The organism is Povalibacter sp. (assembly GCF_036520495.1).
Taxonomy (GTDB): Bacteria; Pseudomonadota; Gammaproteobacteria; order Steroidobacterales; family Steroidobacteraceae; genus Steroidobacter.
In genome coordinates this window covers 1-57,671 of the sequence record NZ_DATDJO010000015.1, presented here as the reverse complement: position 1 = coordinate 57,671, position 57,671 = coordinate 1, and the positions used below count along the sequence as shown (strand labels likewise).

The window sequence follows — 57,671 nt, the reverse complement described above, 5'->3', positions numbered from 1 at the left end:
GCCGGTGAACGCGCCGCGCTGTCCGGTGCATCACTATCACAAGGACGGTTCGATGCGGTTCTTCCGCAACGACACGGGTAATCCGGATGCGTACTACGAGCCCAACTCGATGGGCGGCCCGGTGCAGAGCGCGCGCTATGAAGAGCCGGCGCTGCCGTTGCATGGTGAAGCCGATCGCTACAACCATCGCGACGGCAACGACGACTATACGCAGCCGGGAAATCTGTTCCGTCTGTTCACGCCGGACCAGAAGCAGCGCCTCTTCGACAATCTTGCAGCGGCGATGCAGGGTGTTCCCGAACAGATCCAGCGGCGCCAGATTGCACATTTCGCCAAGTGCGATCCGGAGTACGGCGCGGGTGTCGCACGTGCGCTCAAGCTCGATCCCGCCGGGGACGACCGCCTCAAGGGAACGAGTGCAACGGATCAACCGCGCGAAACCGAGAAAGTGTAGGTACGACGAGAGCGGCGGGGCGTCAGTTGCCTCGCCGTTGCTCGTAGCGAGCTGCGGATGATCCTTCGGAGTTCGGGGGCTTCGGCGACCGAGAGGGAATCACGGCGGCCATTTGATCGGACGTCGCAACGTCAGCGATGCCCTGGAGCCGGCGAGGGATTGATTGCTCAGAGACGTGCCGATGAGGATCGCAATGCCACGATCCTCGGCAGCGACTTCCAGTTGTGTCCTCGCATTCGCGTAACGATCGTGCGCGTCACGTACCTCGGTACGTTTACCAAACAATGCGTCGGCCTCGTCGAAAAACAACAGCGCCTTGCTGCTCTCGGCCCGTTCGAAAAGTCGACGCAGATTCTTCTCTGTTTCGCCGATGTACTTGCTCACCACCTGGCTGAGGTCGACGCGCAGCAGCGTCAGGTTCGCGGCACTGGCGAGCTGCTGTGCTGCTCGCAGGCGTTGATCTGACGTCGCCCCGGTCACCAGTCGGGCGTTGCGATGAGCCGTGAGTGTTTGCTTGCGCGTTGGTCGCATGATCAGGCTGCCAGTGTGTCGAGGAATACCTTGGCGAACTGCGGGCCCAATCCCGCTTCTTCATGCTTGAAGTACACGTAAGCGTCCTGGCACGAAGCAGTGGAGTCGCGAATACGCGTGGCCCAGTTCGCGATGTCCTCGGGAGAATAGCCCTCGTCGCGCAAACGGAAATACGCGTAATCGGCGGTGACGACGAGCGGCGTGGTCATCGTAACGCTGTCGGCGACGCACAGCGCGAGGTTCCTCGCCTTCAGGCGCGCGTAAACCTCATCGTTCAGCCAGGAACCGTGACGGAACTCGAAGGCCGCGCAGGTGCCCGCCGGCAACGTGTCGAGGAAAGCATCGAGCAGCGGCAGGTTCAGTCGCAGGCTGGGCGGCAGTTGAAAGAGCAGCGCGCCCAGTTTCGGTCCGAGCTTTGCGGCCGTCTCGGCGAAGTACTTCGTGTCCTCCGCGCAGTCATGCAGTTTCTTGTCATGGGTGATGCGCTTCGGCGCCTTGAGTGTGAGCTTGAAGCGCTCGGGCGTGACGTCGTTCCAGCCCTGCAGCGTCTTCGCGGTAGGCATGCGGTAGTAGGTGTAATTGATCTCCACTGTCGACAGTCGCTGCGCGTAGTACGGCAGCATCTGGGCACTGCCGATCTTCTCCGGATAGAAGCCACCCTTCCATTCGTCGTAGTTGTAACCGGAGGTGCCGACCCAGAGTGCCATGACGGAAATTGATAATTGATAGGTGACAATTGATAGTTGAAGAAAGAGCGGTGCTGCCTTTTTCGACTGTGTATCGGTGTCTGGCAGATAGCTGATATGACAATCGACAAGCGGGAGAACGGGGCTCCTTCGGCAACTATCAACTAGCCACTTTCAACTGATATCAGGCGTCGGTACTGCCCCAGGTGCCGGATCGCATGCTGTTCCTTGCCCATCGCCTCGTACAGGCGCGCGAGGTTGAAATGACCGTCGGCGAGCGTCGGATCTTCGGTGATGGCGGTCTGGTATGCCTCGAGAGCCGCGCTTGTGCGGCCGAGGTCTTCCAGCAACACGCCCAGGTTGAACATCAGGATCGGATCCGGTCCGCAGTGTTCGACGGCGCGCTGGTAGGCCTGTTCTGCCGCGCTCGTGTCCTGCTGTTCGTGCAGCAGGCGGCCGAGGTTGGTCCAGGCGGCGCAGTTGTCGGGCTGTGCGTGGATGATTCGTTCATACGCGGCGCGCGCTTCACCCGGATTGCTCTCTTCGAGTTCGAGCGCCTGATCGAACCAGTCGTCGGCGTTCGCAGGGTCAGTCGCAGCGGCTTTCGCAGTCGCTTCTTTGCGCTCGACGACCCGCACCACGCCGTTCTCGACACTGACGTCGAAACCGAGCACGTACTGACCGCTGTCGGCGTGAAAGTGATTCTTGCCGTCGCGCACGACGACCTCATCGCCGATCGCGCTGATGCTGAGTCCGGACAACGGGGCTTCGTCGGGAAGATGGCGTCGCAAGTCCTGCAACGAGCGATTGATCCTGCGCACCGGCACTTTCGCTTCCAGCAGGGCGCGAGCCGCCCGCAGCACGATCAGATCCTGGAAGGAAAAACGCAGTTCGCGCTTCGGACCGCGGGCCGGATTCACGAACCCGTTCTTGATCAGCCCGCGCAAGGTACTGCGCGAGAGACGCAGGATTCGTTCGATGTCGCTGGCGCTGTAGGTCTGCATCGGATCAAGAGTTTCACACAGAGATCACAGAGTGAAGAAATCGGGGATGAATTCTGTGCTCTGTGATCTCTGTGTGAAATGTCTTTCTCCTATCTCTTCCCTGCTTTGCGAGCGGTCTTCGCCGGCTGCTCGACGCGCTTCGGCGCCTTGCGGGGACCGAGCTTGGAGGCGGTTTCCTTCGCGGCTTCCGTCTTTGCCAGGCTGGCGCGCAGCGCTTCCATGAGGTCGATGACTTTGCCGCCCGTTTCGGGCTGGGACTCGGAGACGGAGATTTCCTGGCCTTCGACTTTTTTCTGGATCGCTGCCTCGACGCGGGCGCGCACGTCATCGGTGTAGGCCGCTGGATCGAATGACGTGGTCGACTGCTGATCGATGAGCTGGCGCGCGAGTTTCAGTTCCTGCGGCTTCACCTCCATCTTCGCGACCTCCATCTCGGTGGCCGGACGAACGTCGGACGCGAAGTACAGCTGCTGCATGGTGAGCACATCGCCCACCGGGCGCAGTGCAACGATGTGCGACTTGCCGCGTGCTGCCCAATGCGCGACTGCACAGCGTTTCGTTTCCTTGAGGGCTTCGACCAGCAGCGCATAGGGCTTGGCGGCGCCCTTGTCGGGTGCAAGGTAGTAGGTCTTGTCGAAGTAGACGGGATCGATGGCTTCGATGGGCACGAACTCGGAGATATCGATGGAATGTGTGCCGACTTCTTCGAGCTGCTTGATCTCGTCCGCGGAGAAGCGGACGTACTGGTCCTTGGCGAATTCGTAGCCCTTCACCATTTCGTCGCGTTCGACGACCACGCCTTCCTTCTGGCAGATGTACTGCTGCTTGAGGCGCGAGCCGCACGTGGCGTGCAGCAGGTTGAAGGAGATCGCGCTGCTGGATTGCGTCGCCGAGTAGAGCTTTACCGGGATCGCAACGAGCCCGAAGGAGATGGTCAGTGAACCGATAGATCGTGCGGCCATGGCTGCCTCTTGTTGGTCGTCCCGGATGGAATGCTTCGCGCCCCAAGGACGTTCCGGCACTCCACGCACCGACTGCTAATCGACTATTTTCTACCGTTACTTCCGAAGACTCTCGCAAGGTTCTGTTTTATCGAGAGAACATCATGCCACCGGTCCCCGGTCTTTTCCAAGCGGTCGAGCACGTTTCGCATGGTGAAGTGCATGGGTTCGGCTGCCTCCAGCTCCTCCCAGGTCAGGGGCATGGAGATGGGGGCGCCCGGAACGCCCCGGGGGGAATAGGCGACGTTGAGGGTCTTGCCCCGGACGTTCATGTTGTAGTCGATGAAAATCTTGCCGGTGCGTTTGATCACGGCCCATTCCATCGTCACGTCCTTCGGGTGGTCCTTCATGACGTGCCGACCCACCAGTTCGCAGATATGACGGGCCTCATCGAAGGTCACCGTACGGGCGATGGGCACGAAGACGTGCAGGCCCGTCTTGCCGGAGGTCTTCACGCGCGCGGTCAGTGACATTTCCTTCAGCAGGTCATTGATCCAGAAGGCAACCCGCTTGCCGACGGCAAAGCCTTTCTTATTGAGTTCGGGCTCCGCGCCCTTGGCTTCCCTGCCGGAATAAATGTACGGATCGATGTCGAAGACGAGGTAGTCGGGATAGTTCAGCACCGACGATTCCATGGCCTCGATCGAGCTGTCGTAGTCGATGCTCTTGCTCTTCGCATCCGCAGCAACTTTCGCCCGCGAATGCCAGACATGGAACTCCAGGGTACCGACCTGGCCGAGCCAGAGCAGGGTCGGCAGGTTGTTGCCCATCACGTATTCGTGCCGGCCTTCCTTGTGTTCGGAAAAGACCGAGACGGTTTCGACAAACGTTGGCCGTTCCTGCTCCCAGTGCTTCTGGAAGAACCGTTCGCCGTCGATGCCCTCGGGCATGCGGATCATGGTCAGCGGCCGATCGCGCAGGTGCGGGATCATGAACGGCGACACCCGCGCGAGGTATCTCAGGTGATCGCGTTTGGTGATCGGTCCGGATTTCGTGGCCTTGTCCGCCGGCCAGTATTCGCGATCGAGATTGGTGAGCCGGATCTTCGCATCGCCGACGCTCAGTTCGATCTGCCGGGCCTTGCTGTCGAGCTGTTGCAATACCGATTCGATATCGCTGGCCGGCGTCTTGCGGGCCTTGCTCCTGGCAGGCTTCGCCTCCGGTCCCTTGCGTACTTCCGATGCTTCGATGTCATCGCGCAGCCGCAGGAACACGGGGCTGCGCAAATGCCCATCGGGGGTCCATGCGTCGAACTGAATCTCGGCAACCAGTTCTGGTTTGAGCCAGGTGGCTGGCGCATTGAGCGGCGGCTTCTCTGCGAAGGGCGATGCCTTGGCTTCGAGCGTGCTGGCCAGTGCGAGCACCTGCCTGATCGACTGATCGGTGAAACCGGAACCGGAATGCCCGACGTAGTGCAGCGCCTTGCCTTTGTAGTAACCGAGCAGCAATGCGCCGAGCTTGCCGCGGCCGCCGCGTCCCTGGGTATAGCCGCCGACGACGAATTCTGCTGTATGCGTTGCCTTGTACTTCACCCACGTGCCGGCGCGCTTACCGGGTTGATAACGACTGTCCTTGCGCTTGGCGACGATGCCTTCGAACCCGGCCGCGAGCGATGCGGCATAGAGTTGTTCCGCTTCGTCCGAGGTATGTACGAGCTGTACATGCGCGGACGGCAGCAGGCATTGCGTGAGATAGCGCCGTCGCTCCAGGTGCGTCGCATTGCGCAGATTGAGGCCGGCAAAATGCAGCAGATCGAAACACAGCAGCACGACCGGTGTTTCACGTTGGGCGTCAGCCAGCTGCATCGGGCTCTTGAGCTGTGCCCGATTCTGCAAGGCATTGAAGGAAGGTCGGCCGCTCGTATCCAGCGCCACGATCTCACCGTCGAGCAACATCGTGTCGACGGCCTGCTGCTTCAGTTCGGCGACGAGTTCGGGAAACAGATGCGTGAGATCGACGCCGCGCCGCGACTGCAGAAAGACGTTGTCGTGATCGATGAACGTCAGGACACGATAACCATCGAGCTTGGGTTCGTACGTCCACTCGGCCTGCGTGCGCGGTTCACCCTCACCGGATTCGGCGAGCATCGGTTCGAGTTTCGCCGGCAACGCCTCCGCCGGACCGGTCGGCGCGAGCAGTCCTGCGGCCAGTCGCTGGCGTGCCGCATCCGACGCTACTTCATCGAGCGTCGCGCCCGAGAGCACCGAGGTGTTCTGCGCGAGCAAGGTGTCGTGACCGACGAAGCGATCCTTGTGCTTGAGCAGCAGCCATTGCTTGTCGGTTGCGGTGCGCACCAGCGCGAACGAGCCTTTCAGCTTCTGACCGCGCAGGAAGAAGCTCACCTTGCCGTTCGCCAGTTCACGTCGCAGACGTTCTTCCGCTGCTTCGCGATTGCCGAACGAATACTCGCCGCCTTCGTCCGGCGAATACACGCCGCAGTCCCAGACGATGACGTTGCCCGCCCCGTACTGCTTCTCCGGAATCACCCCTTCGAACGATGCGTAGTCGAACGGATGATCCTCGACCTCGACCGCCAGCCGCTTCTCGCCCAGCTGCAGCGACGGACCTTTCGGAATGGCCCAGGATCTGAGCACGCCATCGAGTTCGAGCCGGAAGTCATAGTGCAGCCTGCGCGCCGCGTGCTTCTGCACGATGAACAGCAACGGGCCACTGCGCTCGACGACCTTCGGTCCCGGCTCGGGCGTCCGCGTGAAGGTGCGCTTCTGCTCGTATTTTTCCAGCGGCCGTTTCATGGGATGAAGAAAAGATTCTCCACGGGGAGCACTTAAATCACGGGGTAAGAAGATTGGGAAGGGTTCGAATTGACCCCGCCGTCCTCACGAACGTGGAAGCATCCTGATGCTGGATGGAATGACGAACGAGAGTTCAATCAGTTGCTCCTCAGACTCTGATCACAGCGTTTTCTGTCTCTGCCCCGTGGTTCCCCGTGTCCCCCTGGAGACTCCGGCTCTGATTCTTCATTCCAGCTTGCCGATGAACCGCCACACAGCGATGAGCACGCCGAAGCCGAAGTAGAGCCCGAAGAGTGCGATCAGCATCAACAGGGCCATCTGGTACGTGATCGTGTGTTTGACGAGCAGGACCAGCACGGCAACGATCAGGAGCGAGAACGATGCGACGACAGCCGCGACGATCCTGAGTTTGCGCGTGTCGGGCATTCCTAGTCCCCGGCGTCTGCGGCGGGCAGTTTTCTGACCCAATCAACCAATGCTTCGAGGGCCTCGGCGCGGATGTCGGCGTCCTTGCGGCCGCTGCGCACTGGCACATGAAACGAGTGATCGGCATCCGGCAGCAGCTTCAGCGTGGCGCGCGTGCCCAATGAGGCAACGACGGGTTGCAGCAATTCCAGGCCTGCGAGTTCGTCGCGCGAGCCCTGCAGGAACAGCATGGGAATGTGCACCTGGGACAGATGCTCCGCGCGTTCAATGGATGGTTTGCCTGCCGGATGCAGGGGGAAGGCGAGAAAGGCGAGACCCTGGATACGGGGCAGCGGCGCCAGCGCCTGTGCCTGCGATGTCATGCGACCGCCGAATGATCGGCCGCCGGCGATCAACGGCAGTTCGGGTGCGAGCGATCCAGCGGTCGCGACCGCAGCCCGCACGGTGGCATGACAGAGCGGTGCCGGGTCGGGTCGCTTCGAGCCGCGTTCCATGTACGGAAACTGGTAGCGCAGTGTCGCGACCTCCATCGCGGCAAGCGTGTCGGCGATGGTCGACATGGATGGATGATTCATGCCCGCGCCTGCACCATGACCGAGCACGTAGCACACCGTGGCCTGGGGCGGCCGCAGATACAGTCCGGACACCGTGTGCGATTCGTTCACTCGGATGGATACTGACTGCGCATCGACGGGGCTCATGATTCGGAGGCTACACCAAGCCCGTCGCGAACCGCACCACCCACTTGATGACACCCGGGTCGATCAAGCACTGTAGGCGCATGATTCACATCCGCCCCGCCACGTTGACAGAGAAGCCAGAACTCGAAGCACTGATTGCGCGCTCGGCGCGCGAGCTGAGCAAGAATGACTATACGAGCGAGCAGATCGAAGGAGCATTGCGCGGCGCCTTCGGTGTCGACACGCAGCTCATCAACGACGGCACGTACTTCGTTGCCGAAGAGAACGGATGCATCGTGGGGTGCGGAGGCTGGAGCCGTCGCAAGACGCTGTTCGGCGGTGATGCCCGCGTCGATCGCGAAGCCGGTGACCTGGATCCGCAGGTCGACGCAGCGAAGATCCGCGCCTTCTTCATCGACCCGGCGCATGCCCGTAGAGGAATCGGTCGTTCGATTCTCGATGCCTGCGAAAAGGCGGCACGCGCCTATGGCTTCAATCGCTTCGAGATGATGGCGACGCTGCCTGGCGTGCGCCTGTATCAGATGTGCGGCTATGTGGCCCTGGAGCACGTGAACCATCCGCTCGAGCCGGGTCTGTCGATCCCGTTCGTCAGAATGGGGAAGTAGTTGAGAGTTGATAGTGGAAAGCGCAGAGCGAAGACGTTGTTGCAGTGTCGCCTTTCTTCGCTATCGACTATCCACTATCAACTTTCCTCAGCCGATCATCTCCGCCGGCGCCGCGAACGCGCCTGACTGTTTCTCGAACAGTCGCCGGTAGTGGCCATGCGGTCGGCGCAGCAGTGATTCGTGATTGCCGTCCTCGACGATGCGGCCGTGCTCGAACACCAGGATGCGGTCGACGGAACGGACCGTCGATAGTCGATGCGCGATGATGATCGACGTTCGTCCTGCCATCAGCCGCTCCATCGCCTGCTGGATCAGCGCCTCGGATTCCGAGTCCAGGCTCGAGGTGGCTTCGTCCAGGATCAGGATCGGCGCATCGGCCAGGAATGCACGCGCGAGCGCAACGCGCTGACGTTCGCCGCCCGACAGCTTGATGCCCCGTTCGCCCACCAGCGTCTGGTAGCCGCGTGGCAGCCGCGCAATGAACTCGTGTGCATTGGCGAGTCGCGCCGCGCGTTCGATCTGCGCAGTCGTCGCATCGGGTTTCGCATACGCGATGTTCTCGGCGAGACTGCGATGAAACAGGATCGGCTCCTGCGGCACGATCGCGATCTGCGAGCGCAGCGATTCCTGCGTGGCATGCATGACGTCCTGCCCGTCGATCAGCACGCGGCCTTCCTTCACGTCATAGAGCCGCTGGATCAGCTTCACGAACGTGGTCTTGCCGGAACCGGAATGGCCGACCAGTCCGATACGTTCGCCGGCAGCAATGCGCACGTTCAGATCGCGATACAGCGGTTGATGCTGTCCGGCGTAGGTGAAGGTCACGTGATCGAAGCGGACTTCACCCGCGTCGATGCGCACGGGTCGGGCATCGGGCGCATCTGCTACGCCCAGCGGCTCGTCGTACAGCCGCACCATTTCCTCCATCTCGTTGACGGAACGCTGCAGCTGATGGATGTGCTGACCGATCTCGCGCAGATAGCCATGCACGACGAAGTAGGTCGTCAGCACATAGGTGATCTCGCCGGGAGTTGCCTGTCCGCGCCACCACAGCCAGAGCGCTGCGGCCGTGACGGAGGAACGGATCAGCCAGAGCAAGGCCAACTGGCCACTGCCGCTCCAGGTGTGTCGCATCCAGGTGCGCCACGTTCTGAGCTTCCATTTGTCGATCACGCGAGCCAGCCGCGTGTCTTCGCGGTGCTCTGCACCGAACGCCTTGACCACCGCGTTCGAACTGAGCGCGTCGGCGAGCACACCGCCCATGCGCGTGTCCTGTGCGTTGGAGAGACGGGAGGCAGGTGCGATCACTCGCGTTGCCAGCACGGCGGTCACCGAAACGTACGCCATCGCGCCGATCGCCATGAGCAGACCCATCACCGGCCAGTGCATGCCGAGCAGCACGACCGTGCCGACCAACACGATGGCCGACGGCAACAGCGACAGCAGCAGCACATCGTCGAGCGTGTCGAGCGCCCACATGCCGCGCGTGATCTTGCGGACGATCGAGCCCGCAAAACTGTTGGCATGCCAGTCGGTGGACAGGCGCTGCACGCGATGGAACGTGTTGCGGGCCACCGCCGTCATGAGGCTCAGCGTCAGCGGCACGACACCCCACCAGGCCAGGTGGCGCAGGATCACCATCGCGAAGCCGAGCGCTGCCATCGCGAGGAAGGCGTTCAATGCTGCATCCGCGGCTGCGGGGCCTGCGGTGACGGCATCGATCAGCCGGCCGGCGAACATCGGCACGAAGACTTCAGTCAATGTCGCGAGCGACATCGACAGCGCGATGCCGGCGGTCAACGCCTTGCGGCGTCCCCACAGGCGAAACGTGAAAGACAGAACATTGCGGAGGACTTGCGAGCCCTCTGCGCGGGATTTCGTCATGACGATCCGGCGCGCGATGCGCGCCGCTCCAATGCAAACCGGGAATGCGCTTCCGTCAGGAAGCAGTTACGGGCGAGCCCCAGCCGGGGCTCCAGGCTTCAGTGGAAGCCGGCCGGCGGGGGAAGGCGCATGGGCGATGTGTTCATCGATGCCTCCCTCTTGGTTGCATGGAAAAGGGGCGAAATAGATACCACCCGATGACGATCCAGGCAAGCCGGCTTTTGCCGGGTCAGCGGGAGGCAGACGTCGTGGCCAGTTCCTTCATGACGAGCCAGTCGATCAGCTCCACCATTTCCTTCACGCCACCGGCCGAGCGGACGGTCAGGCGATATTTGCCGTTGATAACCATGGTCGGCGTCTGATCGATCCGGCACGCCCGCATCCAGGCTTCGGCTCGCCGGATGTTGCTGTCGACCGCGAACGATTGCGACGCCTCTAGAAACTTCTTCGCATCGATGCCCGCGGTCCGCGCGTACCAATTCGCCACGTCTTCGATCGTCGGGGCTGGCTTCTTGGGACGCCCCGATGCATCGACCACGGCCAGTTCGCCCCGGCCCCACACCGCGTTGAACATCGCTTCGTGCGTCTTCGCGACGATGCCGAGCTGTTGCGCCGTGTAGAACGCGCGTTGAAACATCGGCCACTGCTCTGCGGTGTTGAACGACGCGTGGACGAAGACGACCTGCGCCTGTGACGGCAGCTGCTTCTCGATGTCCTTCATGATCGGCAGGAACGAGTTGCAGGCCGGGCAGCCGTAGGACAACACTTCAGCGACTTCGACCTTGCCCGGCGCGACCGTGGTGAGCTGGGCAGGCTGGATACGGAAATAATGCTGGCCTTCCACCCATGTGGCTGCGGTGCCCGACAGGCTCCACAGGGTTGCCAGCATGACGGTCGATATCGTCACCAGAAATCGCATACGTCCTCCCGATGCAAGAGTGGAATCCGGCGGCATCATCGCCAGCGCCCGTGGCGAAGGCAACCGGTGGGCGAGGATCACCGATACCCGCAATGTGATGCCCGCCTACACGATCGTGCAGGCCGAATCCCACGAAGCGGCTGCGACGCTGTTCGGGAAACATCCGCACTTCACTGCCTGGGTGAAGCGGTCGGGATCATGGAGTGCCGGCCGATGCTGGCGCGCGAGCATCCCACTCGTTGCCAGCGGGCATAACTGATATCGCGTAGCATCCCCGGCACTATCGTGTTCTTTATCCGGCATCGCGGCCTGACGATAGTGTGGCCCGACCTGCTTCCTGCCAGGCTCATCCAGGCGCTTCTACAAGAGACTCACAATGGCTTTGGTCAAGAAATCGAAGATCTCCTCTGGGGCGGCCCGACCTGCTGCAGCGCCTGCAGCGACGACGGCCAGGTCTTCCGGGAAGGCGGCTGCTCGTACCGCATTCAAAGGCACGAAGGTAGAAGCTGTCTCCGAACGGATCGCCGCTGCGACCGAGCAACTGGCCAGCGGTCTGGCCGAGGCTGCGGCTGCGACCAAGGAGCTGGGCCGATCCATGGAGCAGATTGCAGGCGGCGCGGAGGAAGCGGCCGGTGCATCGCAGGAGCAGTCGGCAGCCATCAGGAGAATCGTGGCTAACCTGGTCGCTGCCAGGGGCGAGGCAGAGGCGTTGAACCGGCGGACGGAATCGGTCGCGCTGTCGTTGAATGAAACCTCCGCGCAGATCGCCGCATCGGTCCGCGCCATCGAGTGGGGCGCACAACGTCAAACCGATTCGGTGGCCCTGATTGCGGAGCTGGATCACCGGGCCAGAGACATCGGCGAAATCACCCGAGTCGTCAGTCGGATTTCGGATCAGACGAACCTTCTCGCACTGAACGCCGCCATCGAAGCGGCGCGTGCTGGCGAGCATGGACGAGGCTTCGCCGTGGTGGCCGACGAGGTTCGCAGCCTGGCTGAAATTTCCGACAGGAGTGCGCGGGAAGTGCGCGAGCTTGCCGAAGCAATCCAGAAGGATGTGGTCGAGGTCGCGGGTACCTTGAAGACGACGGCAACGCGGTCTGCAAAGGAAGCGCGGGTCGCGGCAAGCGTCACCGACGCGCTCGGTGCCAGACGCGAGGACATGGCACAGATCGCCGACGGCAGCCGCGCCATTCTGACCGCCTCGGCGGTGGCCGAGCGCGCTGCCCTGGAAGCGCAGAAAAGCGCAGAACAGATAGCGAGTGCGGCCGAGGAGCAGGCGGCCGGCGCCGGCGAAGCGCGCGGGGCGATCGAGCAGCAGGCCAAGTCACTCGAGCAGGGTCAATCCGCTGCGCAAGGGTTGGCTGCCATGGGCGAGGCGCTTCGCGCTGGACGGGCCCGCGGTTCGGCGGCCGAAGAGATCAGTGCCAGCGCCGAGGAGCTGTCGGCCTCGATCCAGGAAATGTCGAGTGCGGCGGCGCAGATCATGGCGGCGGTCGAACAGATCAATAGCGCGTCGCAATTGCAGTCCGCAGCGACCCATCAGACATCCGCAGCCCTGAGCCAGATCGAAGACAGCGCCAGGCTGGCACAGACGAACAGCCGCCTAGCCAATGAACGTGTCCAGCACATCGATGGTGCGCTCAAGGAGAGTCGCAAGGCAGTCGAGACACTGGTGAGTGGCGTGGGCGAAGCACTTCAGGAAACGCAAGCGAGCGTGGCGACCATCAAGCGACTGGAAGGCGTCGGGCGCCGCATGGAAAAAATCATCGCAGCCATTTCCCTGATCGCCGTTCAGACCAGCATGCTCGCGGTGAGCGGTGCGGTCGAAGCCGCGAGGACGGGAGATTCCGGACGCGGCTTTGCCGTGGTGTCGAACGACATCCGCAGTCTCGCCCGTGAAGCCTCGGACAACGTGGAGCGCGCCACGGATACCGTACGGGGCATCCTGGATCAGATCGCACTGCTCAGGACTGACCTGGAGCAGGTCGTTGCGGCCGCGCAGATCGAAGTCGCGAACAATCGCACCGTTTCCGTGGCACTGCAGAAGATCGTCACCGACGTGACAGCACTCGGCGTGGCCAGCAGCGCGATCCTCGAGAGTGCCGATGACATCGTCGGGGCGACCGGGGAAATGGCCAAGGCTGCGCAGCAGATCGCAGCGGCCGCCGAGGAAGCCAGTGGCTCGCTGCGGGAGGCTGCGACTGCAACTGCGCAGCAATCCAGTGGCGCGGAGGACCTGGCAGCCGCGATCGAAGAGATCGCGTCGCTGGCCGACGAACTCAAACAGCAATCGGCGTGATCCACAGGTGGAAACGCCAATCACCAATTCGTCGGTCCGCTTCCTGACGTTTCGTGCCGGAGCGCAGCTGTACGCGTTGCGCTGCGAGGATGTGTCCGAGGTCATCCGGGTGCCCGCGATCGCCCGCATTCCCCAGGGTCCGGCGGCACTGCTCGGCGTCGCGAATCTGCGAGGCTCGGTGCTTCCGGTCGCCAGCCTGCGGGAGTTGCTCGGCAAACCCGTTGCCGCCGAATCGCCAGGCGCGCGAGCGATCGTTCTCGATGTCGGCGCTCCGGTTGCCCTGGTCGTGGACTCGGTGGAGACACTGGAAACCGTTGCCGCCGCGCAGATCGAGACGCGCAAGAAAGAGCTGAGCGCGGAAGGTGCCGAGAAACTGACGGGCGCGTTTTCGATTGGCCGCGACCAGTCGGTTGCGAAAATTCTGGATATCAAGGCTCTGCTCGAAGCTGCCTTTGTCAACCGGGCGCGCCCGCAGCCAATCCGGAACGTTGCGGCCTCGATCAGCGCGGAGTCCGCCGCCCGCGATTCCAGACCGTCGGAAATGCTCGTGACGTTCGACGTCGCCGGACAGGAATTCGCGCTGCCGCTGGACGCCGTGGAGGAAATCCTGCAAGCGCCAGCGATGCTGACGGCCGTGGCGCGCAGTGAAATTGCTGTGCTTGGCGTGGTCTCGGTCCGCGACTCGCTGTTGCCGCTGCTGTCCCTGCGCACCTTGCTGGGATTTGCCGCACCGCAGGCTCCGGACGATCGCGAGAAGGTGGTCGTAGTGAAAGTCGCTGGCACCCATGTCGGGCTGGTGGCTGACCGCGCCCGCGCCATCCTCGTTGCGGACACTGACCTGGTCGATCCCATCCCGCCCGTGATCGCTGCACGGACGGGTGGAGAGTCGCGAATCCGATCGATCTACCGTGGCGAGAACGGACGCCGCTTGATCTCGATCCTTGCGCCCGAGCAGCTGTTTCGGGAGGACGTCATGCAAAGACTCGTTGCCGGTCACAACAGCCAGGAGTCGCCGGTATCGCCCGACGAATCCGGCAACCGCGCGCAACTCATCTTCCTGGTGTTTCGCCTCGGCAATGAAGAGTTCGGTCTGCCGATCGACACGATCGTGGAAGTCGCACAGGTCCCATCGCAGATTACCCGCGTTCCCAAAGCGCCCAGGTTCCTGGAAGGCGTGGTCAACCTGCGCGGCGATGTGTTGCCCGTCGTCGATCAACGCCGTCGCTTCGACATGCCGCCGCTCGACGACACCGAGGCGCGCCGGCTGGTGGTCATCCGGACGGAACGCCATCGTGCGGGACTCATCGTCGACAGTGTGTCCGACGTTCTGCGCATCTTTGCCGACAGTATCGAACCGGCTCCGGAACTGACCGATGAGATGACGCGTCTGGTACGAGGCGTTGTCAATCTGGAAAAATCGAATCGCATCGTGCTCCTGCTCGACCCCACCGAAGTGCTGACGCGGGCCGAACGGAAACTGCTGGACACGTTCCACGAGACGAGCAAGAAGGCGAATGTGTGATCAAGGTTCTGGTCGTCGATGATTCTGCGCTCGTTCGCAAGCTGTTCGGCCGGGTGCTGACCGAGGAGCCGGGCTTCGAAATCGCCTTTGCGCGCAACGGTCTGGAAGCGATCGAGCAACTCGAGGCGTTCAAGCCCGATGTCATCACGCTCGATGTCAACATGCCGCAGATGAACGGTCTGGAATGTCTGGACCGCATCATGGTGCTGCGTCCGTGTCCCGTCGTCATGGTCTCTGCCGTCACGGCCGAGGGCGCCGACTCGACGCTGGACGCGCTGCGGCTGGGTGCCGTCGATTTCGTTCCGAAACCTTCGGGAGCCGTGTCGCTGCGCATCGATCAATTCGCGCCGACGCTTCTGGAGAAAATCCGTTCGGCCGCAACGGCCAGGATTCCCGCGAGCAGGAGACTGCGCGAGCGCGTCCAGTTGCGATCCGGGAGCGCGCCGACAACGTTGCCCGGTGCGCTCAAGGCGACTCGACCGGTTGCCACGGGCGCGCGCGTACCTGGCAACGGGCTCGTGCTCGTAGGAACGTCGACCGGTGGCCCGCCTGCGCTGGAAGCATTGCTGGTGCCGCTGCCGCAGACCTTCGCGTGGCCGATCCTCGTGGCGCAGCACATGCCCGCGAGTTTTACCGGGCCGCTTGCCAGGCGACTGGATGGCATCTGCTCGGTGAATGTCGTCGAAGTCACACGCCCGATGTTGATCGAGGCCGGCTGCGTCTATATCGCCCGCGGCGATGCGGATGTCGTGGTGTCGCGGCGGGCTGCAGGCCTGTTCGCCATGCCTGCGCCGGCAAAGCCGGACTATCCCTGGCATCCCAGCACGGATCGACTCGTGCGCTCCGCGATGGAGCACGTGCCCGCCCGTCAACTCGTCGGTGTTCTGATGACCGGCATGGGAAACGACGGTTCCGCGGCGATGGCCCAGTTGCGTGCCGAAGGCGGCAGGACCATCGCCGAAGCCGAGGAAACTGCGGTGGTCTGGGGCATGCCCGGCGAACTGGTTCGGGCAGGAGGCGCGGACTGGGTGGTGCCGTTGCCGAGGATCACCGAACAACTGCAGAAGCTGGTGCCTGCCAATGCCGCTCATTCGTAAACCCGCCGATCGCACCCAGACGCGCGATCCGGATGCAGTGGACGTACTGAAGGCGCTCGTGAGCGACGATCGGGAACAGCGCTGGGCTGCGGCGCGCGCGGCGGCGCAGATCGACGGGGCCGCAGAGGCGCTGGGTACGGCGCTGCGCAGCGAATCCGACCCGCGGGTGCGCGAGGCGATGTTCACCAGCCTGACCTGCATGAATTCGTCGCAAAGCGTCGATGCACTCACACCGCTGCTGCGGCTCGACGATGCGAGTCTGCGCGCTGGCGCCCTGGATGCGCTGCGTGCCATGGCGGAGGCAGTCCGCGAGCGCCTGCCGGCTCTATTGAATGACAGCGACAGCGACGTGCGTGTCCTCAGCAGCGAGATCGCACGCAGCCTGCCGGGCGAGGAGGCCACGCGATTGCTGTGCGATCTGCTCGCGCATGAAAGCGAACCCAACGTCTGCGCGGCAGCGGTCGAGGTACTCGCGGAAGTGGGTAACCCCACAGCGCTGGCCGCACTCGCGGACTGCGCAGCACGCTTCCGGGACACGCCCTTCCTGGTGTTCGCCACCAGAATTGCAGCCGATCGCATCCGCGCTCAGTGCGCTTCACATGTCTGAATTCCCGGCGCTTGCGCAGGAGGAATTTCGCAGGCTCTGTGAATTTCTCTATCGCCGTACCGGAATGATCTTTACCGAGGCGAAGCGGTACTACGTGGAGCGACGCGTGGTGGAGCGAATGCTGGCGACTGGTTCCGATTCGTTTCCCGATTATTTCGCCCGCTTGCGTGCTGATGCACAGGGAGAGATCGAACTCTTCGTCAACACCTTCACGGTGAACGAAACCTACTTCTATCGCGAAGACCATCAGCTCAAATGCCTGACGTCGGACCTCCTGGGGAGCCGGATTCGCACACGACGAAGCGACGCGGCATTGAGGATCTGGTCGGTGCCATGTTCCACCGGCGAGGAGCCCTATTCCATTGCACTGTGGCTCTTGGAGAACTGGGCACTGGTCGATGATTACGAGATCGAGATCGTCGGCTCCGATATCGACACCCGGGTGCTGGGTCTGGCGCGCGAAGGTATCTTCGGCAAACGTTCGCTCATGCGTCTGTCGCCCTACCTGATCGAAAAGTATTTCGTGTCCATCGACGCCGAGCGCTGGCAGATCATCGCCGACCTGCGCGAATCCATCCGCTTCAGTCAGGTCAATATCGTCGAACCCAGGCAGACCCGGCCGCACGGGCGGTTCGACATCATCTTCTGCAGGAATGTACTGATCTACTTCGACGATGCGTCACGGCGCATTGCGGCGGAGAATCTCTATGAGAACCTGCTGCCGGGCGGCTTCATCTGCCTGGGCCACAGTGAGTCGATGAGCCGCATATCGCCGCTGTTCGACGTGAGCCGCTTCGAGGATGCAATCGTTTACCAACGACCCGACGGGGGCGCGCATGCGGACCGATAAAAAAACCGTTCTGGTGGTCGACGATGCCAGCCTGGTGCGCCTTTACTATCGATCCATCCTCGAGGACGCCGGCTTCCACGTCGAGGAGGCCCTCAATGGCCTGGAAGCGCTCGAAAAGCTGCTGGCCTGTCCCGCCGATATGCTGATCGTCGACGTCAACATGCCGCAGATGGACGGGCTCACATTCCTCGATCGACTGCGACAGAAGGAGCTGCCGCTGTCGTCGATCCCGGCGCTGGTCACCAGCACTGAAGCGCAACCGCAGGATTTCGCTGCGGCGCGTGCCGCAGGCGCCAATTTCTACGTGGTCAAACCGATCGATCGCGACCGCCTCGTTGAGTTCGTCACGATGTTCTGCGGAGTCCCGCGATGAACGAGTTCATCGAGCAGTTCATTCTCGAATCCCGGGACCTGGTGGAGCAGGCCACGGCTGCTCTTTCGATCCTCGAGAAATCGCCGCAGGACCCAGAAGCTCTCGATGCAGTCCTGCGTGCCTTCCATACGCTCAAGGGTGGCGCCGGCATCGTCGACTTCGCCGCGATGGAACGCGCCGTTCATGCGGCCGAGGACGCGCTGAGTCACTCACGTGCGGCAGACCATGCCGTGACCGCCAGGGTCATCAATGACTGTCTCGCCTGTCTCGATCAGGTCGTCCGCTGGCTGGATCTCATGGAACAGTCGGGCGAGGTCGTAGCGGACGCCGATGCTCAGGCCGATGCACTCATAGCCCGGCTCGTGCACAGCGTTACGAACGATCGTCCCCTCGCTCCAGCCATTGAGAAGAATGCCTCTGCGTCCTGGTCGAACGAGCTCCTGAAACGCAATCCGGGCATGCGGCAGCAAGCGAAAACGGCCGTGCGTTTCATCCCGCCCGCGGACAGCTTTTTCCGCGGCGAAGATCCCATGGCGCTGATCGCAGCGCTACCGGGGCTGCTGATGCTGGAAGCGGAGCCCGTTGGCGAGGAGTGGCCCACCCTCGATGCGCTCGATCCATTTGAAAGCATCCTGGTGCTGACCGCGTTGACGGGCTCGACCGGGCCGGCTGTGAGAGCGCATCTCGAAGGCCATGCGGGTGAATGCGAAGTCGTGGCGCTCGCTGCCGCTGGACCGCAGGGATCGGAACAGGCATTGACGCCGACTTCACGGGATGTGCTGAAGGCGCAGCTGGTTTTCCTCGACAGCGTCGAGAGCCGCACCTTCATCGGACGCGTCGCGTCGGCGGGGCGGGTCGCATCGAATGTCCTGCGTTATTGCGGGCTCGGTGCGCAAGCCGATCTCATCGCGCATGCCACGCGACAAAGTCTCGATGACAACAGTCCGCGAGCCCTCCGGGAGCAGATCGCCAGGGCACTGGAAGCCCAGGCGCCGCTGTCTGCTGCACCAACTTCGCAGGCGCCGTCGCGTCCAGAAGCACTGGCGCGAACGCTGCGCGTGGATGCCGAACGGGTGGACGCACTGATCCGCCTGACCGGCGAGCTGACGGTCGTGAGGAACGCGATCGGACACGCGGTCAAGCTTGCGCAGGCCGACACCAGTTCACTGGCCGGCACATTGAAGAAGCACTACGGCGCTCTCGACAACATCACCAGCGAACTGCAAAGCGCAGTACTGGGAATGCGTGTGCTGCCGTTGCGTACCGTGCTGCAACGCTTTCCGCGCATGGTGCGGGAGATTTCGGCGGATCTGGCCAAGCCTGCGAAACTCCTCATCGAGGGCGATGAGACCGAAGCGGACAAGGCCATTGTCGAGATGCTGTTCGAGCCGCTGCTCCACATCGTGCGCAACGCGATGGATCATGGCATCGAAGACGCAGCAGTGCGTGCGCGCAAAAACAAGCCGGCGATCGCCACGCTGCGAATGCGGGCATCGCGGCAGGGCGATCGCGTTCTCATCGAAGTCGACGATGATGGCAATGGCGTGGATATCGCTCGCGTGCGCCAGGTGGCGCTGGAGGGCGGCATCGCTACTGTCGAGAGTCTGGACGCGATGTCGGAGGCGGAGATCGTCGACCTGGTATTTGCTCCCGGCTTCTCGACCGCCGCCAGCGTGACGGAACTGTCGGGACGAGGCGTGGGAATGGACGCTGTGCGTACGGCGGTCGGTCGGGTCGGCGGGCGAGTGTCGATGGAAAGTCGTTACGGCCAGGGAACCACGGTCCGATTCACGCTGCCCTTCAGCGTGATGATGTCGCACGTGATGACGGTGGAAGCGGGCGGTCAGATGTTCGGCATTCCGCTCGATGCGGTCGTCGAGTCGATTCGCGTGCCCATCGAATCCATTGCGTGCATAGGCGCCGCCCAGGCGATCGTCCATCGCAATCACACCCTTCCTGTATTCGAACTCGCACGCGTCCTGCGCGTTAGGGAAGAAGCCCGTGACCAGGAGGATGCGGCTATGATCATTGCGACCTTTGGCGGACAGCTCGGAGGTATCCGCGTGGATCGGATCGGAGAACCCATGGAAGTCATGCTCAGACCGCTGGACGGCCTTCTGTCGGGCATTCCCGGACTTGCCGGAACCACCATCCTGGGAGACGGGCGCGTGCTGCTGGTCCTGGACCTGGACGGGGTGATCCAATGACGGTGGCAGTGTCCGCGAACGGAACGATCGAACTGACGGGAGCCTGTCCCGTCGAGGATGCCGAGGCTCTCCTGCAGTGTCTGTTGACGACACCCGCAGGGGCTGTGGACTGGAGCGCTTGTGAATCCGCACATACTGCCGTGATTCAGGTATTGCTGGTCGCAAAGGCCGCACCGGTCGGGGCGCCGGTCTCCGGCTTTCTCAGAGACATCGTCGCCCCCCTGCTGCAACGTCGATCCTGAGCGTGCCTCGCATGCAGCAGGGCACCCTGCAAAACCTACCCGTGACTTTCAGTTGAGAGCGACAGTGATCCAAAAAGTATTGATTGTCGACGACAGCAAACTCGCCCGCATGGCGGCAGCGAAAGCCCTCAAGGCGCTGCATCCCGACTGGGTGCTGCTCGAGGCTGCGAATGCGGAAGAGGGTCTCGCGCGTGTCCGCGATTCCTCTCCGGAATTTGCCCTGCTGGATTTCAACATGCCCGGCAAGGACGGAATCGTCCTCGCGGCGGAGTTGCGCGATCTGAATCCGCGCATGAGCATTGCCGTGATATCTGCAAATCATCAGGTCGAAGTCATCGGCCGCGCCCGCGCAGCCGGTGCAGTCTTCCTGGCCAAGCCGCTGACAGAGAGGGCGCTGGGCGACTACCTGAACGTTGCCGTCGAGCAGCGTAGCGCGGCCACCGAATGACGAGCGCATTTTCGATCAGCCTGTCCGAACTGGAACTCGATGCCCTGACCGAACTGGTCAACCTGGGCGTGAGCGGCGCTGCCCTGAGTCTGCGCGAGATGGTGCACGAAGAAGTCGTGCTGTCGGTGCCGAAAGTGGCAGTCGTCACCCGCGAGCAGGCGATTGCAACCCTCGGTGAGCAGGAAAGTAAACGCCTGGTGGCAGTTCAGCAGGACTTCGCAGGCGATATCAGCGGACGTGCGCTGCTGATTTTTCCCGAGACCAAGAGCATGGAGCTGGTGCGCGCCGTCGTGGGCGGAAATCTCTCTCTCGAAGACATTGCCGAACTCGAACAGGAAGCGCTCGCCGAGACAGGCAATGTGCTGCTCAACGGCTGCCTCGGCACCATCGCCAACAATCTGCAGCGCAGCCTGCGGATTTCTCTGCCCGAAGTGATCTACGGCGACGGCGCCGAATTCTTCGCCGCGATACCGTCACGCGAATCCGGCTACAGCGTGCTGTTCATCCACATCAATTTTGCGGTTCGCAATCGCGACATCCGCGGCTACATCGCGATGCTGCTGGACATTCCTTCGCAGCTTGCACTGAAGGACCTGATCGGCGCGTTTATCGAGCGAACCACCGGTCAGGTCTACGTGCCATCGTCCAATGTCGGCTAACGCAGACCTCGCCGAAGACGCCATTCTCGACGCAGTCAACGGCGGTCTGATCGTTCTGGATCAGGACGCGCGGATTCTCCGCTGGAATGCGTGGATGGCTTTCGCTTCCGGGCATCCGGTCGCCTCTGTGCTGGGCAAACCGCTGACCGGAGTGTTTCCGGATCTGGATCTTCGCCGGCTGACGACCGCGGTCAGGGCGGCGCTTGCATCGGGCGCATCCACTGTCATTTCCCGCACGCTCAATCCCGCGCCGCTGCCGTTGCGTACGCGATCCGGCCGCACTCTCCTGCACGACATCACTGTTTCACCCGTAGGCGAGCGGTCCGGCGCCGCGTGCCTCATCTTCGTCACGGACGTGACGATGGCCACGAGGCGTGAAAAGTATCTGCGCGATCAGCAGAATGCGCGCTACGACGCCATCGTCGAAAATGCACCCGATGTCATCCTGTCGATAGACAGCGGCGGCCTGATTCAGATGGCAAATTCGGCGGCCGTTTCCCAGTTCGGCTATGCGATGGGTGACCTGATCGGGAAGAGCTCCTCGTTGTTGTTCGACACCGCGGGCGATTGGTCATCGATGCTGCAGGCCGTGATCAATGACGCGATTTCATTTCGATCGTGCGAACTGATCGCCGTACGCAAGGACGGTTCATTGAGTTACGTGGAAGCCTCGGCGTCGCGATGGAACATCGGTTCGCAGGGCTTCGCGACTGTCATCCTGCGGGATGTGAACGAGCGGCGGGCGGTGGATGCGGCGTTGCGTTGCAGCGAAGCACTGGCGCGAAACGCGGCGATCGCATTGGCCGACCTGAATCAGACGCTCGAACAGCGGGTCGACGAACGCACTGCCCAGCTCATGAAGGCCGAGGAGGCACTGCGCCAGAGTCAGAAGATGGAGGCGATCGGCCAGCTGACAGGCGGCATCGCTCATGACTTCAACAATCTGCTGCAAGGAATTACGGGCGCACTGCACGTGATTCAGAAACGAATCTCGGGCGGCCGCATCGGTGATATCGACCGTTTCGCCGCAGGGGCCCTGGAATCGGCCAACCGTGCCGCCTCCCTGACGCATCGTCTGCTCGCTTTCTCGCGCCAGCAGCCCATCGATCCGCGGCCGGTCAACGTGAATCAACTGATCGCATCGATAGAAGAGCTGCTGCGTCGGACCATCGGCGAAACGCTGCAGATGACCGTAATGTCCGCGGATGACCTGTGGCTGGTGCGATGCGACGCCAATCAGCTCGAGAACGCCATCCTGAATCTCGCCATCAACGCGCGCGATGCCATGCCCGATGGAGGGACGCTGCTATTCGAGACGGCCAATGCAGTGCTCGATACAGGACAAGCCAGGTCGCGGGAAGTGAAGCAGGGCGAGTATGTACGCCTGGTGGTCACGGACACCGGGACGGGAATGCCGCCGGAGATTCAGGCGCGAATCTTCGAGCCCTTCTTTACAACCAAGCCGATCGGCAAAGGCACGGGGCTTGGTCTGTCGATGATCTACGGCTTCGTCAGGCAATCCGAAGGATCGGTCCGGGTCGACAGCAAAACAGGCAAGGGCACCTCGATCGAGATCTGCCTGCCGCGATATCGCGGGGATCTCGAGGTTCACGCCGAAGAAGTCGCCGGGCGGGAAAGGCGTGCCGGTAGCGATGAAGTCGTGCTCGTGGTCGAAGACGAACCAATGGTCCGCGTGCTGGTGGTCGAGGTGCTCAAGGATCTTGGTTACTACGCACTCGAAGCCGAGACCGGCACTGCTGCCATTCGCATCCTGCGATCGTCACAACGAATCGATCTGCTCGTGACCGATCTCGGTCTGCCCGATATCGGCGGGCGACTGGTCGCCGAAGCCGGCATCGCGACCCGTCAGAATCTCAACGTGCTGTTCATGACCGGCTACGCCGAGAAGGCGGCAGGCAGCGCTTTCCTGGATGGGGGAATGGAAATGATCACCAAGCCGTTCTCGATGGACGAACTCGCCGCGCGCATTCGGGAAATGATCGAACGCAATTGACGATCCGGACCGACGGATGCTTTCGCGGCTCTCCATTCTCAGTCGGAATGTCGCAGGTCCCATCGCAATGAACGAGAGCAGTACTTCTTATGTCGAGTGATCTGAATCCAACGGTGCTGTTTCGCGAACACCCGACGCCGGGTGGGCAGCGCATCGGCTTCGCCCAGCTCAACGCCGAGCGCTCGCTGAACGCACTGACGCTGGAGATGGTGCGGTTGCTCGACGGCAAGCTGCGTGACTGGGCGAACGATGCCGGTATCGCCATCGTGGTTCTGAGCGGTGCGGGACCGAAAGCGTTCTGCGCAGGCGGTGATATCCGCAAGCTGCTCGAATCCATCAAGGCGCAGCCAGCAGTTCTTCCCGGTCTCGATTTCTTCGCCGCGGAGTACAGTCTCGACTACCGCATTCATCGATATCCAAAACCAGTGCTGGTGTGGGGCGGCGGTATCGTGTTCGGCGGCGGCATCGGGCTGATGGCGGGCGCCAGTCATCGCGTCGTCACCGAAACCTCGAAGCTTGCGATGCCGGAGACGCGCATCGGCCTGTTTCCCGACGTCGGCGCGAGTCATTTCCTTGATCGCATGCCACGCACGCTCGGCCGCTTCTATGGCATGACGGGCGCAACGCTCGATGCGCACGACTCGCTCGCGACGGGGCTCGCGGATTACTTCATCGCCAACACCGGCCGCGATGCGCTCTGGTATCGACTGGAGACGTCCCGTTGGCACGACGATGCCGCGGCCAATGCAACAGCGCTGGACGTACTGCTGCAATCGTTCTGCGCGCAGGCTGGCGCTAGCGTGCCGGAATCGCCGCTGGCAGTGCACGGTGAACTGCTCGACAGGCTCGTGACCGGCGACTTCGCTGACACGTATCGGAACATCACGAGCCACGTGTCCAGCGATCCCTGGCTGGCATCGGCCATCGCAACATTGCGCACGGGCTCGCCGACCTCTGCCGCCCTGAGTTTCGAACTGCAACGACGTCTGGCGGATCGCAGCCTGGCCGATGTCTTCCGAACCGAACTTACCGTTGCCGTCCGCTGCTGCCAGCGGCCGGATTTTGCTGAAGGCGTGCGCGCGCTGCTCATCGACAAGGACAACCATCCGCAGTGGTCGCCATCGCGCATCGAAGAAGTCACGCCGGAATGGATCGAGTCATTCTTCAGCGAGCCGCGCTGGCCATTGCAGACGCATCCGCTCGAAGATCTGGACTGACTTGATGCTGGCCTGCCCTTTGACAGAGGGCGGGGGTTTCCGGTTGCCTGACGAAGGTGGCGTCGCCAAGCAAAGAAGGCCAGTTGCAGTGAACTGCAGATCCAGGCCAAGGCATTCCTGGTGCGATCCAATCGCTGCCGAAACACTCATCAATCGCGCGTGATCTCCGTCCGTGTCGCCGCGCCCGTAACGGATCGCGTGCCGTTGCCCGCCCATCGGCGTACGACGCGCTGGAAGAACAGGCTGTTGGGGATCTTCAGCGTGGAGGCGTCCTCATCGTTGCCGCGCTCTTCCTGCAGCGTGGTGTAGATCACATTGATGTCGGTCACGCGGCCCTTCAAGCCGGGTTTGTCGCCGTTCTCGAGCAGTTCGATGCGTTCGTACAACCGGAACGGACGCGTGGTGTAGATCAGCACCGCGCAGAAGATGTTGGACAGCACGCTCCAGGCCGCGAAGAACGCCACAGCTGCCACCGCGGCAAAGCCGGTGAACGCCGTCCACAGAACAGTTGCCGAAACGCCCAGCACCTGCAGCATCAGCAGCGCCGCGGCCGCGTAGATCAGGAAGCCCGTAACACGTCGCGTGACGGCGAGCATCTCCGCGGGCAGGTACTGCTGCCCCAGCCGCCGCATCACGCGTCGCGCCACTTGCTGCACCAGCCATGCAACGGCTGCGATCAAAAGCACCTGTGCGGCGGGCACGATCACGCTGAGCCACTCAGTGGCCCACGCCGGCCAGTATTCATTCATCGTCACGGATCTCCGGAAACTGCTGTGTGCTTGATGCGGGAGGGAGGCGCAGGATACGTGGATGAGCAAGGTGATCCAATCGGGCGGAGCCGGATCGGCAGAAGTTGCAATACAGCTGCCTTGCGACCGTATCTCTTCAGGTCTTCTGCCACTGCGTCGGCGCCACGCCGAACTCGTTCTTGAACCAGCGTGTGAATGATGTCTGTGTGGAGTAGCCGAGCAACTCGGTCACGTGGCCGAGCGAGTGCTGGCCGCTTTCGATGTAGCGCACTGCCAGCTCACGCCGCACGGTGTTCACGAGATCCGAAAAGGTGACGCCGCGCTCCTCGAGCTGACGCTGCAGCGTGCGCACGTTCATCGCGAGACTCTGCGCCACCTGCTCGACCGTCGCCCGTCCCATCGGCAGGAGCAGGTAGATCGCCTCGTGTACTTCCGCCTCGATCGTCCTGTCGCTGGCCTTCGGTAATGTCTGCAGAAGTTGCTCTGCGTAGCGCGCCAATGCCGGGTTCGCGGCGGAGCAGGGATAGTCGAGATCCGCGGCGCTGCAGACGAAGCCGTTGTACTCGCTGCCGAACTCGAGCTTGCAGCGGAACAGGCGGCGATGCAGCTGCAGGTCTTCCGGAGCATCATGCAGGAAGAGCACGCGCTCGGGCTGCCAGTGACTTCCCAGAAGCGCGCTGCCTGCTCGCGCCAATACACCCAGCGCCAGCTCTGTCGCCTGCCTCGAGTAGGTGGGCAGATCCGTCACGATCTCCTGGCGAATGATGACGTGCTTGCCTGCGTCGCTCATGTGCAGAGTGAGCGCCTCGTTGAGCAGGTGCCGATAGTTGATGAGCGCGAGCAGCACCTCGCGCAGCGTCGGCTGATGCGTGACGAGCAGTCCGACGGCGCCGAAATCGGCGATCTGCCGCGTCTCCGCCATGCGCAAGCCGAAGGTCGGGCATTCAGCGATTCGTGCCGATTCCTCCAGCAGCATCACCGCTGCGCTGGCGGGAATCCTGTGGTCCGGATTGGTCAGGATCGTCCGGTTGAGGCCGACCTCGCTCAGGAGGCTCAGCGGATTCAGGCCGACCTGCTGGGCCACGTCGAAGTAGTTCGTGAGCGCGGCAGCGCGGACCATGCGGATCATTGGATGTCGTATCGCAGGTGCGGCAAAGGGGCATGGAGCCGGAACGACTCTAGTCCTCGTGTCGTGAAATGAAAAGCTCCTGTCATCCCGTGGACAGTACGGATATGCGCAGGATCTCTACGCTTTGCGTCCGGGCCTGACGCCGTGGATGTCACAACAAACGATGAGAGGAAATGCGGTCCACTTGCCGGACGCACTACAGTCTCGCGCACGGCTTCAGGTTCCACCAATCGCCAGAGGTTCATCTGGCGCGTCGTCTCACGCGGCATCAGGCGCCGTTGGGGGTTTTCGATGAAGACATCGTATTCGCTGCTCGCTCTCGCCGTCGCAACCATGCTCGGTTCGCAGCAGACGCGCGCCCAGTCCGCACCGGCGGACACCGCCACTGTCGCGCTCGAAGAAATCCAGGTCATTGCCCGCAAGACATCCGAGCCGATTCAGGATGTGCCGATGGCCATCTCCGCCGTCACTGCGGAACAGGTCCAGACGGCCGGAATCCGCGATGTCGCGGACCTGACCGTTCTCGTGCCATCGCTGGTCGTGACGACCAACTCGAATCCTTTCAATACCAGCTATCGCATTCGCCGCATCGGCAATGAAGGCAACATTCCTGACTTCGAGCCCGATACGGGCCTGTTCATCGATGGCGCGTATCGTTCCCGTTCCGGTCTCGGACTCGGAGACCTTGCCGACATCGAGCAGATCGAAGTGCTGCGCGGACCGCAATCCACCCTGTATGGCCGCAACGTGACTGCCGGTGCAATCAGTGTCCGCACCGCGCTGCCGAGCCAGACCGTCGGTGCGATGGGCGAAGTCACCTCCGGCAACGACGGCCTGTTGGGCATCCGCAGCTACGTCACGGGCGGTCTGACCGACACGCTGTCTGCCCGGCTCAGCGTGACCGGATCGCGTCGTGACGCGATTGCCGAAAATCTGATCGGTGCGAACAGTGATGACTTGAATCAGTACGCCGTGCGCGGCCAGTTGCTGTTCGAGCCCGCCGATGCGTGGCAGATCCGCCTGATCGGCTCGCACGTCGAGCGCGATATGAAGCCCGCGCTGGCGGACATGTACTACGGTCCCGCCGTCGCCGCGCTGGTCAACGCCACCGTCGCGAATCCCACCGGGATTGGTGCTGCCGACGGCCCGGGCCTGGCCGATGGCATCATCAACACGAACGCCCAGCCGATCCTCGACAACGATCCCCTGAACCGCCGTGTACAGGCGCTCGCGCCGCTCGAGTTCGAGCAGAAGTCCGACGAAGCGATTGCGTCGATCGAGTTCGCGGCCGATGCGTTCACGCTTACTTCGCTTACGAGCTACGACGTCTACGACATCACTCAGCGCTGGAACGACGCGGGCCAGACCGGGCTCGATCTGGTGAATTATCGCGATTTCCAGACCGGCGAAACGTTCAGCCAGGAACTGCGGATCAATTCCCGTTCGGGCGGCCGCTTCACCTGGCTCGGCGGACTCTACTTCTACGACAATCATTTCCAGCGCGGCGACGAGGATCGTCATGAATTCACGCTGGGCCAGGCCATCGACGAACTGGGCGTTGCCGCTGGCATCGCCTCGCCGACGCTGCCGAACGTGCCGGTCTTCGGGTTGCCGGGTGATACGGGCGACTTCTACGAAATCTCCGATAGCAAGAGCTATGGCGCTTTCGCGCAAAGCTCCGTCGATGTGACGGATCGTCTGGCGGTCACGCTTGGCCTGCGCTACTCGTTGGAAGAAAAGGACGTTTCGCTGACGAACACGCCGTTCACTTCCGCCCCTGGACCGCTTGCCGGACTGTCTCTTCCCGTGCGTCTGCTGACTCCTGCCGCTGCTTCGTTCTCACTCGATGACGATTGGGATGCGGTGACCGGCACCTTCAACACCGTGTATCGCTTCACGCCGGACGCGATGGCATACGCCACCGTGGCGACCGGATTCAAGGGCGGCGGCTACAACGGCGGCTTCGGCAATACGCCGCTGGCACGACGTCCGTTCGATTCCGAAGACGTCATCAGCTACGAGGTTGGCGCCAAGACGCAGTGGGGCGGTCGGGTGCGGTTGAATGCCGCGGCGTTCCTCGCGGACTACGACGATTTCCAGTCGGCCTCGTTCATCGGTCTGCAGTTCCTGGTCAACAACGCCGAGAAGGTTCGCGTGCAGGGATTGGAAGCGGACATGACCGCGCGTCTCACGGCTGGGTTGACGCTGGATATGTCGGCGACTTACGCCGAGGCAACGTACGAACAGTACACGCAGGGATCGTGCTACTCGGGCCGCGCGCCGGATGATCCCACCACGGGTGGTTGCGATCTCTCGGGCGAGACGTTGCCGTTCGCACCGAAGCTGACCGCAACCGCGGGCCTCACATGGGAGCACGATATCGGTCCGGGCAGCGTGTTCTCGCGTCTGGACGGCAGTTGGGTCGGCGATCAGAACGTGACCTCGGAACTGGATCCGAATCACGGTGAACAGGATGGCTACGCGATTGCGAATCTGCGGCTCGGCTGGCGGCAGGGCGCGTGGGAAGTGTCGACCTGGGTGCGCAATCTCACGGACGAGACCTACATCACGCAGACCGCACAGTCGAATCTGTTCGCGACTCTGGCGGATGGCACCTATCAGAACTACCTGGGTGCCGAGCGTTCATACGGCATCACCGTTCAGGCGAAGTACTGATCCAGAAGCCTTCGGGTCCGGTGCAACGCCGGGTCCGAAGGAGATCCAGCGACCGTACTCGCTCGCGTACGGCCGCAACTCTTCGTTGACCATCGAGTGGATCCATGGTGGAAATCAATCCCGTTGTCCACGGCCAGATGATGGCCATCCCGTTGACGCTCGCCAGCGTCATGCGGCACGCAGAACGCGTGTGTCCGGACAGTCGCATCGTCTCCATCACGGCAGATAACTCGCGTCATCGCTACACCCTGCGGGAAGCATTTCAGCGCGTGCGCAGGCTCGCCAACGTACTGCACAATCTTGGGCTGCCGTCGGGGACACGTGTCGGGACGCTCGCCTGGAACGACCATCGGCATCTGGAGGCGTACTACGCGATCTCCTGCTCGGGATACGTCTGCCACACCATCAATCCGCGGCTGTTCCCCGCGCAGATCGAATACATCGCGAATCACGCGAGGGATCGTGTCCTGCTGGTCGATCCTGCGTTCGTGCCGCTGGTCGAGAAGCTTGCACCCGAACTGCGCACAGTGGACCACTTCATCGCACTGACCGGCGACCGGTCGGTGCTCGACGGCACGACGCTGCGATGGCTCTGTTATGAAGATCTGCTCGCGGCGGCTTCGCCCGAATTTTCATTTCCGGATCTGGACGAGGATGCCGCCTGTGCGCTCGCCTATACCTCCGGGACGACGGGAGCGCCGAAGGGCGTTCTCTACAGCCATCGCTCGACGGTTCTGCACACGTACGCCGTGACGATGCCGACGGCGTTCGCACTGTCGCCGCGCGACGTCGTCCTGGCCGTCGTGCCCATGTTCCATGTCAATGCCTGGTCGTTGCCCTATGCGGTTCCGGCATCCGGCGCGACACTGGTGCTTCCCGGTTCGAAGATGGGCGATGCCGCAATACTGGCGACGCTCATCAACGAGGAACGCGTGACTTGCGCTGCCGGCGTCCCCACGGTGTGGATCAATCTGCTCGCGTACCTGCGCACGAAGCGGCTCGGCGTTCCGAGCCTCGAACGCGTCATCGTCGGAGGCTCGGCCTGCTCGCGCGCGCTGCTCGAAGCTTTCGAGAACGAACACGACGTGGATGTTCTACACGCGTGGGGTATGACGGAGATGAGCCCGCTGGGCACCGTCAACACCGCACCTCGTTCGGCCGACATCGAGACCCGGCTCAAGCAGGGCAAGCCGATCTTCGGCATCGAACTGAAGATCATCGATGCCCACGGCCACGAACTTCCCTGGGACGGCGTCACGTCCGGATATCTGAAAGTTCGCGGGCCGTGGGTGTGTCGCGGCTACTTTCAGCACACAGATAGTCCTGCGCATTACGAACACGGATGGTTCGACACCGGCGACGTCGCAACGATCGACCGGGACGGCTACCTGCAGATCACCGACCGCGCCAAGGACATCATCAAGTCGGGCGGCGAATGGATCAGCTCGATCGATCTCGAGAATGCCGCACTGATGCATCCGCTGGTGCAGGAATCTGCGGTCATTGGCGTCCCGCATCCGAAATGGGATGAGCGGCCGGTGCTCTACGTCGTGAGCAAAGATGGCACGCGCGTCGACGAAGGCTCGTTGCGTCATTGCCTCGCCCGCCATATTGCCGATTGGTGGCTTCCTGAAACCATCGTCCAGGTCGACACGCTGCCGCATACAGCGACCGGAAAACTGGATAAGCGCGCCCTGCGTGAACAGCATGCCGCTGTCATGAAATGAACAGCCGCTGTCGCCCGGGGAGGTGGCCTGCCGGGCCACTCACGTTTATCTTCATCCATGGCAGCGGCGACCGCGGAGAGACTCATGGCCAGAGCAGTTCGTTTCCATGACATCGGCGGTCCTGAAGTGCTGCGCCTCGAAGAGGTCGAAGTCGGCGATCCGGGTCCGGGTCAGGTGCGCATCCGTCACGTGGCCGTCGGGCTCAACTTTGCCGATACCTATTTCCGCAGTGGCATTTATCCCGTGCCTCGTCCGAGCGGCATCGGCGTCGAAGCGTCCGGCACCGTCACGGCCATCGGCCACGACGTCGGCAACGTCGCTGTCGGCGATCGCGTCACCTACACCGGCTTCATCAACACGCTCGGCGCCTACAGCACCGAACGGTTGATTCCTGCGGCGCCGCTCATCCGGCTCCCCGACACCATCGCATTCGAAACGGCGGCGGCGATGACTATGCGAGGACTGACGGCGGCCTATCTGATGCGACGCATCCGCGATCACAAGCCCGGCGATACGGTGCTGCTGCACGCTGCAGCCGGCGGCGTCGGACTGATCGTGGCGCAATGGGCGAAACTGCTCGGCCTCACCGTGATCGGCACGGTGTCGACCGATGCCAAAGCCGACCTGGCGCGTGCCTACGGTTGTGAGCATACGGTGAACTACGCGCGCGAAGACGTCGCGAAGCGCGTACGCGAACTGACTGACGGCGTCGGCGTCGATGTCGTCTTCGACAGCGTCGGCAAGGACACCTTCACGGCCTCGCTCGATTCGCTCAAGCGTCGCGGCCTGCTCGTCAGCGTCGGGACGGCCTCGGGAACCATTCCGCCGTTTGATCCGCAGTTGCTCGCCATCAAGGGTTCGCTGTTCCTGACGCGGCCGGCGCTGGCGGACTACATCGCCGATCCGGTCGAAAAGGCAGCGCTCGCGCAGGAGCTGTTCGATCACGTCGGCAGCGGTCGTATCAAGATCGAGATCAATCAGCACTACGCGCTGGAGGATGCCGTGGCGGCGCATCGCGATCTGCAATCGCGCCGGACCACCGGGTCCTCCATTTTCGTCATCTAGCGATCCATGGAACTTTCTCGCCGAAGTGCCGCGCTCGATAGCGACATCGATGCGTCGCCGGTATCGCGCAGGTATGCGTGGGTCGTATTCGCGGTGACGTTCTGTCTGCTGTTGTCGGACTACATGTCCCGGCAGGTGCTGAACGTCGTGTTTCCGCATCTCAAGGCGCAGTGGCTGTTGTCCGACGCCCAGCTCGGGACGCTGAGCGGCATCGTCTCGCTCGCCGTCGGCGTGCTGGCGCTGCCACTGTCGCTGCTGGCCGATCGATGGGGGCGTATCCGCAGCCTGGTGCTGATGGCAGCCCTGTGGAGCCTGGCGACGCTGGGCTGCGCGATTGCGCAGGACTTCGGGCACATGTTCGTCGCGCGCTTCCTCGTCGGAGTCGGCGAGGCGGCCTATGGCAGCGTCGGCCTCGCGGTCGTCCTCACCGTGTTTCCAGCTCGCCTGCGCGCGACGATCACCGGGATGTTTCTCGCCGGCGGCATGATCGGTTCGGTCCTGGGGATTTCCGTCGGCGGCCTGCTCGCGCAACAGTTCGGGTGGCGCAGTGCCTTCGGCGGCATGGCGATGATCGGCATGCTGCTGACGATCTGTTATCCGCTCGTCGTCAGCGAGAGGCGCATTGCGCCGAAGGGCCCGAAAGGAACAGCGAGGGACCCGCGACCCAGGCTGCGCGAAATCGTCGGCAGCCGCTCCGTCATCTGCGCGTATCTCGGCAGCGGCGTGCAGGTATTCGTCAGTGGCGCGTTGCTCGCGTGGCTTCCCAGTTATCTGAACCGTTCCTATGGCATGCCGGTTGCGCAGTCTGGGCTGGTCGCTGCCGTGTTCGTGTTGAGCAGCGCCGCGGGGATGATGCTCTGCGGCAATCTCTGCGACCGGATCGGCCGCGATTCGCCGTCGGCGAAACTGTCGCTCGCCATTGCGTATTGCCTGATCTGCTTCGTGCTGCTGGCAATGGCCTTCCAATTGCCAGCCGGTATGCCGCAACTGATGCTGATCGGTATTGGCATGTTCTTCGGCGCCGGAACTGTCGGGCCCGCCGGTGCGATGGTCGCCAATCTGACGCCGGCGCCGATTCATGGAACCGCATTTGCCACGCTGTCGCTGGCCAACAATCTGCTGGGACTGGCGCCAGGGCCGATCGTGGTCGGCCTCCTTGCCGACGCCTACGACCTGACCACGGCGCTGCAGCTCGTGCCGCTCGTCTGTCTCGTATCCGCTTTCATCTTTGCTTGCGCGATGCGTTGCTACCGCGGGGATCTGCAGCACACCGCCATGCGCGTCGGCGTGGCATAGGTCCCATGGTTCCGGCAACACTCTCGATGTTCCGCGATGCCATCGCTGTGCTGCAGGAGCGTGGTCGCGTATTGCTGCCGGGGCTGACTGTGACGGTGGTCGTTGCCGCGGCGGCGACGTTCCTCGCCGAGCACTACCACGCGCCACTGATGTTGTTCGCGTTGTTGCTGGGCATTGCGATGAACTTCCTTTCTGGAGAGACGCGCAGCGCCGCAGGCATCGACGTCTCTTCACGCGCCATCCTGCGTATCGGCGTCGCGCTGCTCGGTATCCGCGTGACGTTCGATCAGATCGCGCAGCTGGGGTGGCAGCCGCCGGTCATCGTCATCGTCTCGCTCATCGTCACGATTCTGGTGTCGGCACTGCTGGCGCGATGGCTGCGTTTCAACACGTTGTTCGGCTTCCTGACCGGCGCAGCCACCGCCATCTGCGGCGCATCAGCCGCGCTGGCTCTGGCTGCAGCGCTTCCGGCGCATCCTGCCAAGGAGAAGGCGACGACCTTCACGGTGATCGGCGTTTCCGCACTGTCGACGCTGGCCATGATCGCGTACCCGCTGATCGCTCATTTGCTCGGTCTGTCGCCGGCAGCGGCCGGCGTATTCATCGGCGGCACCATTCACGACGTTGCACAAGTCGTCGGCGCTGGCTACAGCATGTCGCAACAGACCGGAGATGTGGCCACCGTCGTCAAACTCATGCGCGTTGCGATGCTGCTGCCGGTGATCGTTTGTGCCGCCATGATCACGCGCGCACGGGGTGATGGGGGAGGGGCCCGGCCGCCGCTGCTGCCCTGGTTTGCCGTGGGATTCGTGATCCTCGCTGCGATCAACAGCATCGGGTGGATCGGTCCGGCAGTACGGGATGCCGGAAGCGACGTTTCCCGCTGGTGCCTGGCGATCGCCATGAGTGCGATCGGCATGAAGACTCAGTTGCGAGAGCTTGCCGCCGTCGGCTTGAAACCCGTGATCCTGATGATGATCGAGACCGTGCTGCTGGCGGGTCTCGTGCTCGGACTGTCTCACTGGCTGGGGTGAAGCGACGGCGCCGATTCATGCATATGCTCGCTCACGCCAGCCGATCGAATCGTGCGATGAGTTCCTCCGCCTGCGGCCATTCGCCGAATCCTGCCGCCGGATTCAAATGCCCGACGGCGCCGAGGTGCACGCATTCGCTGCCCCAGTCGCGTGCGAATTGTTCGACGCGCGACTGCTCCGCCAGAGGATCGTTGCTGCTTACCGCGACAAGGCTGCGGAACGGCAGCTTCGAACGCGGCACCGGCAGCCACCTGTCGTTTCGCAATTCCTCGACTGAGGGATAGCCCGCGGGCAACGGCGTTTCCAGGTCAGCGGGCGCCGCCAGTAATGCGCCGACAATGCCGATACGATGATATTTCTGCGCCCAGTGAACGAACGAGATCACGCCGCCGCTGTGCGCTATCACGATGACAGGGCCCTGAAGAAATTCGAGCGATTGCTGGATCCCGTCGATTCGCTTCTCGCAACTCAGGTTCTCGCGACCGAGCGGCGGCACGGAGCACACGAGACGTTGCGGCGCCAGTTTCCGGGCGAGCAAGGTCTGCCAGTGATCTGCGACGTGATCCCGCAGCCCGGGAACGATCAACAGCGGTACAGGGGATGACATCGGACCTCGCTGGCCGAGAGTAGCCGCCGCGAGCTCTCGGCCGATCAGATCGGAATCAGATCGCGACTCTGCGCGGGACTGCGGCCGGGCGAACCGGCGCACTGGCGTACTGGGTGAATCCACGCTGGTCAGGCTTGCGGTTGGGCGCGAAGCCGTTGGCGGCCAGCGTCTCGTCCGCAGTCTGGTAGAACGTGCCGATGCGATAGATTTCACGCGCCTGCTGGGCGGTGGCGATCTCGCGTCCGCACTCGCGCGAGATGCGCACGAGTTGTTCTATCTGTTCGACCGAGGTCATCTTGCGGTCGCGCCGCTGGGTCCACAGGTTGTCTTCGATGCCGCAACGCACGTGCAGACCCATGGCGATTGCCATCATGTTGAGCGGCAGCACGTTCAGCATCGAGGTCTCGAGCGTGAGCACGGAGCCGTCCGGGCAGGCCCGCACGAAGTTGGCGAGGTTGTAGATGTTGGGCGCATCGAAGCCGCCGCCGATGGCCACCCACGTGAGGATCAACGGCACGTTCGCCGTGCCGCGGCGCATCATGCGCTCCACTGTCTCGAGCTGCGTGATGTTGGCGAGCTGGAAGTGGGTCTGAATGCCATTTGCGCAGAGACGGCGAATGTGCTCTTCGACCCACTGGGGACCGGCGGGAATCGTCATCTCGCGATAGGCGCGATACAGCGCCGGTTCACCGATCGAGGTTCCGGCGAGATCGGCGGGCACCATCTGCTCGACGATGTTCATCTGGTTCGTGTTGATCGCGATCGTCACCTGGTCCGGCGTCGGCTGCAGTTCGGCGAGCATGTGGCGCGTGTCGTCCGACTGCCATTTTGCAGCCTCGCCATCGCTCTCGGGCGCGAAGGAGATCGAACCACCGACCTGCAGGATGAGATCGGGAGCTCGCGCGCGAATGCCGGCCAGCAGTTCGTTGAACTTCGACAGGCGCTTCGAGCCCTTGCCGTCGAGTTCGCGCACGTGCAGGTGCAGAACCGTCGCACCGGCGTTGTAACAATCCACGGCCTTCTGGATCTGCTGCTCCATCGTCACGGGAATGTCCTCCGGGAAGTCGGCAGGCATCCACTCCGGTCCATACGGCGCAACCGTGATGACAAGGTTTTGCTGGTTCTCGGGAAAGAGTGATCCATCGAGGAAATTCATGCGGTGTTTCCTTCTGGTCTGAACTCAATAGGGCTTGTCGCCGACGATGCCGGCGCGTTCCATCTTCCGATGGCACGGTGCGTAATCCATGACCGCGTAGTGCTGCGTACTGCGGTTGTCCCAGATCGCCACGCTGTTCGGCTGCCAGCGCCAGCGCACCTGGTATTCGGGGATGAATGCCTGGCTGACCAGATAGCGCAGCAGGTCGGCCGCGCCGGGGTTGGCGTCCTGTCCGTAACGGACGTTGGCCGGCGTGTGGTAGTTGGTGAGGTGGGTCGTGAATGCATTCACGAACAGAATCTTCTCGCCAGTCTCCGGATGAGTGCGCACGACCGGGTGCTCGGCATCCGGGTACTGTGCCTTCAGGGCCAGGCGCTTCTCGATGGGTAGCGCCGCACCGAAGGAGGCTTCGATGCTGTGGCGTGCACGCAGTGTCGCGATCTTCGCCTTGATGTCCTCAGGAAGCCGCTCGTAAGCGAGCGCCATGTTCGCCCACATGGTGTCGCCGCCGACCGGCGGGCACTCGACACATCGCAGTACGCAGCCCATCGGCGGTTCTTCGCGCCACGTCGCGTCCGTGTGCCAGGCATTCTCGTAGCGATCGACCGGCGTTTCCGGATTCTTGTATATCTGCACCAGGCCGGGGAAGTCGGGATGACTGGGTGCGACCGGGTGATTCTCGAGCTTGCCGAACTGCGACGCGACGTCGACGTGCTCGCTTCGCGAAAAGCGCTGGTCGCGCAGGAAGAGCACACGGTAGCGCAGCAACGCCGCTTTGATCTCACCAAACAGGCCAGCGTCGTAGGCCGCGTCAGCGAGATTGACGCCGGCCAGTTCGGCACCGATGGCGCAGGTGAGTGGCTCGATTCGCATGCAGTGCAATCTTCCCGACGATGGAAGAACCCGGACGCCGGCAGGCAAATCAACGCCTTTCCAGCGGTCTCGACGTTAGTGGATGTCGTCGATTGCGCGGGTAGCAAAAAGCGACACGCGCTGCGCATTTGGTGACACCCCGTCATTGGTCAGGTCCCGGTCGCAAAGCACCAGGAGCTGGACAATGCATCGAGGCAGCACACAGCGGGTTCAGCGTGTGGATGAAGCCTTCCGCCGGGGCGATGTGCCGGGACCATGCTCGGGGCGGCTGCGCTGATGCAGTCCGAGGAGATCGCTGCCGCCATCACGCTCGATCGGCCCGAGGACAGATCCCCCGACTGTAAAGCCCCTGCCGTTCTGTCGAGTCAGCTCAGCAGCGGGTGACCCTTCGGCAGCTGCCTGGAATACCAGATGGCCAGCTTGTGTCGCATGCTCGCTTCGCTCACCTGGTCTTCCGGCAACGGCTGGATGATCTTGTCGTGAACGAGCAAACGATAAATGTACCGAAGCTTCTCGCTGGCGGAGTCCGTGGGCTCGAACTCCACCGCCTTGCGACCTTCGGCGTACGCCACGCCGGCGATGAGGGCTCCCTTGAATAGTTCCGCTTCGTGCTTCAGCTTCTTCATGAGAGAGCCCTCCTGCGTCGCCTCACGTACCGAGAAAGTCCTTCTTTCCGACTTCGATGCCGTTGTGACGAAGAATGTTGTACGCCGTAGTCACATGAAAATGGACGTTGGGCAGCAGGTGGTTGAACAGATAAGGCTGCCCCTGCATCGACTTCGTGCTGCTGCGGCTCTGCCATGAAATCGTCCGGTCCTCGCTGCCATCGATCTGTGTCGACTGCAGTGTTTCCAGAAACTTCACCGTGTTGTGAATGCGCGCCGCGAGAGCGGCAAATGTCGTCTCGTTATCCTCGTAAGCAGGAAATTCGACGCCGGCCAGTCGCGCAGCACCGCTGCGAGCCGTGTCGGTTGCAATCTGAACCTGTCGCACCAGCGGAAACATGTCGGGAAAGAGCCGGCTGTTCAGCAGAACGGCCTCGTCGATCTTGTGTGCCTTCGCATGCGCGGCGCCCTTCTCGAGAATTCCTGCGAGATTGTTCAGTGCGCGAATAAACACAGGCACGGAAGCCTGGAACATCGAGATAGTCATGAGCACTCCTGGAAACGGAAAACAAGTCACGGGCAAACCCGCAGAACAAGGGCGCACTTTAACAGTTCGGGCCGGAGCATTCGCGGAGACGTGGACAGGCTCAGAAGGACATACACCGACAGGTTCTATCGCCCGGACACACAGCGGGCAGCGCTTCGTAGGATGACGCCGCTGCAGTCACCAGTTGCGGGGTTTCTTGCGCAGCATATCGGCGCATGTATGGGTGCGATCGCACTGCGCACAAACCGCCTGGCCGCAGAACTCGCAAAAATCCCAGCTCCGCTGTTGATCCTGCTCGAGCAGCGGAGTCTCGCAATCGACGCACCAGTGCGGCTCCGTCGGGCTGGTGTCATCAGTGGGTTCTTCTTCGTCCTGCATGGCGTGCGATGTCGTGTTGAGAGAGGGGAGACCGAGGGGTGACAGTGAGCTGCGAGCGTGCTGACTCAGTTGTTCACGCTGAAATCAACTGCAGATGCGCAAACTTCCTGCAACAGCAGCGTAACAGTCCGTCCCCAGAGTACCGGCTTTTGAAGCCGATCTCACGGGACCAAAATGAAGAAGTACCTGCCTCGCCCTTTCACTACGGCTATCGCTCTTGCCATGGGCCAGTCGATCGCTCTGCAAGTCGCCATGGCCGATGCTGCGGACGGTGTCGAACCCACTACGCTTGCGGAGGTGATCGTCACCGGCTCGCGCATCGCGCGTCCGGATCTGGAGAACCCGATGCCGGTGAGCGTCTTGCGAATGGAGGATGCGGAGCGCTTCGGTCATACCGATCTCTACAGCGCGCTGGCCGAAATCCCGGGCATTGGCGTAGGCAATAGCCTCCTGAGCAGTGCGACAGGGTTTGATTCCGGTGCAGCGTTCGTGAACCTGCGCAACCTCGGCACCAACCGTTCGCTGACGTTGATCGACGGCAAGCGCCGCGTATCCAGTTCGGCGCGCTCGTCCGCCGTGGACATCGGCACGATTCCGATGGGCATGATCGATCGCGTCGAAGTTGTCACGGGCGGCGCCGCTGCCGTGTATGGCGCCGATGCCGTCACCGGTGCAGTGAACATCATCACCAGGAAGGCGATCGACGAAACGACCGTGTCGGTAAAGACGGGCATGTCCGAGCGCAACGACGCCGGGGAATTCCAGGCCTCGATGTCCACCGGCTTCCGGTTTGGCGGCGAGCGTGGCCGCGTTGCGGTTGGCGCCACTTACACCAGGACCGATCCGCTCTTCATGTACGACCGCTACGACTGGCACTACCAGCCGTTTGTCCTGGCGAACCCGGCGAACACGGGCACCGCCGACGGTGTGTATGACAACGTCAACTTGCTCAACTACCGCCAGCACTATTACGCCTACGAGCCGAACTTCTGGTTGGCCGACGAGAAGACGCGCTACATGCTGGAGCAAGGCGGCTCCGTGCGTCCGATGGTGCACGACGTTCTTTACAGCAGCGGTCCGGCGCAATTTGCCACGGGCAATGGCGGCGACGGGCGCAATCTGACCGACATGAATCAGTACCGTGGCGGCGAGGAATCCCTGTCTGCGCTCGGCCGGGTGGACTTCGACCTCACCGACACGTTGAATCTGGCCGGCTATTTCAACGTCGCCAAGACCGACTACGACGGCGCGGGCACTTACTACCGCGATGACACCCGCACCACCTTCATGGGTGTGGGAGGCGCGAAGGCCTACCTGGACAATCCGTTCCTGCCGGATGCCATCCGCGCGATCATGGAAGACAAAGGTCTGACCAGCCTCAGTATCGATCGCACCTACGGCAACTTTCCGGTGCGCAACGAAGATCACCATCGCAAGACCTCGACCTTCGGCCTGGAGCTTTCCGGTGAATTCGCCGACGCCATCGAATGGAGCGCGTTCGCCCAGTACGGCAGGGTGACGGACCATGCCATCGAAGGAAATGTGCCGATCAAGTCGCGCTGGCTCGCCGCGCGCGATGTGATTACCGGCCCGAACGGCACACCGGTATGCCGCAGCGAAGCTGCGCGTGCGGACGGCTGCGTTCCACTCAACATCTTCAGCCAGATACCGGCGAGCGAGGCGTTGAAGAATTACGTGCTGGGGGACCGCGACGAATTCCGCACCACCACCCAGCAGTTGTTCGGTGCCGAGCTCAACGGATCGGCGTTCCAGTTGCTTGCTGGCCAGGTGAGTTACGCGGTCGGTGTCGAGTACCGCAAGGACACCCTGGAGAACGCAGATGACCCGTTGGCGCTTTCGGGCGAACTGGTCTATGGCGGCGGCCCCGGCGCACGTTCACAGCTGGATGTTTCCGCCGATGTGAAGGAAGTCTTCACCGAAGTGCTCGTACCGGTGCTTGCCGATGTCACCTTCGCCCGGCGCGTCAACCTGGAGCTGGCGTATCGTTATTCGGACTACAACACCGTGGGCGGGACCAATGCGTGGAAGGCCGGCGTGATCTGGGAACCGGTGCAGGGCTTCTCCGTGCGTGGCGTGCAGTCGCGCAGCGTGCGCACACCGAACTTCGGCGAACTCTACGAGCCGATCGTCACCAACACCACCCTCGGATCGATTTCGGATCCATGCATGGTCGAGGGCTACTACGCGACTGCGAATCGTGCGGAGAACTGCGCTGCGCTGGGCGTGCCGGCACCAGGCGTCGTGGATCCCAAGCTCGGCCCGCATGTCACCTCCGGTGGCAATCCGGACCTGGCGCCGGAAACTTCGGACAGTCTGACGGTCGGCTTCGTGTGGCAGCCGGGATTCCTGCCGAACTTCGACGTGACGGTGGACTACTGGGACATCGACATCGAGGACGTCATCTACCAGCTGAGCTACACGCAGATCCTGAATCTGTGTGTCGACCTGCCGAGCATCGATAACCCGTACTGCGCCGCGCAGGGACGCAATCTGACTCCGAATGTGCCGACAGCGGAACACGGTGTCGTGATGCCCGCGGGTGCCGCGCTGTGGGTGAAGGCGCAGCAGGGCAACATCTCGCGTCTGTATGCGAGCGGCGTCGACGTAAGCTTCCGCTACCTTGTCGATGTCGGCCCCGGCCGCCTCGGCTTCAAGCTCGGCGGCACCCGCCTGATTGAAGACGTCCTCGAAACCACGCCGGGTGTGACGGCCGGCAACCAGCAAAGGGACGGCGCTTACACCAATCCGAAAACGCGCGCCACGCTCACCACCACGTACGACCTCGGGAATCTCGGTCTCGCACTGAGTTCGCGCTACTGGGGCAAAGGCCTCGGCAACGTGCTGGCGCTGTCGGGCGAGCAGTACGAAGACAACACCGTGCCTTCTGTCACCTACCACGACTTGTCGGCGCGTTACACCTTCGGTGGTAACACGCTGAATTTCGCAGTGACCAACCTGTTCGACAAGCTGCCGCCGCAAATGGGCTTCGGCGAGCCGGGCATCTACTTCGGCGGTCAGGTGTACGACCTGGTCGGTCGCAACTACAGCCTGGGCTGGACGTACAGGTTCTAAGAGCACCACCCCCCAATGCCGCCGTGCTCCGCCGCGAGCACGGCGGCACTCATTGCTGCACAACTTCGATCAAGACCATTTTTCCGGATACCGCATGAAACACTTTCCATCGACACGACTCTGGCTGTCTGCCCTGGTGCTCCTTGCGTTCACCGCATCCATTCAGGCCGCGCAGCCGCAACGTGCCGTGCTGCTCATTTCCATTGACGGGTTGCACCCCAGCTATCTGATCGACGCGGAGAAACATGGCGTGAAAGCGCCCGTGTTGCGCGAGTTCGTATCGCAAGGCGCGTATGCAAGCGGCGTCGTCAACGTGACGCCGACAGTTACTTATCCCAACCATATCGCGCTGGTAACAGGCGTTTCGCCGCGCGAGCACGGCATCTACACCAACACCGTGTTCGACCCGGAAGGCGTCGAAAAAGGTGCATGGAACTGGTATGGCGCGCAGATCAAGTCGCCAACGCTGTGGGGTGCAGCCAAGGCCAGGGGCCTGACGACTGCGTCGGTGTTGTGGCCGGTGTCGGTGGCGCATCCGTCCATCGACTACAACATGCCGGAATACTGGCGCGTCAAACAGCCGTCGGACAATTACCTGTTGAATGCAGTATCCACGCCGCGCGGCTTTCTCGAATCGATCGGGAATCTCGGTGCGATATTCGGCAGCGCATCCCACGAGGACGGTTCGGCGTTCGACGGGAAGCTGGCGGACATTGCGGTGGCGATGATAGAGAAGGCGCAGCCGCATTTTCTGACCGTCCACATCGTCGGGCTCGACAGCGTGCAACATGCGAACGGGCCACTGCCGACCAACAACGAATCCCGCGAAATGCTGGAAAAGCTCGATGCCTTGATTGGACGCATGATTGCTGCGCAACGCAAGGCACACCCGGATGCCGTCATCGCGATCGCCTCCGACCACGGATTCCTGCCGTTCAATGCCACGGTGAACCTGAATGCGGCGTTCGCCAAGGCCGGACTGATCGAGTTGGGCAGCGACGGCAAGCTCAAATCGTGGCAGGCGTATTCCTGGAATTCCGGCGGCAGCGCCTCGGTCGTGCTGAAGGACCCGAATGACAAGGTCACGCTCGAAGCGGTGAACCAGATCCTCACTGCACTGGCAGCCGATGCGAAGACGGGCATTGCGAGCGTATTGCGCGGCGCCGAGGCCGCTGCCGCAGGCGCGCCGCCACAGGCGTCATTCCTGGTGGATTGCAACTCCGGCTTCGCAATGGGCGAAGCGCTGACTGGAGAGGTGGTTCAGCCCAGGGCCGGGACCGCCGGCATGCACGGCTACCGCAACACGCACCCGGAAATGAACTCCGCGTTCTTCGTGATGGGGCCGGGCATCAAGGCCGGGAAGAATCTGGGGACGATCGACATCCGCCAGATCGCACCGACGCTGGCGCAGGAACTTGGTGTGCAGTTGCCGACGGCGACGATGCCGCCGTTGCCGCTGCGCTGATAAAGGTGGCCTCCGCGCCGGGCTCGCTTCCCCGGCCCGGCGCGGAGGAGACGGCGCATGTTCCCGTCGGGCACATGCGTCAACGCATCTGATAGCGGTGGAAGATGTGATCTTTCGCCTTCACTTTCACGTGGCACGCGTGGCCGCAGTCAGAGACGCCAGTGGCATCGGCCGTGAACGTGTCAGATGCGGCATCGTAGTCGAACAGCGCGTATCCCCATCCGCCGCTGTTCGGAAATCGCTTGCTGTCCTTCTCGATGACGAAAGCCTGCGTGAAGACATCGGGCACATCCACGACGAAGGGGGCTTCCGTACTTTTCTTTGGCTGCCACTGGAGCTTCACGATCCTGGAGCCCTCCGGAAACGGCTGACCGTTGCCCGGAACGCCGGCCTTGTACGCCTTGATCATGGTCGGATTGGCAACGATCACCTTGAGCACTTCGTCGGTCCGGGCAGAGGAGACCACTGCCCAGTCCTCGTACCCTTTGAAGTCGGAGAACGCGATTCCGCTCGGTGATTGCAGCGAGTATTTGTCCCGGGTGGCTTTGCGGCGGAGTCCGCTGCGAGGGCGATCGTGGCGCTCAGAACGATGCAGCTGCTCAACACAGCCGCGTACTTCAAAACGACCTGCATGATGGGCTCCCTATCGCGATGGTTGGAATTCGCAGCGCCTCGAAGCACTCCACAAGAAGGCGCCACGCGCACGGCCGCGGCAGTGTGGAAATCTCTGTTGGTATGTCCATACGTGAAAGGGGCATGACCCGCGTCTGATCCATGGAGGGATGGCGGTGTCCGGCGCGGAGAAGGCGCGCGATCCCGGGGCCTCGCTGCGGTCACCGCCTGCGCGGGGCAGTGACCGCAGGGAACCGCGTGGGGAACCTACAGAAGAACCGGAAAAAACAGCTCAAGTAAGTGCCATTGACCTCAAGGGACCTCTGATCAATTCGTCCCCCAGCGCAGGCGGCCCGTGGGGTTTGCTTTGGTCCGAGCCATCTTGTTGACCGGATAGGTCCCCTCCCACGCGGGGATGACGAGTACTGGATTGATCAGACCTTCCTCAGGTGGGCGCGACATCGCTCTGCATGAAAGTAGCGGGCCGCGTCGGTTGAATCGTTCCGAGTCCTTGAATTGTCATCCGCAACTATCGGCACCGCTGCAAGAAAGGAGCTTTCCGCAACTGCTGATCCCGGTCCGCGGTGAGTTCGCAGTACGAATGCTGGAGGAGTTCCGTGTCCACGATAGAGCGTAGTGCCAATGATGTTATCAAGACAGTAACGACAGTTGCTTAGTCAAAAGGTGAGTGGTACAAATGCAAATGTAGGACAAGTTAAATAGGGGGGCGGAGCGTGGCAGTCATGGTGATCTATTGACGCCGCGGGCCGTTGACGAGTGGCGCTGGCTTCGTATCCGGGGCTCACTCGATGGCGAGAGTTCGAGTGACGGGGGCTGTGCGCGACGTGCTCGTCTCACGCTCGTCAGGCGCTCGCAGAGCCAGCGCAAGCCTTCCTGCAGACAAGGCGCTCACCGAATATTTTTCTAAAAAAAGCACTAGCACCGGCACTAGCACTAATTATCAAGGGGAACAGGATGACTCCGCAGACTTTATTTCCAGTATCCGTGGCTGTCCTCGGCATCACTGCATCGCTTTCCGTCACTTCGGCCTGGGCGCAGACGGTTTCAACTCCGGAGGCCACTCGCACCGAGGTGGAGACGGTCCTGGTCACCGGCTCGCGCGTGATCACCGACAACGTGCGTTCGCCGACACCGATCACGTCGGTCGATATCGCTGAAATTGCCGTCACGACACCGAGTGACATGGCTGATGCGTTGAACAAGCTGCCGACCATCATGGGCGGACGCACGCCGCGCACGCAGGGAAATGGCAGCACCAACAACGGTGGCAACGTTTTGTCGCTGCGGAATTTTGGTCCGTCGCGCACCCTGGTGCTGCTGGATGGGCATCGCGTGGCGCCATCGAATCAGGATGGCACGGTCAACGTCGACGTCATGCCGCAGATGCTGATGAACCGCGTCGATATCGTCACCGGCGGCGCTTCGGCGATCTACGGGTCGGATGCAGTCGCCGGCGTGGTCAACTACGTTCTCGACAAGAATTTTACCGGATTGTCATTCAAGGCTGACGTCGGTACGTCGAAGTACAGCGACGGCGACGAGTACCAGCTTGGCGCGGCCTGGGGCACCGAATTGTTTGGAGGTCGCGGCCATTTCGAGACGTCCGCACGGTTCAGGCATCAGGCCATGATTCCGATCAGCGAGCGTCCCTACGGCAAAGACGGCCAGGCATGGCTGCTGGCGGGCAATGGATCGCCGACGAATCCCTATGTGAACGTGCCGTATTCGCGCGTGTTCAACAGTGGCGAGGCCGGTAACGTGCAGTGCGGCGCGGCCTGTGCCTTCAACAATCACACGTTCCGTCAGCCGGGCATCCTCAGTCCCATGGTCCATGGCACGCCGACCGGCACCGCCAACCTCGAATCCGGCGGCGACGGCGCCTACGTGAAATTCGGCACCTTCCGTTCAGAGATCGAGATGAAGGATGTGTTCGCCCGCTTCAGTTTCGATCTGTCGGAAGACATCAACTGGTATGCCCAGGGATCCTGGGCGCAAGCGGAGAACACGTCGGACTGGATCAACTGGGTCGTCAGCCCCTCGGCGAGCCGGCCGAATACATTGTTTGCCAACAATCCGTACCTCCCTGCCGCCACGCAGCAGCAGTTGGGTGCGAACATCGTGTGCGGAACTCCGGGTGCGACTGGTTGGCGCTGCTTGCCGGCCACGCCAGCAACGTCACCGCAAACAGGCAGCACGCCGCCGCCGCCGCCCACCACGCCGTACTTCTCCGCGCCGTCGTACATCTGGAACAAGATCGACGGGGTGGACGCAGATGATGCGAAAGCGATGTACCGCACCATCGCGGATCAGAAGACGTGGAATGCGGAAACCGGGATCACCGGTTCGTTGGGCAATTTCGACTGGGATGTGTTCTACAACCACAGCGTGAGCGAGCTGACGGTCCTCAATCCCAACAACACTGACAATGCGAAGTACCTGGCGTCGCTGGATGCGGTGAACGACAACGGCACCATCCGGTGTTGGGTCAGCACCCAGCCGCAGTTCGCGAGCCTCTATCCTGGCTGCGTGCCTACCAATATCACCGATCCCAACGGGCCTTCGAGGGCATCCTATGACTACTTGCGGCAGCCGACTTTCTGGACGCTGACTCAGAAGCTCGACAACGTGGGCGCCTCGATCGGTGGCGGGCTCTGGGGTCTGGGACTGCCCGCTGGTGAGATCCGGGCGAACCTGTCTGCTGACGCGCGCTGGGCCAGCTACGAAATGGAAAGTGATTTCCGGCCGACCGACTTCGTCAACTGCACGGGCTTGCGCATGTGCCTCGCCAATGGCGGCGCGCCGGTGCGCTGGGTGCAGAACACCAATGCGCCAGTCGATGCCAGCAATGACGTTTACGAATTCGCGCTGGAAGTGAACATCCCGCTGCTCAAGGATGTGCCGGGATTCCAGGAACTGTCCACCAACTGGGCGGGCCGCTACACCAAGTACTCGACCTTCGACGCGGTGGAATCCTGGAAGGGCGGCCTTGATTGGCACGTCACCGATTGGATCCGCTTCCGCAGCACGCTGTCGCAAGACATCCGCGCGCCGAATCTCAACGACCTGTACCAGCCGGCAGGTGTTTCCTCGACCGGGTTCACCGACCTGCTCACTGGTGGCAACAACAGCCTGCGGCTGGTCACGCGCGGCAATCCGAACCTGACGCCGGAAAAGGCACGCACCGTCACCGTCGGCATGGTGCTGACGCCGGCTTTCCTGCCGCGCTTCGACCTGTCGGTCGACTACTTCCGCATCGAGATCACGGACGCGATCACGCAGATCAGCTATCAGACCAACGCCATCCAGAACATCTGCCTGGCCAGCGGTCCCAGCTATAACTCGCCGTTCTGTTCGCTGGCGGTGCGCCCGATCAGCGATCCCAACGATCCCAATTACACGAATCCAAACCTGAATTTCCCGACGGAAATTCTCAACTCGCCGCTCAACGCTGCTGAACAGAAGACGCACGGCTACGATATCCAGATCAACTACCGCTGGGACATGGCGGGAGGGCAGTTCAGCCTGCGTCACCTGGCAAGTTATCAGCCGGAAAACGAGACGATCAACATTCCGGGAGCCTTCCCGACCTGGGCGGTCGAACCCGAGCTGCGGCAGAGCACGTTCCTTACGTATCAACACAGCGGCTGGACCGTGGCCCTGCAAAATCAGTGGCTGAGCAGCGTCGATCTGGCAACCAGCGACAATGCCCTCAATGGCGACAGTCAGAACTACGTGTCGCCGCGACTGGGTTCCTACAATGTCGTCGATACCACGGTAAGCAAGCGGTTCGACTACAAGGGCGGCGACATGGAGGCTTTCCTGACCGTGAGCAACCTGCTCGACGAACGAGCTCCGCTGTTCCCCTCGAACTCCGGATTGCCGGGCCTGTTCTATCCCACGCTGGGGTTCTATGACGACATGGGCCGCTTCTTCACTGCCGGGGTCAAGATGAAGTTCTGACGCCAGGGCGGAGGCTGGGATCGGCGATGCATATCGCTGATCTCGGCCGCCATGGGGTTCTCGCAAGCATTCCCTTCGCTACGCTCATGAAAAATCATCCGCTTCGTTTGCTTGCGCTGTTGATCAGCGTCCTTGTCCTGGCTTCCGTCGGCGCGCACGCTGCGGCTCCGGCTGGAGAGCCGGCTAAAGAGAAATACACGTTCGTCGTCGTCCATGGCGCCACTGCCGGAGCATGGGAGTGGAAGAGCACGGGCAAGTTTCTGTCCGACGATGGCCACACTGTGTACCGCGCCACACTCACGGGTCTCGGTGAGCGTGAGCATCTGAACAGCACCGACATCGATCTGCAGACACACATCAACGATGTCGTGAACCTGATTCTGTACGAGGATCTGCGTGACATCGTGCTCACCGGCCACAGCTACGGCGGAATGGTGATCACGGGTGTCATGGACCGCATTCCCGAGCGCATTCGTCACGTCGTGTTTCTCGACGCTGCCGTGCCGGACGATGGAATGTCGCTGTGGGACCTGTTCGGCGGCACCGGCCCGCAGGATCCGGAGCGCTTCAAGGACGGCTTCATGCAGGTACCGTGGGTGAAACCCGGCACTGCGCCGCCGCACAGCGTCAAGCACTCGATCAAATGCTTCGATCAGCCCGTCTCGTACAAGAACCCCGCCGCGCTGGCATTGCCGGTGACCTACGTCGCCTTCATTCCCAAGGGCAAGTCGGCCGAGGAGCGGGCGAAGACCGACAAGAGCTGGCAGCGTGCTGCCGCGCGCGGTTGGACAATTCGTACTTTTCCCGGTGGTCACGTAGCCCAGCAGGAAGATCCACGCGGCGTCGCGACGCTCATCGAGCAATCAGTGACCGACCGCAACGCGCGGCCAAAGTCCGACTGAAGGCATTGAACTATTCCGATTCCGACTGCCTGAGGTTCGTCAGCGTTGGGGCGTGAAGACCGCTACGGCGCCACCGGAGCCTGCAAGCGTCAATGGCAGTGACGTCCGCGATCCGACTTTCGATGTCGATGTCTTGATCCGATTCATGTCCGCGCCGTCCTGCCAGACGCGGGCCCGCCAGTCGCCGCTGCCCAGGAAGTTCATAGGGACGGTGATCTTCCGACTCGCCTCATTCGTCATCGCGCCGACATACCAGCTCGTGCCTTTTCGTCTTGCGATCACGACGTAGTCGCCGATATCGCCGGCAATGAAACGAGTCTCGTCCCAGGTGCTGGGAACTTCTTTGAGGAACTCGGCGCCGTCGCTCAGTGTGCCGTCGCTCGCCATGTAGGAATCGGGACTGTCCGCGAGCATGACCAGCGGACTGTCGTAGACGACGTACATCGCGAGAGCCTGGCCGCGCTGGCTCGTGAAGAGCCCGATGGGTGAGGGCGAAATGGACAGCCTTGCCGTCACGCGAAACGGCGAATCTCAGGTTGCCGTCCGGCACTGAAAATTCGATCCGATTGCGTTGATCGGGTGACGACACGCTGTCGGGTGCTCCCGCAAACACGGCTGCCGGAGTTACTGCGATCGGACCTGTGATGGTCGCTGCGATCCGTTTGAACATATCGACCTACAGGATCTTCGAATTTTAATAGCGTGCAGGGATACCGGCGGAGACTCACCGCGGGTCGCGATCGGCCTCAAGCCAGATGATGATCACTCAGCGGAAGCTGACCCAATCCACGTCGACCGCTTCGCCGTCGGCCTGAGTCACGAAAAGGTCGTGGACGCCGGTGGGAAGGTTCCTGGCGGCGACGCTCGCAATGGTCCAATCGGTTCCCTGGCCGACGTCGACGCGGCCGAGCAATGGCCCGTCGCTTTTATCCAGGCGAATCTCGAGCGCGCTCGGACCGGCAGCCCTCGCGCGCACTTCAATGGATTTCTGCGCGCCCTCGCCGAAATCGACATCGGCGAATCGCACCCACGACTTCGCGCTGCTGAACGTGGTCTTCCAGCCTGCCTGCGGGTTCGCGTCGTCCAGGAATGAAACCGCGATGCCTTGAGGGCTCGTCGCGGTATAGCGATCGATCTGAATCTCGCTCGTGGCCTGCACCAGTCCCACACCGCGTAGCGTCGGGGTGATCTTCTGGATGGTGCCGTCGGCGTTGAAGAACAGCTTGTCCGCCCTGATCGAGCGGTTTTTGTCGAACGCCGGCGAGAGGTCCTTGTCGTGATAGAACAGATACCACTGCCCCTGGTAGTCGACGATGGAGTGGTGGACGGTCCAGCAGCCGCTCGCCGATTCGTCGAGAATCACGCCGGCGTGTTTGAACGGGCCCATCGGGGACGTGCTCGTCGCGTATTCGAGCCGCTCGGTCTTGTTCGCCACATGCGGATAGGTCAGGTAATAGATACCGTTGCGTTCGAACACGAACGGTCCTTCCATGAGGCCTTTCTTCGGCAGGTTATCGAAGACCTGTGGCTCGCCCTCGATCTCCACCATGTTTGGTTTCAGTCTGGCGACGAAGATCTTGTCCAATGAGTAGTACAGGTAGGCACTGCCATCCTTGTCGATGAGCACGGACGGATCGATACCTTTCACGCCCTCGATGGGGGTGGCCATGGGCTTGAACGGTCCGTAAGGCTTGTCAGCAATCGCCACGCCGATCCTGAAGCCACCCGTTTTGGCGATCGCCGGGAAATAGAAGTAATACTTGCCGTCCTTAAAAACCGCGTCGGGCGCCCACATGCTGTAAGAGGTGGGATCGACCCAGTCGGCACCCGTCTGGGTGGCGATCACGCCGTGATCCTTCCAGTCCGTCAGATTGTCCGACGAGAAAACATGGTAGTCCTCCATGACGAACCAGTTCGGACGGCCGTTGTATCCGGGCGGCGCCTTGATGTCATGCGACGGGTAGACGTACAGCCTGCCTTCGAATACCCGTGCCGTCGGGTCGGCGGTGAACTGATCCATGATCAGGGGATTGGTGGCAAACGCCGCGGCGGCCTGCATGAGTCCTGCAGCGGCGGCGACCACGAGATGACGGTTGGAGAGGTGCATGGCCGCTTTGATAGTAGAGATCGACGCAGAATACAATACTCCTACAATTAAACAGATACCGGTACCATACAGGCCGTTGCCGAGTCATCGCGCCGCATGAGCGCGGATCACCAAAGGGGGTTCTGATGAGGATTGTGCGAAGCATTCTCCTGGGTCTGATGCTGGTTGCTGCAAGTGTGTCCGCGCGAGAAGGTGAGCCGGTCGTTCTCCAGGTGGCGATTGACAAGCCCGGCGCCACGATCGACCGCAACGTGTTCGGTCAATTCGCAGAACATCTGGGCCGTGGCATTTACGAGGGCGTGTGGGTAGGGCCGGACTCCACGATTCCCAATACGCGAGGCATCCGTAACGACGTCGTCGCAGCGCTGAAAGAGATCCGCGTTCCCAATGTGCGGTGGCCGGGTGGATGTTTCGCCGATGAATATCACTGGCGCAACGGCATCGGACCCGCTGCAAAGCGTCCCGCCACCCTGAATCCGAACTGGGGAGGCGTGATCGAGCCCAACTCGTTCGGCACGCACGAGTTCATGGAGTTCGTGAAGCAGATCGGCGCCGAAGCCTATCTCTCAGTCAATGTGGGTTCGGGCACGCCTCGTGAAGCGGCAGAGTGGCTCGAGTACCTGACGACCGGGCAACCGACCGAGCTGGCCAGGGAGCGCGCAGCCAACGGGCATTCGGAGCCCTACGGCATTTCGTTCCTGGGGTTGGGCAACGAAAACTGGGGCTGTGGCGGATCGATGACCCCGGACTACTACGTGAGCCAGCTCAAGATATATGCCCGCTACTCCCGCAACTACAACGCGGCCCATTCCATGAAGAAGATCGCCGTGGGTCCGGACGGTACGGATACCGGCTATACCGAGGCGGTGATGAAGGCGTGGAAGGAGCGTAACTGGAGCTGGGACATCGATGGCCTGTCGTTGCACTCCTATACCGTGGGCGGGTGGCCTCCGAAGTACGTAGCGACGGGTTTCGGCGAGAAGGAGTACGCGACGCTGATCAAGGAGACGCTGCGCATGGAAGATCTCGTGCGCACGCATGGCGCAATCATGGACAAGTACGATCCCGAGAAGAAGATCGCGCTGGTGGTGGACGAGTGGGGTGCCTGGCTCGCGCCCACGGAGGGCAGCAAGGAAGGATTTCTGGAGCAGCAGAACAGCCAGCGCGACGCCATCATCGCGGCGCTCAACTTCAATACCTTCGCGCGCCATGCGGCGCGTGTGCGCATGGCCAACATCGCGCAGATGGTCAATGTCCTGCAGGCGATGATCCTGACCGACAAGGAACGGATGCTCCTCACGCCCACATATCACGTGCACCGCATGTACGTGCCATTCCAGGATGCGACTTACCTGCCGGTCAGCTTCGATGCGGGCAGCTACACGGTGGACGGCATTACGCTACCGCGACTGGACGCAGTGGCAGCGCGCAGCAAGGATGGCAAGGTGTGGCTTGCAGTGGCCAACGTCGATCCCACCCGGGGCGTCGATATCGAGCTGGGCGCCACAGGGTTCATGCGCGCAACTGGCGAGTCATTGACTGCTCCGAAAATCGATAGCGTCAACACATTCGCCGCGCCTGCGACGGTGGCTCCGAAGCGCATCGAGGCGAAGGCATCGGGGAAGAAGCTGACTCTGAAGCTGGCTCCGCATTCCGTCACCGTCGTTGCTCTCGACTGATACGCACCAGGGAAGGTCTGATCAATTCCACATGCGTCATTCCCGCCTGCGCGGGAATGACGCATACATCAGAGCTTCCCTGGCCAACGATACTTGTGCGTCGGTGGTGACGATTCGTTTGCGCGAAGAAGGCCGATGAGAATGAAGTAGCGCTGCTCGTTCTGAGTTTGGGGTTTGGATTGTCACTGCAGGCGCAGCTGCAGACCGAAGCGCCGCCCGTGCCCGAGGAGCCCGGCACCGGCAAGGCCCGATTGCGAGGCCGCTGCAACCCGGCTGACTTCTCATTGAGGCATGTCCTGTTGCAGCTTGATACCGGGATGCCAGCCACTCTTCGCAAGGAAGGCCTTCGCATCGGTGGCCTGGAGCAGGTCACGTACGGCCTGACGCTTGTCGGTTGCCTGCTGATAGTAAGACCTGGCGATGCGATGACCGACCCAGTAACCGAGGTCGCCGGGTTTCTCCAACGTACTGTTGTCGAACCAGGCGGAGAGGTCGGTCTTGTCCTGATCAGCGACGAGCGCCGTCTCGATTTCCTGCTCGCGCCCCCGCGTCAATCCAGGGAAATGCGCCTGCCCGGCCAGGCCGGAAATCAGCTCGGAGATCAACTCGGCGCCACCTTCGACCAGTGATCGTTCGAGCACCGTGAGGTCATCTCTGCCAGCAAGCGCTGGCGCTTGCTGGATGTGCACATACTCGTGGGAAAGCACGTGCACGAATCGGTCCTCGACGTTGGGATTCATGAAGTCGGCGGCGCACACTGCCTCGAGTCCGATCTGGATGCCGCTGTCGGGATAACCGACACCCGCAGGCCTGCCGCGACCCACCGCAACAGTAACTGGCGGGAATCGAGCCTCTGGATTGAGACGAACCAGCGTGTCGAGCGCAACCTGCACTCGCTCTTTAACGCGAGGCAGGACAGCCATGCAGCGCTTGGCGTTCGAATAGATCCCCGGATTCTTCGCCAACGTGTCGGCAATGCGAACGCCGGTGACGTTTCGAAGCCTCGCCAACGTGTGCAGCCCTTCGGAACCGGCATCGATGTAGTCGCGCTGGAGCTGCTCGGCCGTGGGGCGGCCGTTTGCGGCATCGTAGATATCGTAGAACCGTTCCACGTCTTCGATGTGGATCTCGGGTGAGGCAGTGGCGGATGCGCTGGCGCCGGGAGCAGTACACGAAATCGCAGCGCACGCAGCGGCGAGTATGAAATTGCGAATGGTCCGGCTCATGCTTGAAAGCTCACGTTCTCGGCAATACCCACGAACCCTCGACCTGGCACCCACAAACGGGGGGCTAGCCGAGAGAAGGGAGGAGTAAGTCATGTGGCGTCCCACCCAAGGCGTCACATTGCTTTCAATCAGGTTCTTACCTTCTGGGTGCAGATCACCCAGATGTGGGTTGAACTTACTCAGATCTGCGCGTAAATTGCGCAGATGGCGCGGAGGCTTACAGCGGTTAATGTTTGTGATGCGACCGGCTATTCGCGTTCCGAGCTCCGGTCACTGCTAGATGTATTACCACACTATCGGCGCGAACAAGCCCAACCAAGGAAGGCCCGGCAATTCACTCGACAGGATCTGATCCTTATTTGCTTGGCTCAAGTCCTAGAGGCGGAGTACGGAATGCGTAAGGACGCGATAGCCTTGGTATTCGATGGCCTACGCTCGGCGCTTTCCGGTCCAAAGGATCAGAATCGCGAAGCATGTCTCGTAATCTCAGTTTCGCCTCCCTCTGTGAAGTATGAGGAAGTTCCGGTAGTTGTTTCCCGCGGCATATGCGTCCCACTCGGGCCGGTATTCGAGCGCGTTGACCGGCACGTTGGATCCTTTCTTGGAACAGTTCCTGAGCAGCGCGACCTACTGAGCCCTGCGGTGATCGGCGGCCGCTCACGTCCAAAGGTGTCGTGAAGTAGACATGCTTTACGACGCAACTCAGCATTGGCTTGGCTGGCCCCAGGCAGAGCATGTTTTTGCACCAGCCGGCGCTGGCGCACGTGTTTACTCCGAGTTTGCGCGAAGAAAGATCGGTGGAGCACTCAAGCTTCGGAATCCGAGCATCGACGTCAAAGTCGGGATCATTGCGACCGATCCTGACAGCCCAAACACGGAAGCCCCACTGGCGATTGTGTGTGAGTTCCTGAGAGGAGCGCGCGATGACGAACTAGATCTTGCGCATCGTCTCGCGTGGAATTTTTCCCGTGCTGCGTTACTGATCACACTTGAGCCGCATCGGCTCATCGCGTGGAGTTGCCATCTCGACCCCTCGCTTCCTCAATCAGACCGGCAGATCTGCAGGCTTGATACTGGTGATTTTTTTGATTCTGGTGATTTTCAACAGCAGCACGAAGTACGCGACCTGCTGCATTGGGTGAATCTCATCACCTATCGCGTGCAGCGAGAACGACCAGAGCAATTTCCAGCGGATGGACGAGCAGACGCGCTATTGCTAAAGAACCTGCGTTACGTGTGTTCTCAGTTGCTGAAGATGGGATTGCAGAGGGAGTTCTGTCATGACCTGCTAGCGCGCGTGATATTTACGCAGTTTCTTTTTGATCGCAAAGATAGCGCTGGAAATGCATTCTTCAGCGCACGCGTAATGAAGCGCTTGTGCGACGAGGGGGTGCTTGGTCGAAGTCACGATAGCCTTGCGTCCATTCTCGATAGCAAACAGGACACCTACGCTCTTTTCCGTTGGATGGATGAGCGATTCAATGGCGATCTCTTTCCGGGGAAAGATAGTGAAGACGCTGAATCTTGTGAGGCAGCTTGGCGCGCTGAACGTACAGCAGTAAAGAAGGAACACCTCCAACTACTAGCGGAGCTTGTCCGCGGCGATCTCGACACGACAGATCGCCAACTGTTGCTGTGGCCGCACTATTCGTTCGACACCATTCCCTTGGAGTTCATCAGCAGCGTGTATGAGGAATTCCTGGCGGAGGAGCGATATCGCGACAAGGCTTACTACACGCCGCCGCATCTCGTGGACTATGTGTTGGACGCTGTGCTCCCTTGGGACGGTGAAGATTGGAACCTACGCATTCTGGATCCTTGCTGCGGTTCCGGCATTTTTTTGGTCAAGGCATTCCAGCGGCTCATCCACCGGTGGCGGTTGTCCAATGGGCGAGAACCTCTCGTATCGGACCTCAAGCCGATCCTTGCTAGCAATCTCATTGGAGTGGACAAGAATCCGGAGGCAGTCCGCGTCGCCTGTTTCAGCTTATATCTTGCGATGGTCGATGCGATCGAGCCCAAGCACTACGTGACCAAGACGAGCGTGAAGGTATTTCCTCATTTGCGAGGAATACGGTTGCTCGCTGAAGACTTCTTCCAAGAGAAGTGCAGTGGCTTCCGCAGCAAGGAAGATGCGAATAGCTGCGACCTTGTGATTGGCAACGCCCCGTGGGGTGACAACTCGATCAAGGCGGAACGAAAACCTGACGAACCTCGCCTTCAATACAGTAGGCGGACTGCTGCCGCCCCGACGCCCGCGCAGGTGTGGGCCAAGGAGCATCGATGGCCGGTAGCAAACAACGACATTGGGCCAGTGTTCCTGGGCAAGGCTGCATGTCTAGTGAAGTATTCGGGCCGCGTCGCCATGATCCAAACAGCATCCCTGCTGTATTGGCGCGAAACAAACGCATCAAACCTGCGTAAGCGGCTCTTTTCTGAGTTCACCTTCGAGGAGATCACAAACCTTTCGGCACTGCGCCGCCAGATGTTTGCGCAAGCAATCGGTCCCGCATGCGTCGTTGTGTTTGGAAAGGCACGACCTGAGTCCGATACAAAGCTCTATTACTTCACGCCGAGGCGTAGTGCAGAAGGTTCCAGCGGATTCATCGTGGAGCCACAGGATGTCAATACGTTGACGCATCAAGAAGCAGCCGACGAACCGATCGTTTGGCCAGTGCTAGCGTTTGGCGGCCGCCGCGACTTGCAACTGGTTCGTAGACTTATGCAGTTTTCTAATCTCGCTAAGCTGGAGGATAAAGGCGAGGTTGTTACTCGACAGGGTGTCATTCCAGGAGACCAGAAGAAGACGCTTCCTAACGAGTTCAAGACTCGGCGGTATTTCGATGCCACCGATTTCCCAGACGATGTGCTTCTGGAGTTCGATGCATCGCGAGTTCCAAAGGGGCCTGTCTGAAATTCTGTGTTCGAGGCATATCATGACCGAGAGGAGTCGATATGCCGAGAAAGAAAAAGCACGAGACGCAGAACGATGCACAGCGCGCCGCTGAGCCCAAGATCCCGAAGGAGCTGCTTGACCAGCTGGTCACGGGGCCGATCACCCAGGGTGAGTTCGAATCGATCTTTCGCAGCTTGAAGAAGGCAATCATCGAACGCGCGATGGGTGCGGAGATGAGCGAGCACCTGGGCTACAAGCGTGGCGAGCCCAAGCCGGCGGGCCAATCCAACCAACGCAACGGCAGCAGCGGCAAAACGGTGCTCACGGATGATGGTCCGGTGGACATCGAGGTGCCGCGTGACCGCGATGGCAACTTCGAGCCGCTGATCATTCCCAAACATGAACGGCGCTTCACCGGCTTTGATCAGAAGATCATCGCGATGTATGCCCGCGGCATGACGGTACGGGAAATTCAGGGCTATTTGCTCGAGATATACGGCACGCAGGTGTCGCCGGACTTCATCAGCAAAGTCACGGATGAAGTCATGGCCGAGGTCACCGCTTGGCAGAGCCGGCCGTTGGAGCCGATGTATCCGGTGGTCTTCTTCGATGCCTTGCGCGTGAAGATCCGCGACGATGCGGTGGTTCGCAACAAGGCGGTCTATCTGGCGCTGGGCGTGTTGCCCGAGGGGACACGCGAAGTACTGGGCATCTGGATCGAGCAAACCGAAGGCGCGAAGTTCTGGCTGAAGGTCTTCAACGAACTGCGCAGCCGCGGTGTGCACGACATCCTCATCGCCGTCGTCGATGGCTTAAAGGGCCTGGCGGAAGCGATCGAGACGGCGTTCCCGAAGACCACCGTGCAAATCTGCATCGTGCACCTGATCCGCAACAGCCTGGATTACGCGAGTTGGAAGGAACGCAAGACGATCGCGGCGGCGCTGCGTCCCATCTATACCGCAGCAACAGCCGAGGCCGCCCGTGAAGCGCTCGATGACTTCGCCGCTGCCGCCTGGGGCGCAAAATATCCGACGATCGTGCAGTCCTGGCGGCGCGCGTGGGAGCAGGTCATCCCGTTCTTCGCCTTCCCGCCCGAAGTGCGACGGGTGATCTACACCACGAATGTGATCGAGAGCCTGAACATGCAGCTGCGCAAGATCATCAAGACGCGCGGTCACTTCCCCAACGACGATGCCGCAATCAAGCTGATCTGGCTGGCGCTTCGCAACATCAACGATGGCAAGATACGATCAGCGCGAGAATGGAAGTTGGCGATGAACCAGTTCGCTGTGCTGTACGGAGATCGCTTCGTCAGACCCGCGAACTAAATGCAAACCGCCTCGAACACAGAAAATCTGACACGTCC

General features: G+C 61.8%; 47 protein-coding genes (1 of these 47 running past the window's edge). 26 read left to right on the top strand and 21 right to left on the bottom strand.

What is annotated here, in order from left to right; translation table 11 throughout:
* Positions 1–454: the 3' portion of a catalase gene (locus VIZ63_RS04545; protein WP_331608328.1), read on the top strand. The gene continues 1,094 nt to the left of window position 1, outside the view; the window shows 454 of its 1,548 coding nt (coding positions 1,095–1,548); its start codon lies beyond the left edge, outside the window; the stop codon is at positions 452–454.
* Positions 455–553: 99 nt separating this feature from the next.
* On the opposite strand, the gene VIZ63_RS25590 is transcribed toward VIZ63_RS04545, so the two are convergent.
* From VIZ63_RS25590 to VIZ63_RS04510, 7 genes are all read right to left on the bottom strand, one after another.
* Positions 554–985 carry an AAA family ATPase gene (locus tag VIZ63_RS25590; protein WP_331608327.1) on the bottom strand — a complete coding sequence of 144 codons (432 nt, stop codon included), beginning with the start codon at positions 983–985 and terminating at the stop codon, positions 554–556.
* Between the two features lie 2 nt (positions 986–987).
* On the bottom strand, positions 988–1,692 hold the full coding sequence (locus VIZ63_RS04535; RefSeq protein ID WP_331608326.1) for a DUF72 domain-containing protein: 705 nt from the start codon (positions 1,690–1,692) through the stop codon (positions 988–990).
* Between the two features lie 143 nt (positions 1,693–1,835).
* Positions 1,836–2,675 (bottom strand): tetratricopeptide repeat protein, encoded by an 840-nt coding sequence (locus tag VIZ63_RS04530; RefSeq protein ID WP_331608325.1) that lies wholly within the window; start codon positions 2,673–2,675, stop codon positions 1,836–1,838.
* Positions 2,676–2,764: 89 nt separating this feature from the next.
* Positions 2,765–3,637, bottom strand: coding sequence for a Ku protein (locus VIZ63_RS04525; RefSeq protein ID WP_331608324.1), 873 nt, complete (start codon positions 3,635–3,637; stop codon positions 2,765–2,767).
* An 83-nt stretch (positions 3,638–3,720) separates the two neighbouring features.
* Positions 3,721–6,429, bottom strand: a complete 2,709-nt coding sequence (ligD, locus tag VIZ63_RS04520; protein ID WP_331608323.1) for a DNA ligase D — start codon at positions 6,427–6,429, stop codon at positions 3,721–3,723.
* A 225-nt stretch (positions 6,430–6,654) separates the two neighbouring features.
* Positions 6,655–6,855 carry a hypothetical protein gene (locus VIZ63_RS04515; protein ID WP_331608322.1) on the bottom strand — a complete coding sequence of 67 codons (201 nt, stop codon included), beginning with the start codon at positions 6,853–6,855 and terminating at the stop codon, positions 6,655–6,657.
* Between the two features lie 2 nt (positions 6,856–6,857).
* Positions 6,858–7,556, bottom strand: coding sequence for an alpha/beta family hydrolase (locus VIZ63_RS04510; protein ID WP_349261124.1), 699 nt, complete (start codon positions 7,554–7,556; stop codon positions 6,858–6,860).
* A gap of 80 nt (positions 7,557–7,636) precedes the next feature.
* On the opposite strand from VIZ63_RS04510, the gene VIZ63_RS04505 reads away from it, so the two are divergent.
* Positions 7,637–8,161: a GNAT family N-acetyltransferase gene (locus tag VIZ63_RS04505; RefSeq protein ID WP_331608320.1), complete on the top strand. Its 525-nt coding sequence runs from the start codon at positions 7,637–7,639 to the stop codon at positions 8,159–8,161.
* An 87-nt stretch (positions 8,162–8,248) separates the two neighbouring features.
* On the opposite strand, the gene VIZ63_RS04500 is transcribed toward VIZ63_RS04505, so the two are convergent.
* Both VIZ63_RS04500 and VIZ63_RS04495 read right to left on the bottom strand, forming a co-directional pair.
* Entirely contained in the window at positions 8,249–10,045 is a 1,797-nt protein-coding gene (locus VIZ63_RS04500) for an ABC transporter ATP-binding protein (protein ID WP_331608319.1), read from the bottom strand.
* 229 nt (positions 10,046–10,274) lie between these two features.
* A complete protein-coding gene (locus VIZ63_RS04495) occupies positions 10,275–10,964 on the bottom strand; it encodes a thiol:disulfide interchange protein DsbA/DsbL (RefSeq protein ID WP_331608318.1) in 690 nt (229 codons plus the stop codon).
* 19 nt (positions 10,965–10,983) lie between these two features.
* On the opposite strand from VIZ63_RS04495, the gene VIZ63_RS04490 reads away from it, so the two are divergent.
* From VIZ63_RS04490 to VIZ63_RS04435, 12 genes are all read left to right on the top strand, one after another.
* Positions 10,984–11,223, top strand: coding sequence for a hypothetical protein (locus VIZ63_RS04490; RefSeq protein WP_331608317.1), 240 nt, complete (start codon positions 10,984–10,986; stop codon positions 11,221–11,223).
* A gap of 117 nt (positions 11,224–11,340) precedes the next feature.
* Positions 11,341–13,266, top strand: a complete 1,926-nt coding sequence (locus tag VIZ63_RS04485; RefSeq protein WP_331608315.1) for a methyl-accepting chemotaxis protein — start codon at positions 11,341–11,343, stop codon at positions 13,264–13,266.
* 7 nt (positions 13,267–13,273) lie between these two features.
* Entirely contained in the window at positions 13,274–14,788 is a 1,515-nt protein-coding gene (locus VIZ63_RS04480) for a chemotaxis protein CheW (protein ID WP_331608314.1), read from the top strand.
* Positions 14,785–15,885, top strand: a complete 1,101-nt coding sequence (gene cheB / locus VIZ63_RS04475) for a chemotaxis-specific protein-glutamate methyltransferase CheB (protein ID WP_331608312.1) — start codon at positions 14,785–14,787, stop codon at positions 15,883–15,885. Before VIZ63_RS04480 ends, cheB begins: the two co-directional genes overlap by 4 nt.
* The gene (locus tag VIZ63_RS04470) at positions 15,869–16,492 is read left to right on the top strand and encodes a HEAT repeat domain-containing protein (RefSeq protein WP_331608311.1); all 624 of its coding nucleotides are present in this window, start codon (positions 15,869–15,871) and stop codon (positions 16,490–16,492) included. Before cheB ends, VIZ63_RS04470 begins: the two co-directional genes overlap by 17 nt.
* Positions 16,485–17,342 carry a protein-glutamate O-methyltransferase CheR gene (locus VIZ63_RS04465; RefSeq protein WP_331608310.1) on the top strand — a complete coding sequence of 286 codons (858 nt, stop codon included), beginning with the start codon at positions 16,485–16,487 and terminating at the stop codon, positions 17,340–17,342. Before VIZ63_RS04470 ends, VIZ63_RS04465 begins: the two co-directional genes overlap by 8 nt.
* A complete protein-coding gene (locus VIZ63_RS04460; protein ID WP_331608309.1) occupies positions 17,329–17,715 on the top strand; it encodes a response regulator in 387 nt (128 codons plus the stop codon). The genes VIZ63_RS04465 and VIZ63_RS04460 overlap by 14 nt, the downstream gene beginning before the upstream one ends.
* Entirely contained in the window at positions 17,712–19,922 is a 2,211-nt protein-coding gene (locus VIZ63_RS04455; RefSeq protein ID WP_331608308.1) for a chemotaxis protein CheA, read from the top strand. The genes VIZ63_RS04460 and VIZ63_RS04455 overlap by 4 nt, the downstream gene beginning before the upstream one ends.
* 306 nt (positions 19,923–20,228) lie before the next feature.
* Positions 20,229–20,612, top strand: a complete 384-nt coding sequence (locus VIZ63_RS04450; protein ID WP_331608306.1) for a response regulator — start codon at positions 20,229–20,231, stop codon at positions 20,610–20,612.
* Positions 20,609–21,271: a chemotaxis protein CheX gene (locus tag VIZ63_RS04445; protein WP_331608305.1), complete on the top strand. Its 663-nt coding sequence runs from the start codon at positions 20,609–20,611 to the stop codon at positions 21,269–21,271. The genes VIZ63_RS04450 and VIZ63_RS04445 overlap by 4 nt, the downstream gene beginning before the upstream one ends.
* Positions 21,261–23,285: a PAS domain S-box protein gene (locus VIZ63_RS04440; RefSeq protein ID WP_331608304.1), complete on the top strand. Its 2,025-nt coding sequence runs from the start codon at positions 21,261–21,263 to the stop codon at positions 23,283–23,285. Before VIZ63_RS04445 ends, VIZ63_RS04440 begins: the two co-directional genes overlap by 11 nt.
* Positions 23,286–23,374: 89 nt before the next feature.
* Positions 23,375–24,502, top strand: coding sequence for an enoyl-CoA hydratase/isomerase family protein (locus VIZ63_RS04435; protein ID WP_331608303.1), 1,128 nt, complete (start codon positions 23,375–23,377; stop codon positions 24,500–24,502).
* Positions 24,503–24,651: 149 nt separating this feature from the next.
* Here VIZ63_RS04435 and VIZ63_RS04430 read toward each other — a convergent pair whose 3' ends face one another.
* A complete protein-coding gene (locus VIZ63_RS04430; RefSeq protein ID WP_331608302.1) occupies positions 24,652–25,251 on the bottom strand; it encodes a mechanosensitive ion channel family protein in 600 nt (199 codons plus the stop codon).
* A 136-nt stretch (positions 25,252–25,387) separates the two neighbouring features.
* Complete coding sequence (locus tag VIZ63_RS04425; RefSeq protein WP_331608301.1) at positions 25,388–26,380, bottom strand: AraC family transcriptional regulator; 993 nt, start codon at positions 26,378–26,380, stop codon at positions 25,388–25,390.
* Between the two features lie 291 nt (positions 26,381–26,671).
* Between VIZ63_RS04425 and VIZ63_RS04420 the strand changes: the two genes are divergently transcribed.
* The 5 genes from VIZ63_RS04420 (at position 26,672) to VIZ63_RS04400 (ending at position 34,178) form a co-directional block, all read left to right on the top strand.
* Entirely contained in the window at positions 26,672–29,056 is a 2,385-nt protein-coding gene (locus tag VIZ63_RS04420; protein WP_331608300.1) for a TonB-dependent receptor, read from the top strand.
* 104 nt (positions 29,057–29,160) lie between these two features.
* On the top strand, positions 29,161–30,783 hold the full coding sequence (locus VIZ63_RS04415) for a long-chain fatty acid--CoA ligase (protein WP_331608298.1): 1,623 nt from the start codon (positions 29,161–29,163) through the stop codon (positions 30,781–30,783).
* An 84-nt stretch (positions 30,784–30,867) separates the two neighbouring features.
* Entirely contained in the window at positions 30,868–31,848 is a 981-nt protein-coding gene (locus VIZ63_RS04410) for a quinone oxidoreductase (protein ID WP_331608297.1), read from the top strand.
* A gap of 6 nt (positions 31,849–31,854) precedes the next feature.
* Entirely contained in the window at positions 31,855–33,144 is a 1,290-nt protein-coding gene (locus tag VIZ63_RS04405; RefSeq protein WP_331608296.1) for an MFS transporter, read from the top strand.
* Between the two features lie 26 nt (positions 33,145–33,170).
* Entirely contained in the window at positions 33,171–34,178 is a 1,008-nt protein-coding gene (locus VIZ63_RS04400) for a YeiH family protein (protein ID WP_414703773.1), read from the top strand.
* A gap of 31 nt (positions 34,179–34,209) precedes the next feature.
* Here the strand turns inward: VIZ63_RS04400 and VIZ63_RS04395 are convergent, their stop codons facing one another.
* From VIZ63_RS04395 to VIZ63_RS04370, 6 genes are all read right to left on the bottom strand, one after another.
* The gene (locus tag VIZ63_RS04395) at positions 34,210–34,785 is read right to left on the bottom strand and encodes an RBBP9/YdeN family alpha/beta hydrolase (protein WP_331608294.1); all 576 of its coding nucleotides are present in this window, start codon (positions 34,783–34,785) and stop codon (positions 34,210–34,212) included.
* A 55-nt stretch (positions 34,786–34,840) separates the two neighbouring features.
* Entirely contained in the window at positions 34,841–35,941 is a 1,101-nt protein-coding gene (locus VIZ63_RS04390) for a 3-keto-5-aminohexanoate cleavage protein (RefSeq protein WP_331608293.1), read from the bottom strand.
* 24 nt (positions 35,942–35,965) lie between these two features.
* Positions 35,966–36,814 carry a TauD/TfdA dioxygenase family protein gene (locus tag VIZ63_RS04385; RefSeq protein WP_331608292.1) on the bottom strand — a complete coding sequence of 283 codons (849 nt, stop codon included), beginning with the start codon at positions 36,812–36,814 and terminating at the stop codon, positions 35,966–35,968.
* A 365-nt stretch (positions 36,815–37,179) separates the two neighbouring features.
* A complete protein-coding gene (locus VIZ63_RS04380; RefSeq protein WP_331608291.1) occupies positions 37,180–37,440 on the bottom strand; it encodes a DUF5062 family protein in 261 nt (86 codons plus the stop codon).
* 22 nt (positions 37,441–37,462) lie between these two features.
* Positions 37,463–37,966, bottom strand: coding sequence for a DUF1993 domain-containing protein (locus tag VIZ63_RS04375; RefSeq protein WP_331608290.1), 504 nt, complete (start codon positions 37,964–37,966; stop codon positions 37,463–37,465).
* Positions 37,967–38,143: 177 nt separating this feature from the next.
* Positions 38,144–38,344, bottom strand: a complete 201-nt coding sequence (locus VIZ63_RS04370; RefSeq protein ID WP_331608289.1) for a hypothetical protein — start codon at positions 38,342–38,344, stop codon at positions 38,144–38,146.
* 174 nt (positions 38,345–38,518) lie between these two features.
* Here VIZ63_RS04370 and VIZ63_RS04365 point away from each other — a divergent pair, with 174 nt between their 5' ends.
* Together VIZ63_RS04365 and VIZ63_RS04360 are read left to right on the top strand one after the other, a co-directional pair.
* Positions 38,519–41,437 (top strand): TonB-dependent receptor domain-containing protein, encoded by a 2,919-nt coding sequence (locus VIZ63_RS04365; protein WP_331608288.1) that lies wholly within the window; start codon positions 38,519–38,521, stop codon positions 41,435–41,437.
* Between the two features lie 94 nt (positions 41,438–41,531).
* The gene (locus VIZ63_RS04360) at positions 41,532–42,902 is read left to right on the top strand and encodes an ectonucleotide pyrophosphatase/phosphodiesterase (protein WP_331608287.1); all 1,371 of its coding nucleotides are present in this window, start codon (positions 41,532–41,534) and stop codon (positions 42,900–42,902) included.
* A 79-nt stretch (positions 42,903–42,981) separates the two neighbouring features.
* Here VIZ63_RS04360 and VIZ63_RS04355 read toward each other — a convergent pair whose 3' ends face one another.
* On the bottom strand, positions 42,982–43,407 hold the full coding sequence (locus VIZ63_RS04355; RefSeq protein ID WP_331608380.1) for a cytochrome P460 family protein: 426 nt from the start codon (positions 43,405–43,407) through the stop codon (positions 42,982–42,984).
* 1,082 nt (positions 43,408–44,489) lie between these two features.
* Between VIZ63_RS04355 and VIZ63_RS04350 the strand changes: the two genes are divergently transcribed.
* Both VIZ63_RS04350 and VIZ63_RS04345 read left to right on the top strand, forming a co-directional pair.
* Positions 44,490–47,495 carry a TonB-dependent receptor plug domain-containing protein gene (locus VIZ63_RS04350; protein WP_331608285.1) on the top strand — a complete coding sequence of 1,002 codons (3,006 nt, stop codon included), beginning with the start codon at positions 44,490–44,492 and terminating at the stop codon, positions 47,493–47,495.
* 26 nt (positions 47,496–47,521) lie between these two features.
* Positions 47,522–48,397, top strand: a complete 876-nt coding sequence (locus VIZ63_RS04345) for an alpha/beta fold hydrolase (protein ID WP_331608284.1) — start codon at positions 47,522–47,524, stop codon at positions 48,395–48,397.
* A 39-nt stretch (positions 48,398–48,436) separates the two neighbouring features.
* On the opposite strand, the gene VIZ63_RS04340 is transcribed toward VIZ63_RS04345, so the two are convergent.
* On the bottom strand, positions 48,437–48,913 hold the full coding sequence (locus VIZ63_RS04340) for a glycoside hydrolase family 97 C-terminal domain-containing protein (protein ID WP_331608283.1): 477 nt from the start codon (positions 48,911–48,913) through the stop codon (positions 48,437–48,439).
* Between the two features lie 250 nt (positions 48,914–49,163).
* Positions 49,164–50,504 (bottom strand): family 43 glycosylhydrolase, encoded by a 1,341-nt coding sequence (locus tag VIZ63_RS04335; RefSeq protein WP_331608282.1) that lies wholly within the window; start codon positions 50,502–50,504, stop codon positions 49,164–49,166.
* Between the two features lie 125 nt (positions 50,505–50,629).
* On the opposite strand from VIZ63_RS04335, the gene VIZ63_RS04330 reads away from it, so the two are divergent.
* Positions 50,630–52,183 carry an alpha-N-arabinofuranosidase gene (locus VIZ63_RS04330; protein ID WP_331608281.1) on the top strand — a complete coding sequence of 518 codons (1,554 nt, stop codon included), beginning with the start codon at positions 50,630–50,632 and terminating at the stop codon, positions 52,181–52,183.
* A gap of 281 nt (positions 52,184–52,464) precedes the next feature.
* On the opposite strand, the gene VIZ63_RS04325 is transcribed toward VIZ63_RS04330, so the two are convergent.
* Complete coding sequence (locus tag VIZ63_RS04325; protein ID WP_331608280.1) at positions 52,465–53,409, bottom strand: hypothetical protein; 945 nt, start codon at positions 53,407–53,409, stop codon at positions 52,465–52,467.
* Positions 53,410–54,094: 685 nt separating this feature from the next.
* Between VIZ63_RS04325 and VIZ63_RS04320 the strand changes: the two genes are divergently transcribed.
* The gene (locus tag VIZ63_RS04320; protein WP_331608279.1) at positions 54,095–56,323 is read left to right on the top strand and encodes an HsdM family class I SAM-dependent methyltransferase; all 2,229 of its coding nucleotides are present in this window, start codon (positions 54,095–54,097) and stop codon (positions 56,321–56,323) included.
* Positions 56,324–56,364: 41 nt separating this feature from the next.
* On the top strand, positions 56,365–57,633 hold the full coding sequence (locus VIZ63_RS04315; RefSeq protein WP_331608278.1) for an IS256 family transposase: 1,269 nt from the start codon (positions 56,365–56,367) through the stop codon (positions 57,631–57,633).
* The last annotated feature ends 38 nt before the right edge of the window (positions 57,634–57,671 follow it).

Excerpts from the sequence above, each read along its gene's own strand:
- VIZ63_RS25590 (WP_331608327.1), bottom strand. The coding sequence starts at position 985 with ATGCGACCAACGCGCAAGCAAACACTCACGGCTCATCGCAACGCCCGA.
- VIZ63_RS04535 (WP_331608326.1), bottom strand. The coding sequence starts at position 1,692 with ATGGCACTCTGGGTCGGCACCTCCGGTTACAACTACGACGAATGGAAG.
- VIZ63_RS04530 (WP_331608325.1), bottom strand. The coding sequence starts at position 2,675 with ATGCAGACCTACAGCGCCAGCGACATCGAACGAATCCTGCGTCTCTCG.
- VIZ63_RS04525 (WP_331608324.1), bottom strand. The coding sequence starts at position 3,637 with ATGGCCGCACGATCTATCGGTTCACTGACCATCTCCTTCGGGCTCGTT.
- ligD (WP_331608323.1), bottom strand. The coding sequence starts at position 6,429 with ATGAAACGGCCGCTGGAAAAATACGAGCAGAAGCGCACCTTCACGCGG.
- VIZ63_RS04515 (WP_331608322.1), bottom strand. The coding sequence starts at position 6,855 with ATGCCCGACACGCGCAAACTCAGGATCGTCGCGGCTGTCGTCGCATCG.
- VIZ63_RS04510 (WP_349261124.1), bottom strand. The coding sequence starts at position 7,556 with ATGAGCCCCGTCGATGCGCAGTCAGTATCCATCCGAGTGAACGAATCG.
- VIZ63_RS04505 (WP_331608320.1), top strand. The coding sequence starts at position 7,637 with ATGATTCACATCCGCCCCGCCACGTTGACAGAGAAGCCAGAACTCGAA.
- VIZ63_RS04500 (WP_331608319.1), bottom strand. The coding sequence starts at position 10,045 with ATGACGAAATCCCGCGCAGAGGGCTCGCAAGTCCTCCGCAATGTTCTG.
- VIZ63_RS04495 (WP_331608318.1), bottom strand. The coding sequence starts at position 10,964 with ATGCGATTTCTGGTGACGATATCGACCGTCATGCTGGCAACCCTGTGG.
- VIZ63_RS04485 (WP_331608315.1), top strand. The coding sequence starts at position 11,341 with ATGGCTTTGGTCAAGAAATCGAAGATCTCCTCTGGGGCGGCCCGACCT.
- VIZ63_RS04470 (WP_331608311.1), top strand. The coding sequence starts at position 15,869 with ATGCCGCTCATTCGTAAACCCGCCGATCGCACCCAGACGCGCGATCCG.
- VIZ63_RS04465 (WP_331608310.1), top strand. The coding sequence starts at position 16,485 with ATGTCTGAATTCCCGGCGCTTGCGCAGGAGGAATTTCGCAGGCTCTGT.
- VIZ63_RS04460 (WP_331608309.1), top strand. The coding sequence starts at position 17,329 with ATGCGGACCGATAAAAAAACCGTTCTGGTGGTCGACGATGCCAGCCTG.
- VIZ63_RS04455 (WP_331608308.1), top strand. The coding sequence starts at position 17,712 with ATGAACGAGTTCATCGAGCAGTTCATTCTCGAATCCCGGGACCTGGTG.
- VIZ63_RS04445 (WP_331608305.1), top strand. The coding sequence starts at position 20,609 with ATGACGAGCGCATTTTCGATCAGCCTGTCCGAACTGGAACTCGATGCC.
- VIZ63_RS04440 (WP_331608304.1), top strand. The coding sequence starts at position 21,261 with ATGTCGGCTAACGCAGACCTCGCCGAAGACGCCATTCTCGACGCAGTC.
- VIZ63_RS04435 (WP_331608303.1), top strand. The coding sequence starts at position 23,375 with ATGTCGAGTGATCTGAATCCAACGGTGCTGTTTCGCGAACACCCGACG.
- VIZ63_RS04430 (WP_331608302.1), bottom strand. The coding sequence starts at position 25,251 with ATGAATGAATACTGGCCGGCGTGGGCCACTGAGTGGCTCAGCGTGATC.
- VIZ63_RS04425 (WP_331608301.1), bottom strand. The coding sequence starts at position 26,380 with ATGATCCGCATGGTCCGCGCTGCCGCGCTCACGAACTACTTCGACGTG.
- VIZ63_RS04420 (WP_331608300.1), top strand. The coding sequence starts at position 26,672 with ATGAAGACATCGTATTCGCTGCTCGCTCTCGCCGTCGCAACCATGCTC.
- VIZ63_RS04415 (WP_331608298.1), top strand. The coding sequence starts at position 29,161 with ATGGTGGAAATCAATCCCGTTGTCCACGGCCAGATGATGGCCATCCCG.
- VIZ63_RS04410 (WP_331608297.1), top strand. The coding sequence starts at position 30,868 with ATGGCCAGAGCAGTTCGTTTCCATGACATCGGCGGTCCTGAAGTGCTG.
- VIZ63_RS04405 (WP_331608296.1), top strand. The coding sequence starts at position 31,855 with ATGGAACTTTCTCGCCGAAGTGCCGCGCTCGATAGCGACATCGATGCG.
- VIZ63_RS04400 (WP_414703773.1), top strand. The coding sequence starts at position 33,171 with ATGTTCCGCGATGCCATCGCTGTGCTGCAGGAGCGTGGTCGCGTATTG.
- VIZ63_RS04395 (WP_331608294.1), bottom strand. The coding sequence starts at position 34,785 with ATGTCATCCCCTGTACCGCTGTTGATCGTTCCCGGGCTGCGGGATCAC.
- VIZ63_RS04390 (WP_331608293.1), bottom strand. The coding sequence starts at position 35,941 with ATGAATTTCCTCGATGGATCACTCTTTCCCGAGAACCAGCAAAACCTT.
- VIZ63_RS04385 (WP_331608292.1), bottom strand. The coding sequence starts at position 36,814 with ATGCGAATCGAGCCACTCACCTGCGCCATCGGTGCCGAACTGGCCGGC.
- VIZ63_RS04380 (WP_331608291.1), bottom strand. The coding sequence starts at position 37,440 with ATGAAGAAGCTGAAGCACGAAGCGGAACTATTCAAGGGAGCCCTCATC.
- VIZ63_RS04375 (WP_331608290.1), bottom strand. The coding sequence starts at position 37,966 with ATGACTATCTCGATGTTCCAGGCTTCCGTGCCTGTGTTTATTCGCGCA.
- VIZ63_RS04370 (WP_331608289.1), bottom strand. The coding sequence starts at position 38,344 with ATGCAGGACGAAGAAGAACCCACTGATGACACCAGCCCGACGGAGCCG.
- VIZ63_RS04365 (WP_331608288.1), top strand. The coding sequence starts at position 38,519 with ATGAAGAAGTACCTGCCTCGCCCTTTCACTACGGCTATCGCTCTTGCC.
- VIZ63_RS04360 (WP_331608287.1), top strand. The coding sequence starts at position 41,532 with ATGAAACACTTTCCATCGACACGACTCTGGCTGTCTGCCCTGGTGCTC.
- VIZ63_RS04350 (WP_331608285.1), top strand. The coding sequence starts at position 44,490 with ATGACTCCGCAGACTTTATTTCCAGTATCCGTGGCTGTCCTCGGCATC.
- VIZ63_RS04345 (WP_331608284.1), top strand. The coding sequence starts at position 47,522 with ATGCATATCGCTGATCTCGGCCGCCATGGGGTTCTCGCAAGCATTCCC.
- VIZ63_RS04335 (WP_331608282.1), bottom strand. The coding sequence starts at position 50,504 with ATGCACCTCTCCAACCGTCATCTCGTGGTCGCCGCCGCTGCAGGACTC.
- VIZ63_RS04330 (WP_331608281.1), top strand. The coding sequence starts at position 50,630 with ATGAGGATTGTGCGAAGCATTCTCCTGGGTCTGATGCTGGTTGCTGCA.
- VIZ63_RS04325 (WP_331608280.1), bottom strand. The coding sequence starts at position 53,409 with ATGAGCCGGACCATTCGCAATTTCATACTCGCCGCTGCGTGCGCTGCG.
- VIZ63_RS04320 (WP_331608279.1), top strand. The coding sequence starts at position 54,095 with ATGCTTTACGACGCAACTCAGCATTGGCTTGGCTGGCCCCAGGCAGAG.
- VIZ63_RS04315 (WP_331608278.1), top strand. The coding sequence starts at position 56,365 with ATGCCGAGAAAGAAAAAGCACGAGACGCAGAACGATGCACAGCGCGCC.